This window comes from Variovorax sp. LjRoot130, from assembly GCF_964253755.1.
Lineage (GTDB): Bacteria > Pseudomonadota > Gammaproteobacteria > Burkholderiales > Burkholderiaceae_C > Variovorax.
The window spans coordinates 1,795,450-1,850,222 of the sequence record NZ_CAXURM020000001.1; the positions used below are offsets into that span (position 1 = coordinate 1,795,450).

Consider the following 54,773-nt stretch of genomic DNA (forward strand, 5'->3'; position numbering starts at 1 on the left):
TCGACGCCGCCGAGGGCCCGGCGCGCGAAGAAGCCCAGCATCGCCGCACCGTCATAGGGCGGTCGAAAGCCCAGCCGCACGTCGATGGCCTCGCCTTCGCGACCGTCGCCCGCAGGGCCGGCGCGCCGCAGCGCGCTCGGATTGAGGCCGTAGTGTGTCACGAAGGCCGCGTTGAAGCGGCGCACGCTCGCGAAGCCGCTGGCCAGTGCGACCTGCGTCATCGGCAGCCGCGTGTCGGCGATCAGCTGCTTGGCGGCCAGCAGGCGGCGCGTCTGCAGGTACTGCAGCGGCGACACGCCGAACTGGGTCTCGAAGATGCGGCGCAGGTGGCGGTCGCTCACGCCCAGCCGCGCGGCGATGCGGGCGGCGCCGGGGCCGTCTTCGTCCCAGGCATCGGGTTCGTCGATCAGGCGCGCGGCTTGCAAGGCAAGGATGCGCGATGCGTCCTCGGTCGACCAGCTCGCGGCCCGCGGCGCGAGTTCGGGCCGGCAGCGCAGGCAGGGCCGGAAGCCCGCGGCCTCGGCCTGTGCCGCATGGCGGAAGAAACGGCAGTTCTCGCGCCGCGGCAGCTTCACGCGGCAGACCGGGCGGCAGTAGACGCCGGTGGAGGTCACGCCGGTGAAGAAGGAGCCGTCGAAGCGTGCATCGTGGGCCTTCATGGCCAGGTAGCAGGCGTCGCTCTCGAGTCCGGCGGTGGGTGCGATGGCGGGAGACATGGGGGAATGATAGGTGTCCGTGCGCGCAGAAGTAGCCATTTCCGGACATTTGGCTCACGAGGGCCATGCCTACAATGGTCCTCAGTTTGTGAACTTTCAAAGGAAGCCCATGCAGCTCAGCGCATCGATCTTCAAGGCCTATGACATTCGCGGCGTCGTGCCGACCACGCTCGACGCCGAGGTCGCCGAGGCGCTCGGCAAGGCCTTCGGCAGCGCGGCGCGCGCGGCCGGCGAGAAATCGGTGGCGGTGGGGCGAGACGGGCGCCTGTCGGGCCCCGCACTGGTCGAGGCCCTGATCCGTGGTCTGGTGGCCACCGGCATCGAAGTGATCGATGTCGGGGCCGTCACGACCCCGATGCTCTATTTCGCGGCCAACACGCTGGCCAACAGCGGCATTCAGGTCACAGGAAGCCACAACCCAAAGGATTACAACGGTTTCAAAATGGTACTGGCCGGCCGTGCGATCTACGGCGACGAGATCCAGGGCCTGTACAAGGTGATGGAAGCCGGCAGCGCCAAGCTCGCCCCGGGCGGCAGCGTGCGCAAGGTCGACGTGACCGAGGCCTACACGCAGCGCATCGTCGGCGACATCAAGCTGGCGCGTCCGCTCAAGATCGTGGTCGATTCGGGCAACGGCATCGCCGGCGCGTCGGCCCCGGCCATCCTGCGCGCCATCGGCTGCGAGGTGACCGAGCTCTTCAGCGAGGTCGACGGCGACTTTCCCAATCACCACCCGGACCCGAGCAAGCCCGAGAACCTCAAGGACCTGATCGCCGCGCTGCAAGCCGGCGATGCCGAACTGGGCCTGGCCTTCGACGGCGACGGCGACCGCCTCGGCATCGTCACCAAGGACGGGCAGAACATCTATCCCGACCGCCAGATGATGCTGTTCGCGCAGGACGTGCTCTCGCGCGTGCCGGGCGCGACCATCATCTACGACGTCAAGTGCTCGCAGCGCCTGGGCCCCGCGATCGAGGCCGCCGGCGGCAAGCCGCTGATCTACAAGACCGGCCACTCGCTGATCAAGGCCAAGATGAAGGAGATCGCATCGCCGCTGGGCGGCGAGATGAGCGGCCACATCTTCTTCAAGGAGCGCTGGTTCGGTTTCGACGACGGCACCTATGCGGGCTGCCGCCTGCTCGAGATCCTGAGCAAGACGCCGAATTCGAGCGACACGCTCAACGCACTGCCGACCAGCTTCTCGACGCCCGAGCTCAACGTGAAGTGCGCCGAAGGCGAACCGCACGCGGTGGTCGATCAGCTCGTGAAGACCGCGAAGTTCGATGCCCCGGCCAAGGTCTCGACCATCGACGGCGTGCGCGTCGACTGGCCCGATGGCTTCGGGCTCATCCGCGCCTCCAACACCACACCGGTGCTGGTGTTGCGCTTCGAAGGGCAGACGCAGGCGGCGCTGGACCGCATCCAGAAGGAGATGCTCGCGCTCCTGAAGAGCGCGAAGCCCGACGCCACCCTCGCGGAAGCCGCGCACTGAATTTTCGAAGCGTGCGTTCGTTGCTGCTGCGCCTCTACGGCGTCTTCACTTCTCTGGCCGAACCCCTGGTGCGGCGCAAGCTGCGGCGCCGGGCCGTGGCCGAGCCCGGCTACGCGCATGCGGTAGAAGAACGCTTCGGCCACTATGACGAAGCTGCGAGCGGCACCGGCTGGTGCTGGATCCATGCGGTCTCGCTCGGCGAGGCGCGCGCCGCCGGCATCCTGATCGCCGAGCTGCGGCGGCAGTACCCGGGCATCCCCATCCTGCTGACCAACGGCACGGCCACCGGGCGCGAAGAGGGCGCCAAGCTGCTGGAAGACGGCGATCTGCAGGTCTGGCAGCCCTGGGATGCGCCCGAGCCGGTGGCGCGCTTTCTCGATCGCTTCCAGCCGCGCATCGGCGTGCTGATGGAAACCGAGGTCTGGCCCGAGATGTCGGCGGCCTGCGCTGAACGCGGCATTCCGCTGGTGCTGGCCAACGCGCGGCTGAACGAGAACTCGCTGGCCTCGGCCGAGCGCCTGGGCTGGCTCGCGCGGCCCGCCTATTCGGCATTGGCCGCCGTGTGGGCGCAGACCGAGGCCGATTCGCACCGGCTGGTTTCGCTCGGCGCCAAGGTGGCGGGCGTGTTCGGCAACCTCAAGTTCGACGCCACGCCCGATGCGCGCCAGCTCGCGGCGGCGACCCGCTTGCGCGAGCAGCTGCCGCGGCCGGTGGTGGTGTTTGCGAGCTCGCGCGACGGTGAGGAGGTGCAGCTGCTCGAAGTGCTCAAGCGCTTCGGCGCACTGGCGCCCGTGCCGCCGGCGCAGGACGCGGTGCAGTCGATTGCCAAGCGGGTGCACGAGGTGCAATGGATGATAGTGCCGCGTCATCCCCAGCGTTTCGACGACGTCGCGGCGCTGGTCGAATCCCATGGCTTCGCGGTGGCGCGGCGCAGCGCGGCCGGCGCGCCGGCCGAATGCGAGATCTGGCTCGGCGATTCGCTCGGCGAGATGGCGCTCTACTACGGCCTGGCCGACGCGGCGCTGCTGGGCGGCAGCTTCGAACCGCTGGGCGGCCAGAACCTGATCGAGGCCGCGGCCTGCGGCTGCCCGGTGATCATGGGGCCGTCGACCTTCAACTTCGCCGAGGCGGCCGAACTCTCGCTCGCGGCCGGCGCCTCGCAGCGCGTGGACAACATGGAGCAGGCGGTCACGGCGGCGCTCAAGCTGGTCGAGAAGCCTGAGCGGCGCGAAGCGATGGCCGAGGCCGCCCTGGCTTTCGCCAACTCGAACCGCGGCGCGGCGCAGCGCACGGCGGCGGCGGTGCTGGCGGTTGCGGAGGCGGCGACGGCCGAGACCGAAGAGCGGGCCGAGCCCAGTCTCGAGTAGGACGCTCTAGCGCGTCGGCGGCAGGATCACCGGCGGCGGTGGCGGCGAAGGCATGACCGGCGGCGGCGGGCTGAAAGGCGGCACCGGCACCGGCGGCACGACCGGGATCGGCGTGGCGGGCCGGCCGGGCGCCGGGGCCTGCTGCGAGGCCGGCGGCTGTGCCGGCGTGGCGGTGCTGTCCACGGCAGGGCGGCCGTCGGTGGCCAAGGTGCTGTTGATCGCGCGCAGGTCGTCGGCCGTCAGCGTGCCGTTGGCCTGCCGCAGCTTGAGATTGCCCAGCAGCACGTTGTAGCGCGACACCGCGAGGTCGCGCTTGGTCTGGAACAGCTGGCTCTGCGAATTGAGCACGTCGATGTTGATGCGCACGCCCACCTGGTAGCCGAGCCGGTTGGCATCGAGCGCGACCTGGCTGGAGGCCTCGGCGGCTTCGAGTGCCTTCACCTGCCCGGCCCCCGAGACCAGTCCGAGGTAGGCCGCGCGCGTGGCTTGCGTCACGCTGCGGCGCGTCGATTCGAGCACCGAGCGCGACTGCTCTTCGAGCGCCAGCGTTTCCTTGACGCGGTTCTCGGTCGCATAGCCCGCGAACAAGGGCAGGTTGAACACCACGCCCACGGTCGCCGCATTGATGCGCGAGCGGCCCATGGTGGTGCTGGTGCCCTGCGGGTTGTTGGTGACGTTGTAGCCCAGGTTCGCGTCAAGGGTGGGCTTGTGGCCGGCTTCGGCCTTCCGGACTTCGAGCGTGGCCACGTCAAGGCCGAGCCGCGCCTGCCGGATCGAGGGATGCACGTCCTCGGCCTGCGCGACCCAGGCGTTGATATCGGCCGGCATCACCTCGGGCAGCACCACCGGCGCGGCCAGCGGAACCGGCACGCTGCCGGGGCGGCCGACCAGCTGGTCGAGCGCGATCTTCTTGACCTGGAGGTCGTTCTCGGCCGCGATCTCCTGCGAGATCACGAGGTCGTAGCGCGCCTGGGCTTCGCGCGTGTCGGTGATGGTCGAGGTGCCGACCTCGAAATTGCGCTTGGCCGATGCCAGCTGCTCGGCCACCGCGATCTTCTGCGCCCGCACCAGCGCCAGGCTGTCCTGGGCCGAGAGCACGTCGAAGTAGGCCTGGCTCACGCGCACCACCAGGTCCTGGTCGGCGATGGTCAGCACCGCCTGCGCGATGTCGACCTGGCGCTTGCCCTGTTCGTAGGTGGCCCAGTTCGCGGGCCGGTAGAGGGGCTGGGTGGCGTTGACGCCGACGTTCTGCGTGTTGAAGCCGCGCGAGGTGTTGCCGACGGGCGTGTCGACGTCGAGCTCGGTGTGCGAGGCACCGGCCGACAGCCCGACCGCCGGCAGGATGCCGGCCTTGGCCTGGGCCGCGCGCGCCAGGCTGGCGTCGTACTGCGAACGCGCGGCCTGGTAGGTCGCGTCGTAGCTGCGCGCCGATTCGTAGAGATCGATCAGGCTCTGGCCGTGGGCCGGCAGTGCGAACGCGGCGGCGAGCGCCACCGAGAGGGGAAGAAGCCGGAGCACGGGCATTGAGCGTCCTTGGGAAAAGAAATCAGTAGCGCGGCACAGAGGGGTCGTGCTGCGTCGACCAGGCATCGATGCCGCCGGCGACGTTCGCCACCTCGGCAAAGCCGTTCTGGATCAGGAAGGCGGCCACGCGCTGGCTGCGCGCGCCGTGGTGGCAGAGGCAGGCGATGCGCTGCGCCGGGTCGAGCTCCGAGATGCGGGCCGGAATCTCGTTCATCGGGATCGCCACCAGCGTGAAGCCCTGCGGCACCACGCTCGCGGTTTGCACTTCCCACGGCTCGCGCACGTCCAGCAGCACCGGCTGCGCACTCGCGTCGCGGCCGAACCAGTCGGCGAGTTCGGGCGGGCGGACCTGGTCGATCATGAGAGCTCCGCTCAGAAGTTGAAGCGCGAAGGCGCAGGGAAGTTCAAGAGGCGCGGCGCCACCGTGTCCCACGGCTGCACGATGTCCCACTTGCCTTCGCCGACGCGCGTGACGAAGTGGGCGCGCATCATCGGTTCGTCGCCCACGATCGCCGCCAGCCGGCCGCCCATCTTGAGCGAGCCCATCAGGCTCTGCGGCAGGCGCGCGACCGAGCCGCTGAGCACGATCACGTCGAAAGTCGGTCCGCTGGGCAGCGGCACGGCGCCGTCGGCGTTGCGCACTTCCACGTTGTTCACGCCGTTGCGGCGCAGGTTCTCGGTGGCGACGGCCGCCAGGCCAGGATCGATCTCGAGCGTCAGTACTTGCGCCGCGCGGTGCGCCAGCAGCGCGGCCATGAAGCCGGAGCCGGAGCCGATCTCGAGCACGGATTCGTGCTTCTGCACATGCAGGTCTTGCAGCATCCGCGCCTCGACTTTGGGCGAGAGCATGCACTGGCCGGGCTCCTTCGTCTTGGCGCCCTCCAGCGGGATCTCCATGTCGAAGAAGGCCAGGCCGCGATGGGCCTTGGGCACGTAGTCCTCGCGCCGGATGTGGGCCAGCAGGTCCAGGATTTCGAGATCGAGCACGTCCCAGGGACGGATCTGCTGCTCGATCATGTTGAAGCGCAAGCGCTCCAGGGTGGGAATGGGGTTCATGTGCTTTTTCCTCGTGCGGGTCGGGTCAATCAGGACAAACCTTCAATTTTAGGCGGCGGCTCCACAGTGTCGGCCGTGCGCGTGACCGCTTGCTGGCGGTGCCAGCGGCGCCGGGCCCAGTTCGCCAGGTCGTCCATGTAGCAATAGACCACCGGCACCACCACCAGCGTCAGCAGCGAGGAGGTGATCACGCCGCCGATCACGGCCTGGCCCATGGGCGCGCGCTGCTCCGAGCCTTCGCTGATCGCGAAGGCCAGCGGCACCATGCCGAAGATCATCGCCAGCGTGGTCATCAGGATCGGGCGCAGCCGCACGCGCGCCGCGAGCAGCAGGGCCTCGGCGCGCGGCAGGCCCGGCACCGGCGTGCCGTCGGGCGCGACGCCGCTCTCGCGCGAACGGATCGCGAAATCGACCAGCAGGATGGCGTTCTTGGTCACCAGGCCCATCAGCATCACGATGCCGATGATCGAGAACATCGAGAGCGTGGATCGGAACATCAGCAAGGCCAGCACCACGCCGATCAGCGTGAGCGGCAGCGCCGTCATCAGCGCCAGCGGCTGCAGGAAGCTCTTGAACTGGCTGGCCAGGATCATGTAGATGAAGATGATCGCCAGCGCCAGCGCCGACACCGCATAGCCGAAGGACTCCTGCATGTTCTTGGTCGAGCCGCTGAACTGCCAGCCGTAGCCCGGCGGGAAGGCGATGCCGGCCAGCGCCGTGCGGATGTCGGCCGACACTTCGCCGGCCGAGCGGTTGGCCACGTTGGCATTGATGCTGACCTCGCGCGCCAGTGCGCGGCGGTTGATCTGGTTTGGCCCGGTGGCTTCGCGCACATCGGCCACCTGCTGCAGGCGAACGATGCGGCTGGAGCCGTCGGCATTGGCGCCCATGGCGGTGCTGACGAAGGGCAGGCGCGCCAGGTCGGCCGGCGAGTTGCGCACCTCGGGCGCCAACCGCACGTTGACGTCGTAGGTCTGGTCGTCGGGCGCGCGCCAGTTGCCCACCGTGGTGCCGGCCACCAGCGTGCGCAGCGCGTTCGCGACCGGCGCCACGCCGAGGCCGAGGTCGGAGGCGGCATCGCGGCGCATCACCACGCTCACGGTCGGCTTGTTGGGCTTCTGGCTCGAATCGAGATCGACCAGCCCGGGAATCGGGCGGATCGCCTCCATCACGCGCTGCGTGAGCCGTTCGAGCTCCTGCAGGTCGGGGCCCTGCAGCGAGAACTCGATGACCTTGTTGCCGCCCACCGAGTCGCGCAAGCCCACGTGCGTGACCGTGATGCCCGGGATCGCGCGCAGCTTCTCGCGCAGCACGCCCGACATCTGGTCGACGCTGCGCTCGCGCAGCTTGCGCTCGACCAGGCGCACGTAGATGCTTGCGTAGATCTTGCCCTGCGCGTCGCCGGTGTTGATGGTGCTGAGCGTGTAGCGCACCTCGGGCATTTCGCGCAGGATGCCCTCGACCTGGCGGGCCTTGGCCTCGGTCACTTCGAGCGAGGAGCCGACCGGCGTGTAGAAGTTGATCGCGGTTTCCGAGAAGTCGGCCTTGGGCACGAACTCGGTGCCCAGCAGCGGCACCATCACCACGCTGGCGGCGAAGATGCCGAGCGCCGCGGCCAGCGTGGCGAGCTTGTGCACGAGGGACCAGCGCAGGATGGCCTGGTAGGCTTCAGCGAGCCGGTCGGTCGCGCGGTCGAACCAGCCGGTGACGCGGCCGATGGTCTTGTCGTAGAAGGTCACGGGCGGGCCGCGCTTGCCGTGCGTATCGATTGCAGGGTCGTGCCAGATGCTCGAGAGCATCGGATCCAGCGTGAAGCTCACGAACATCGAGATCAGCACTGCCGCCACGATGGTGATGCCGAACTCGTGGAAGAACTTGCCGATGATGCCTTCCATGAAGCCGATCGGCAGGAACACCGCGACGATCGAGAGCGTGGTCGCCAGCACCGCGAGCCCGATCTCCTGCGTGCCGTCGAGCGCCGCGCTGTAAGGCGCCTTGCCCATCTGCACGTGGCGCACGATGTTCTCGCGCACCACGATCGCGTCGTCGATCAGCAAGCCTACGCACAGCGACAGCGCCATCAGCGTCACCATGTTGATGGTGAAGCCGAACATGGCCATGAACCAGAAGGTGCCGATCAGCGCGATCGGCAGCGTGAGCCCGGTGATCACGGTCGAGCGCCACGAATTCAGGAACAGGAACACGATCAGCACGGTGAGCAGCGCGCCTTCGATCAGTGTCTCCCGCACGTTGTTGACCGCGACGCGGATCGGCCGCGCAGCGTCGGCGATGGGTTCGAGCTTGACGCCGGGCGGCAACTGCGGCCGGATGTCGGCGATGGCCTTCGTGAGCCCGTCGACTACCGCGATGGTGTTCTCGTCCTGCGCCTTCTGCACCGACAGGAGCAGCGTGCGCTGGCCGTTGTAGAGCGCGAGGCTCTCGAGTTCCTGCGCGCCATCGCGCACGGTCGCCACCTGGTCGATGCGGATCGGCGCGCCGCCCCTGCGCATCAGGATGATCTTGCCGAAGTCCTCCGGCCGCTCCATGCGCGCATCGACCTGCACCACGCGTTCCTGCTCGAGCGAGCGCACGGCGCCCACCGGCAGCGCCTGGTTCTCGTTGCGCACCGCCTCGACCACCTGCGACGCACTGACGCCGAAGGCTTCCATCGCCTGCGGATTGAGATAGATGTTGATCTCGCGCTTGGTGCCGCCCACCAGCGTCACCGAGCCGACGCCGCGCACGTTCTCCAGCCGCTTCTTCAGCACCTGATCGGCCCAGTTGGTCAACTCGACCGCGCTCGGTTGTTTGTCTTCCTGCCCATCGGGCAGCACGGCCACCGACCACACGGGCCGCGAGGCCGGGTCGAAGCGCAGCACGCGCGGATCTTTCACCTCGTCGCGGAACAGGGGCCGCACCGCTGCGACCTTTTCGCGCACGTCGTCGGCCGCCTTGCGGCCGTCGACGTAGAGCTGGAATTCGATGATGACGACCGACTGGCCCTCGTAGCTGCGCGAGGTGAGGGCGTTGATGCCGGCGATCGAGTTGACGCCTTCCTCGACCTTCTTGGTCACCTCGCTCTCGACGATCTCGGGCGAGGCGCCCGGGTACTCGGTGATCACCACCACCACCGGGAAGTCGATGTTCGGGAACTGGTCGACCTGCAGCCGCTGGTAGGAGAAGATGCCGAGCACCACCAGCGCGAGCATCAGCATGGTCGCGAAGACCGGGTTCTTCAGGCTGACGCGCGTGAACCACATGGTATTGCGCGCTCAGGGCGCGGCGACCGGCGAGAGGCGCACTGCCGTGCCTTCGCGCAGCGAGCCGACGCTGCCCGCCACCACCACCGCGCCATCCTCGACGCCGCGCACCGCGACCAGCGTCTGGCCGTCGACCTGGCCGCGCTGGCCGGTCTGGACCGCGCGGTGGGCGATGCGTCCTTCGATCACCATCTGCACGTAAGGCGCCGGCTTGTCGATGCGCACCGCGGACAAGGGCAGGGCGAGCGCGTCGACGCGGCCCACGTCGATGCTGCCCTGCGCGAACAGGCCCTGGCGGAAGCCGGCGCTGCGGTCCAGCCGCAGGTAGACCAGCACGCTGCGGCTGCCGGCCTGTGCGCTCGGGTTGACGCGCACCACGCTGGCGCCCACCTTGCGGTTGGTGCTCGCCGGGTCTACAGCGCTGCTGCCTTCGATCTGCAGCGTCGCGCGCTGGCCCACGCGCACCGCGACCGAGTCGGCTGCTGCGAGCGTGGCCTCGACCTCGATGCGGCTCAGGTCGACCACCTCGATCACGCGCGCATCGACAGCGACGCGCTCGCCCGGCTGCGCCAGCCGCTGTGCGACCTGACCGGTGAGCGGGCTCTTGAGCACGGTGTCGGCGAGCGACTTGTGCGCCATCTCCACCGCGGCGAGCGCGGCGCGGTGGGTCGAGAGCGCGGCGTTGAGATTCGACTGCGAGGTGTCGAGCGCGGTGCGGGAGATGAAGCCCTGGTCGACCAGCGCCTTGTTGTTGTCGTAAGTGCGTTGCGCCACCTCGGCCTGCGCGCGGGCCGAGTCCGCCTGCTCCTGAGCCTGGCGCACGCGCGACTGGTACTCGACCGGGTCGATGCGCGCGACCACCTGGCCGGCCGTGACCGCATCGCCCTCGCGCAGCGTGAGGCCGATCAGCTCGCCGGCCACGCGGGCCTTGACCAGCGCCGAATCGACCGCCTTGAGCGTGCCCGAGACCGCCAGCGTCTGCGCGAGTTCGCGCCGCGTGGCGCGCACCACGTCGGACGGCGAGAGCTGCACCACAGTTTCGGCCGGCTTCGCGGCGGCGGCGACCGCGGCTTGCTGCGCGCGGCGCGCCTCGATGGCGCGCAGCACGCCGCCGGCCAGCAGCGCGACGACCACTGCCGCGACCGCCCATTTGATGACGAGCGACCGCTTCATACGCCCGCCTTCGGCGGCATGCTGAGCCCGTGGAGCACGGTCTCGGCCTGGGTCGCAAGGTACTTCTCGGGATCGAGATCCGAATCGGCGTCGACGCAGATGACGGCCGAGTGCTTCCACAGCATCAGGAAGAGCATCGGCGCGATGATGGCGTAGATCGCGTGGCCGACGTCGACCGGCGCGAACTCCCCGCTGTCGATGCCGCGCTGCACGATGCGCCGCATCAGCGTGTGCCCGGGCCGCACCACCTCTTCGCGGTAGAACTCGGCCAGCTCCGGGAAATTGCGGCCCTCGCTCAGCATCAGCTTGGTGAGGCCCGAGGCCTTGGTCGAGCCCACGCGCTCCCACCAGATGCGCATGCAATAGCGCAGCATGTCGGAGGTGCTGCCCTCGAACTCCTCGAACTCCTTGTTCCACTCGGTGAAGCGGCCGGACAGGTTCTCGACCACCACCGCCTTGAACAGTTCTTCCTTGCTCGGAAAATAAAGGAACAGGGTGCCCTTGGACACGCCGGCGCGCGCCGCCACCTCTTCGGCACGGGTGGCCGCGAAGCCCTTGTCGACGAACAGGTCCAGTGCGGCCTCGAGCAGTTCCCCGGGACGCGCCTCCTTGCGGCGCTCGCGCTTGGCGCGCGCTGTGCTGCAGAATTTGTCGCTGAGGAAACGGGGAGCGGGCATGGATTTATTAATGACTCACGGGTTAGTAATGTAGTGAGCGTGCCTGGACCCGTCAAGCCGCGACAATGCAAGGTTCGCCAATTTCCACCCTGGAGTTTTCATGTCCACGCCATCACCGCAAACCGAGATCATCGCGCTGGGCGGCGGCTGCTTCTGGTGCACCGAGGCGGTTTTCGACCGCGTGCAGGGCGTGGTGGATGTCGAATCGGGCTACAGCAACGGCGAGACGATCAATCCGAGCTACGAACAGGTTTGTACCGGCCGCACCGGCCATGTCGAGGTGGTCCGGGTGGAATTCGATCCGCAGCAGATCACGCTGCGTGAGATCCTGGAGATCTTCTTCGTCGTGCACGATCCCACGACCCTCAACCGGCAGGGCAACGACGCGGGGACCCAGTACCGCAGCGGCATCTATTACGCCAACGACGCGCAGAAGCAGGTCGCCGAAGAGGTGATCCGCGAGATCGAGGCCAGCAAGACCTACCGCTCGCCGATCGTGACCGAGGTGAAGCCGCTGGCCAACTACTCGACCGCCGAGGCCTACCACCAGGACTACTTCCTGAACAACCCGAACCAGGGCTATTGCGCCTTCGTGGTCGGGCCCAAGGTCGAGAAGTTCCAGAAGACCTTCGCGGCGCGGCTCAAGAAGGCCTGAGCCTTTCTTCTTTCATGCGCCTCGCACGCCACCCGCTCCGAGCCCGCGCCATGCTGTGCGTGTTGGCGCTCGCCTTGTGGTTTGCGACGACGCTCGGGCTCGTGCACCGCACGATCCACAGCCCGCTTGCGGCGCATGCGCATGCGGCTGCGTCCGCCCATGCGGGAGAGGCGGACCATGGGTCCCATGGCCTGGTCGCGCTCTTCGGCGAGCACAGCGATGCCGATTGCCGGCTCTACGACCAGTTGTCCCACGGCCCGGCCGCGCTCTGCGTGCCGGCCCTCCTGCTGCCGGTCATGCTGCCGGCGACCACCTTTGCCTATCTCCAGGGCGAAGCAATCGCCCGATGGGTCGCGCTGTTCGACGCGCGCGGCCCGCCTTCCGCTCGCTGAATCCGCCTTGCCGACCGACAGCTGCACCCGCCTTTTCGCGGGCTGCGGCCGGTCTTTCATCGATTCAACGAGTGTTCCAACATGTCATCCCATTTCCGGCGCAACGCCATCGGCGTTGCCGTTCTTTCCCTTTTGTCCTGCGCTGCCTGGGCGCAAGCCGACGCGAGCGCGCCCGCGCCTTCGCTGCCTGAGGTCACCGTCACCGGCAACCCGTTGGGCGCCACCGACCTGATCGCACCGACCACCACCCTCTCCGGCGACAGGCTGCTCTTGCGTTCCCAATCCACGCTCGGCGAGACCCTCAACGGCCTGCCGGGCGTCAGCAGCAGCTACTTCGGGCCCAACGCGAGCCGGCCTTCGATCCGCGGCCAGGACGGGGACCGCATCCGCATCCTGCAGAACGGCGGCGCGGCACCGGACGCCTCCTCGCTGAGCTACGACCACGCGGTGCCGGTCGATGCCCTCGTCACCGAACGCATCGAGGTGCTGCGCGGGCCCTCGGCGCTGCAGTACGGCGGCAGCGCGGTCGGCGGCGTGGTCAACGTGATCGACAACCGCATTCCGAGCGAGCCGATCGACGGTTTCGGCGGCCGCGCCGACCTCGGCTACGCGACCGGCAACCGCGAGAAGAGCGGCGGCGTGGTGCTGGAGGGCGGCAACAACCGCTATGCGCTGCACGTGGATGCCTTCAACCGCGACGCGGACGATACCTCGGTGCCAATCGAACTCGGCTGCGAGAACCCGCGCCGGCCCGGCCTGGCGCGCAAGATCTGCAACTCGGCCAACCAGGCGCACGGCGGCGCGATCGGCGGCAGCCTGTTCTTCGACCAGGGCTGGATCGGCGCTTCGGCCAGCACCTACCGCAGCGACTACGGCACGGTGGCGGAGGACGACGTCACCATCAAGATGAAATCCGACCGCTATGCGCTCGAAGGCGAATGGCGGCCGGGCGGCTTCTTCACCAGCATCCACGGCAAGCTGAGCCGCACCGACTATCGCCACACCGAGTTCGAGGGCTCGGAGACCGGCACGGTGTTTGCCAACAAGAGCAACGATCTGCGCATTGAGGCGCGCCATCAGAAGATCGGCGGCGTGGAGGGCTTGATCGGCTTCACCAACGAAAGCAACGACTTCTCGGCCGTCGGCGACGAGGCCTTCGCGCCGCACAGCCGCACGCGCTCGCGCGCCTTGTTCCTGCACGAAGAGCTCGGTACGTCGTGGGGCCGCCTGAGCTTCGGCGCGCGCACCGAGCAGGTGAAGGTGCGTTCCTTCGGCTATCCGGAAGATCCGTCGGTCACGCGCTTCGCCGTCGGCGAGCGCAGCTTCAATCCGCACAGCGCGGCCTTCGGTGCGCTGGTCAACCTGGCGCCCCAATGGCAGCTGACCTCGAACCTCGCCTACACCGAGCGCGCGCCCAAGGACTACGAACTCTTCGCCAACGGCCCGCACGTCGCGACCGCGGCCTGGGAGGTCGGCGATCCGAACCTGCAGAAGGAAAAGTCGGTCGGCTTCGACCTCGGCGCCCAATGGAAGTCCGGCGCCAACAGCGCGCGCGTGAATGCCTACGTCACGCGCTTCCGCAACTACATCGGGCTCGCGGCCTCGGGCAATGTGCGCGGCGAGGACGGCGAGATCAACCCGGGCCCGGTGGAAACCGACGAAGGCCTGCTGTTCCCCGACGTGGTGGACGAGTTCGTCTATCGCGGCGTGCGCGCCCGCTTCACCGGCATCGAGGCCAACGGCAACCTGCGGCTCCTGGGCACCGACGGCTTCTCGCGCGCGGCCGACGGCTCCACGCTGGACCTCGAATGGCGTGCCGACCTGGTGCGCGCGAAGAACACCGATACCGGCGAGCCGCTGCCGCGCATCTCGCCGGCGCGCGTGGGTACCACGCTGGCCTACGGCAACGGGCCATGGACGGCGCGCCTGGGCTTCGACCACTACGCTGCCCAGCGAAGGGTGCCGAGCATCGGCGCCCGCGAGACCGATGCCTTCACGCTGTGGAATGCGGCGCTCACCTACCGCATGAAGGTGCAGCGCGCCAACCTCACCTGGTATGCGCGCATCGACAACCTGACGAACAAGCTGGCCTACAGCGCGACCTCGATCCTGACCACGACCGCCTTCCCGGATGCGCCCTTGCCGGGGCGGACCTTGAAGGTGGGCCTGCGCGCGACGTTCTAGCGCCCCTGTATGCTCGCCGCCGATGAATTCATCGGTCCTCGCGTCGCTGCTGCCCGTCGTCCTGCTCATCGCTGCGGGCTTCGTGGCAGGGCGGCGGGGCTGGGTCGGCGGCGGCGCGGTGCGGGACCTGTCGAACCTGATCTTCCTGCTGCTCGTGCCGGCGCTCCTGTTCCGTGCCATGAGCACGGTGCACCTGGAGCAGCTGAGCCTCAAGCCTGTCGCGGCCTACTTTCTCGCGGCCGGCCTGATCTTCGCGGCCACCTTGCTGTGGCGCGGCTTCAACCGCACGGCGGCCGTGCTCGCGCTTGCCAACACCTTCAGCAACACCGTGATGATCGGCATCGCGCTGATCGGCCTGGCCTACGGCCCCGAGGGCATGGTTGTGCTGCTGACGCTGATCTCGCTGCATTCGCTGGTGCTGCTGACCAGCGCGACGCTGGTGCTCGAACTTGCGGTGGCCCACGAGAACGCCAGTCTGAGCGGCACGCCGCGCCAGCCGATCCTGCACACACTGGGCCGCGCGTTCTACAACGCGATCGTCCATCCGGTGCCGCTGCCGATCATCGCGGGCCTGCTGTTCGCGCAGACCGGTTGGGTGATGCCCGAAGTGATCGACAAGCCGATCGCGCTGCTCGGTCAGGCCTTCGGACCGATCGCGCTGGTCATGGTCGGCATCACGCTCGCGTTCACGCCCATCGGCACCCACTGGCGCGGCGCGCTGGTGCAGGCGCTGGTCAAGAACGTGGCGCACCCGCTGCTGGTGGCGGGGCTCGGCTGGCTGCTGGGCCTGCGCGGGCTGCCGCTGCAGGTGATGGTGGTGGCCGCGGCGCTGCCGATCGGCGCCAACGTGTTTCTGTTTTCGCAGCGCTACAAGACGGCCGAAGATCTCGTGACCGCCAGCATGGCAGTGTCGACCGCGCTGGCGCTCGTCACGCTTTCGATCGTGATGCAGTTGGCTGGCAGGCTCTGAGCGAGGATCGGCTCAGGGCGCCAGCCGCTCGCGCACCCACGCGCCGTCCTCGCGCCGGTAGCGCAGCCGATCGTGCAGCCGGCTCTTGCGGCCTTGCCAGAACTCCCAGCGGTCGGGCACCAGGCGGTAGCCGCCCCAGTGCGGCGGCCGTGGCGGCGAGAGCAGGTGCCGGGCGGCCTCGATGGCGGCGTTCTTCACCAGCACCTCGCGGCCGCTGATCACCTCGCTCTGCGGGCTGGCCCAGGCGCCGATGCGCGAGTCGAGCGGGCGGCTCGCGAAGTAGGCATCGCTCTCTGCCGCATCGACCTTCTCGACCCGGCCCTCGATGCGCACCACGCGCTCGAGCTCGACCCAGTGGAACTGCAGCGCGGCCCAGGGATTGCTGGCGAGCTCCTGGCCCTTGCGGCTCTTGTAGTTGGTGTACCAGACGATGCCGCGCGCGTCGTAGCCCTTGATCAGCACGATGCGCGTCGATGGCCGCAGGTCGCCGCCGACGGTGGCTAGCGTCATCGCGTTGGGCTCGGGCAGCTGCGCATCGATCGCCTCGGCGAGCCAGCGCTCGAACTGGAGCAGGGGATCCTGCGCACTGCGGGCTTCGTCGAGTTCGGCGCGCTCGTAGCTCTTGCGCAGCGCGGCCAGCGCTTCTTTGGGGGAATTCATGGCCGCATTGTTGCGCATGCGAAGAGGGGATACTGGGCGCATGAATCCTCGACCGCCCACCGTCATCGTGCTCGCCTCGGGCCGCGGTGAGCGCTTTCGCGCCGCCGGCGGCAACGGCGCCAAGCTTGAGGCGCCGCTCGCGGGCAAGACGGTGCTCGAGCACACGCTCGCCGCCGTGCACGCCAGCGGCCTGCCATGGCATCTGGAGGACGCGGGCCATCCCGGCATGGGCGACTCGATCGCGGCTGCGGTGCGGGCTACGGCCGATGCCGCGGGCTGGCTGATCCTGCCTGGCGACCTGCCGCTGGTGCAGCCTTCAACCCTGCAGGCGGTGGCGCGGGCGCTGGCCGGCGCCGTGCAGGCGGCTCAGCCGCGGCATCGCGGCGAGCGCGGCCATCCGGTCGGCTTTGCCGCGGTCTGCGGGCCGCAGCTCGCTGCGCTGTCAGGCAATCTGGGCGCGGCGCCGGTGCTGCGCGCGCTGCGGGAGGCCCATGCGGTGGCGGAGATCGAAGTGGACGACATCGGCATCCTGACCGACATCGACACGCCCGCCGAACTCGCGCGCGCCGAGGCGCTGCTGGCGGCGCGGCTCAGCGCCTCGTGATCAGCGCGCAGGCGATGCGCGGGCCGGAGTTGCCGGCCGGCTGCGAGGTGAAGTCGTCGCGATCGCGGTGAACGATCAGCGCCCGGCCGACCACGTTGTTCGCCGCGCCGTCGGTGAGCGAGATGGAATGCAGGTCGACACTGAAGCGCGCCACGCCGCTCGCATCGGCCACCAGACTCGGCAGCTCGCCCGCATGGCTGCCGGGCGCGCCGAACTTGCCGTGCGTGCCGCCGGCCGGATTGAAGTGGCCGCCCGAGGCATTGCCGTTGTCGCCGCAGTCGCCCTTCTCGTGGATGTGGAAGCCATGTTCCGTGCCCGGCACGAAGCCGCGCACTTCGCCGGCCACGCGCACGCCATGGTCGAGCGCCGTGAAGCTCACGTTGCCCGTGGTCGGATTCGGCGTGATCGCCGCGGTCGGCGCCAGCGCGGCGCTGGCGCTCGCCTTGGACCCCATCATGGTGCCGCAGCCGGCAAGCAGGCTGGCCGCAACGACGGCAAGGGCGGGGACGATCAGACGAGAGGACATGGCTACTCCTTGGATGAAGAACGGGAAGAAGAATCGAGAGAAGAGGCCGCAGGGTATACCGGAGCGGGCGCTTCGCCGCAATCGGCTTGCGCCGACAGCTTGGCCTCGGCCAACCTGATCAGGCGCGCCAGCGCTGCATCGTGGATCGCATGGCGCTGCAGTTCGAGCAGGGTCTGATGCGCATAGTCGAGCGAACTGCCATAGCGGCCGACCGCGCTGGCGAAGATGTGGCGGTAGCGCTCGTCGTCCAGGTTGCCGGTGAAGTTGGGACTGCGCCGCGACAAGGTGAAGGCCAGGGCGCGCACCGATCCGTGCGGGGTCTCGCAATCGAGCCATCGGGGGTCGTAGACGCCGGTCGGCATCTCGCGCAGCCAGAGCCGGCCCAGGGTTTCGAGCCCGTCGGCCGCGGCCACGCGGAACACCATGCCGCGGCAGCTGCCGCCCGAGAGCAGGCCGAACACCAGGCCCGGATTCTCGACCGTGCCGCGATTGATGCGGCTCCACATCTTCAGCGCCCGATGCCAGCCGTGCACCCGCGCGGGGTGCCGCTCGATGAAGCCGAACTCGGGGCGCCAGATCAGCGAGCCGTAGCCGAACACCCAGAGATCCTGGTGGCCGCCCCATTCGGCGATCACGCGGTCGAGCATGGGCTTCGGGTCGCGCAGCGGTTTGAGCATGGGGTCCAAACCGGGCGGGCCGGGGTCGCCACCTACAATTTCACGGTCATGGTTCACCGCACCATTATTTACCGACCGCTTTCCTACGGAGATCGACCCATGGCAGGCATAGCCGACGACGACAGCCAACAGAACTTCATTCTGGCCTTTCTGCTCGGGCTGATCGCACTGGTGATCTTCTTCGTGATCGGGATCGTGCTCTACACGCAGAGCCACAAGGCGGGCGCGAAGCCCGCGGCGTCCATGGTGGAGATCCTGACCGAAACCGTGGCAGTCGTGATCCCCGACGGCGCGAGCATCCGAGTGCAGGGCGGGGTCGTGAACTTCTATTTCGCCACCGGCAGCGCCGATCTGGCTCCCGGCGCGGCAGGGGCCCTGGCCACGGTGATCAAAGGCGTGGAAGGTGGGCGCAAGGCAGTGGTCTCGGGCTTCCATGACACCACCGGCGATGGGGGCCTCAACGAACAGCTCGCGCAGAGGCGTGCCGAGATGGTGCGCAACGTGCTGACCGGGCTGGGCGTGCCGGCCGACAAGATCGAACTGAAGAAGCCCGCCGTGACCACCGGTTCGGGGAACGACGCCGAGGCGCGCCGCGTCGAGGTCCGGCTGGTCGACTAGCGCGCTGCGCTCACCACGGCAGCTGCATCGGCTTCGCTTCGAGGTCGAACACCCCGACCGGGGCAGCCGGAAACACGCCGGTGATCTCCATCGGCTCGTCGCCCACATTGAAGATCTGATGCGGCACGTCGCGCGGCAGCAGCACGCTGCTCGCGGGGCCGAAGCGGTGCACCTGTCCGTCGAGGTGGACCTCGCCGCGGCCCGCGTGGCACAACACGACTTCCTCGGTGTCATGGCTGTGCGGCGGCGTGGAAGCGCCGGGTGCCAGCGTCTGCTTCCAGATCGACAACTGGGTCAATCCATGCTCGTGGCCCGCCAGGGTGCGGTGGGTGATTCCGGGCAGCTCTGCCAGGGGCAGCGTGGCGTGGGAGATAACGTTGCGGGCAATGGCGGTCATGAGGCGGCTCCGTGCAATCGAGTGAAGGTGAAGGCAGTGTCCTGGACCCAGAAGCGCGAGTGAAGACAGCGCAATGACCTAACATTGAGGACATTCGTTCCTCAATCGGGGGCGCCATGCAAGGCCTGCAGCAGTTCCTCGCCTTCACCGAGACCGTCAAGCACGGCAGCTTCGCCGCCGCCGCGCGCGAAGCGGGCACCGCGCCTTCCACGCTGGCCAAGGCGGTGCTGAGGCTGGAGGATTCGCTTGGCGTCAAGCTGTTCCATCGGACCACGCGGCAGGTCACCCTGACGCCGGACGGCGAGCGCCTGTACCACCGCTGCCAGCGCGTCCTCGCCGAGATCGAGGACCTGCATGCCGACGCTGCCGGCACGCGGGCCACGGCCACGGGCCTGCTGCGCATCGACATGCCGATCGTCTTCGGCCGGCGCGTGATCCTGCCGCTGCTCGCGCGGCTCCAGCAACAGCACCCGCGACTTGAAATGGACGTGCGCTTGCAGGACGGCTACGTCGATCTGGTCAAGGACGGCATCGACCTCGCCATCCGGGTCGGCGCACTGCAGGAATCGTCGCTGGTGGCACGCCGCTTTGCGAGCCAGACCTTGCTGCTGGTGGCCAGCCCTGCCTACCTGGCGCAGCATGGCCATCCGGCCTCGCTGCGGGCGCTGGCACAGCATCGCGCGATCGTCTTCCGCATGCCGACGAGCGGTCGCGACCGCCCCTGGCAGTTCCTCCAGCGCGGCCACGCCGTCACCCTGCATCCGCAGAGCCAGCTGCGCCTGAATGACGGCGAAGCCATGGTGCAGGCCGCGATGCTCGGCCAGGGCCTGGCGCAACTGCCCGACTACATGGTCGAAGACGAGCTCGGCGATGGGCGCCTGGTCGAGATCCTGCCTTCGCTGCGGCCGCCGGCCATGCCGATCAGCGCCGTGTACCCTTCCCAGCGCCTGTTGCCGCCGCGGGTGCGGGTCGTGCTCGATGCCTTGACGGCACCCTAGGGTCTTGCGGGCTTGGTAGGATGCAGGGCCACGCAACCTGCGCGTGGCAGGGGCCGCGCGCAGCCCCACTGCACAGTGAAGCACTCATGACTACACATCCCACCGTACGCGATGTCACCGAGCGCATTCGTGCGCGCAGCCGGGACCTTCGAAGCGCCTATCTCCAGCGGCTGACCGAGACCCGCAACCGCGACCGCGGCTCCGACCGCATGGGTTGCGCCAACGTGGCGCACGCCGTGGCCGGCATTCCGGCCAGCGACAAGTTCAAGGTGGTGACCGAGCGCGCACCCAACATCGGCGTCGTCAGCGCCTACAACGACATGCTCTCGGCCCACGCGCCGTACCAGGGCTATCCCGACATCGTCAAGCACGAGGCGCGCCGCCTCGGCGCCACCGCGCAGGTGGCAGGCGGCGTGCCGGCGATGTGCGACGGCGTCACGCAGGGCACGCCCGGCATGGAGCTGAGCCTGTTCAGTCGCGACGTGATCGCGATGGGTACCGCCGTGGCGCTCACGCACGACATGTTCGACGCCGCGCTGCTCCTGGGCGTGTGCGACAAGATCGTGCCGGGCCTCCTGATCGGCGCGCTGCACTTCGGCCACCTGCCCACCGTCTTCGTGCCCGCCGGGCCGATGCCCTCGGGCCTGTCGAACAGCGCCAAGTCCAAGGTGCGCGAGCAGGCGGCCCAGGGGCTGGTCGGCCGCCAGGGCCTGCTCGATGCCGAGATGGCCGCCTATCACGCGCCGGGCACCTGCACCTTCTACGGCACCGCCAACAGCAACCAGATGCTGCTGGAGGCGATGGGCCTGCACGTGCCGGGCACCGCTTTCATCCAGCCCGGCGATGCGATGCGCGAGGCGCTCACGCGCGAGGCGGTGCGCACGGTGCTGGGGGTGGCCGCCAAAAAGCCTTATGCCACGCCGCCGATCGGCGAGATGGTCGACGAGCGAAGCATCGTCAACGCCATGGCAGCGCTGCTCGCCACCGGCGGCTCGACCAACCACCTGATCCACTGGGTCGCGGTGGCGCGCGCTGCCGGCATCCTGATCGACTGGAACGATTTCTCCGAGCTCTCGGAGGTGGTGCCGCTGCTCACGCGGGTCTATCCCAACGGCAGCGCCGACGTCAACGAATTCCAGGCCGCGGGCGGCCCGGGCTTCGTGATCGGTGAACTGCTCGACGCCGGCCTGATGCATGCCGACGTGCTGACCGTGCGCGCCGGCGGCCTGCGCGAATACGCCGGCATCCCGACGCTGGCCGGCGCGCCGTCGGACGAGCACGTGCTGAAGTGGCGCGCCGCCGCACCCTCGAAGAATGAAGCCGTCGCGCGCCCGGTCTCGGCGCCGTTCAGCGCCACCGGCGGCCTGAAACTCTTGAGCGGCAACCTCGGACGCAGTGTGATCAAGGTGTCCTCGGTGCCGGACGACCGGCACGTGATCGAGGCGCCGGCCCGTGTCTTCGATTCGCAGGCCGAGCTGCAGCACGCCTTCACCGCCGGCGAACTCGAACGCGATGTGGTCTGCGTGGTGCGCTGGCAGGGTCCACAGGCCAACGGCATGCCCGAGCTACACAAGCTCACGCCGCCGCTGTCGGTGCTGCAGGGCAAGGGCTTCCGTGTGGCACTGGTGACCGACGGCCGCATGAGCGGCGCCTCGGGCAAGGTGCCGGCCGCGATCCACGTCTCGCCCGAAGCCGCCGCCGGCGGCCCGCTGGCCAAGGTGCGCGATGGCGACCTGATCCGGCTCGATGCGGTGGCCGGCACGCTGGCCGTGCTGCTGCCGGCCGACGAATGGGCCGAGAGAGAAAGCGCGACCCTGCCCGACGAACTGCGCATCGCCAACGGTCACGGCCTGGGCCGCGACCTGTTCGCCGGCATGCGCCGCAATGCATTGACTGCCGAAGAAGGAGCCTGCACATGGCTGTGAACCCCACGCTGTCCGCCATCGACGTGATGCGCGACGCCCCCGTGATCCCGGTGATCGTGCTGCACGACGTCAAGGACGCGGTACCGCTCGCGCGCGCGCTGGTCGCCGGCGGCATCCGCATGCTCGAAGTGACGCTGCGCACGCGCGAGGCGCTCGAATGCATCGAGATCATCGCCAAGGAGGTGCCCGAGGCCGTGCCCGGCGCCGGCACCATCCGCAGCGCGGCCGATGCCCAGGCCTCGGCGCTGGCCGGCGCGAAGTTCGGCGTCAGCCCGGGCTACACGCGCGCCGTGGGCAAGGCCTGCCACGACCTCGGCCTGCCGCTCCTGCCCGGCGTGGCGACCGGCAGCGAAATCATGCTGGCGCAGGAGGACGGCTTTACCGAACTCAAGTTCTTCCCGGCCGTGCAGGCCGGCGGCGTCGCCATGCTCAAGGCCTGGCAGGGACCTTTCGGCGAAGTGAAGTTCTGTCCCACGGGCGGCGTCACGGCGGCCAATGCGCACGAGTTCCTCTCGCTCGCCAACGTGGCCTGTGTGGGCGGTTCGTGGATCGTGCCGACCGAGGCGATCGCGGCCGGCGACTGGGCGCGCATCGAAGCGCTGGCGCGCGAAGCCAGCCAGCTGGTGCGATGAGCGAAGACTTCGATGCCGGCGATCTGAAGGTCATCGCCTTCGACGTCTTCGGCACGGTCGTCGACTGGTACAGCGGCATCGCCGCCGAGGCCGAGCGCATCGTGCCGGGCGTCGACGGCGGCGCCTTCGCGCTGGCCTGGCGCGCGGGCTACCAGCCCGCGATGAAGAGCGTGATGGAACGCCTCGCGGCCGGCGAGGGCGGCTTCACGCTGCTCGACGAACTGCACATGGGCATTCTCGAAGGCGTGCTGCGCGACTTCGGCCTGGGCGATCTGGATTCGGCGCGCAAGCGCGAACTCAACAAGGCCTGGCACCGGCTGCCGGCCTGGCCCGATGCGCTCGAGGGTCTGGCGCGGCTCAAGCGCAAGTACATCATCTGCACGCTGTCCAACGGCAATATCGGCCTCTTGACCGAGATGGCCAAGAATGCCGGGCTGCCCTGGGACTGCGTACTGTCGGCCGAGGTCTTCAAGGCCTACAAGCCCGATCCGCGCACCTACCTCGGCGTGGCCGCGGTGTTCGACGTCACGCCCAGCCAGGTGATGCTCGCGGCCGCGCACCACGACGACCTGGCCGCCGCGCGCACCTGCGGCCTGCGCACCGGCTACATCGAGCGGCCGAAGGAGTTCGGACCCGACCGCCCGAAGGATGTTTCGCCGCGCGCGGACAACACGCTGCATGCGCGCGACATCGGCGCGCTGGCGGATCTGCTCGGTTGCTAGCGAAGCCCGCCGCCGGCGGCGCCTTCCGGGCGCTGGATCAGCTCGATCTTGTAGCCGTCCGGATCCGTCACGAAGGCGATCACCGTGGTGCCGCCCTTGACGGGGCCGGCCTCGCGCGTGACGTTGCCGCCCACGGCCTTGATCTTCTCGCAGGCCGCATAGGCATCGGGCACGCCGAGTGCGATGTGGCCGTAGGCCGTGCCGAGTTCGTAGCTTTCGGTGCCCCAGTTGTAGGTCAGCTCGATCTCGGCCTGGGCCGGGTTGCCCTCGTAGCCGACGAAGGCCAGGCTGTACTTGTACTCGGGGTTCTCCGAGGTGCGCAGCAGTTGCATGCCGAGCACTTGCGTATAGAAGTCGATCGAGCGCTGGAGATTGCCAACGCGCAGCATGGTGTGGAGAAGTCGCATCTCGTGGGGTGGTGCAGAGTGGTTGTCGCCGGGGATTGTCGGTTCAGACGCGGCCGGCGAGTGTCAGCAAATGCGCTTCGTGCTTCTGCAGGAAGGCGCGCAGGTGCTGCGGATACTCGGGCACCACGGCATGGCGCACGCTGGGGCGTTCCGCGAGCGCCTTACGCCAGGCGCGCACTTTCGGCGTCGCGTCGAAGATGTGCGAATCGCTGATCTGGTCGAAGACATCGAAGTAGCGAAAGATCGGCGCGAAGACCGCATCGACCAGGCTGAAGCGCGTGCCGGCGAAGTAGGGCCCATCGCCCAGCGCGGCCTCGACGCGTGCGAACTTGGCAACGAGCGCCTGCCGCTTCTGCTCGAACACTTCGGCATCGCGCGTGGTCTCGTAGCCCCACAGGTCCGCGAGGATCGCGGAGCCGAATTCCATCCATGCCCGGTGCTCGGCGCGCGCGAGCGGGTCTTCAGGATGCAGGCGCGGGCCGGGCTGGGTTTCTTCGAGGTATTCGCAGATCACGTTGCTTTCGAACAGAACGGCTTCCTTGCCGTCGGCCTGCGGCACCCGCAGCAGCGGCACCTTGCCGAGCGGCGAGATTTTGACGAACCAGTCCGGCTTCTGCGCGAGGTCGATCACGACGCGTTCGAAGGCTACGTCCTTTTCGAGCAGCGCGATCGCGGCGCGCTGGACGTAGGGGCACAGCAGGTGGCTGACGAGAGTGAGTTGGGCGGTCATGCGTGCTTTCGTGTTGTTCAAGTGAATCGAAAGCGCGATTCTTGCGAGGCTCAAAGACCTTTTCTGAAAAAGCCCATGTGCGTCATTCCGCAGTTCCGCCGGTCCAGCGCGTCAGCCGGCCGTTGTGCATGACGCCGACATGGTCGGCCATGGCCTGCGCCTCGGCCTCGTTGTGCGTGACCAGCATCGCGGTCTGGCCGGCGGTTTTGAGGATCTCGCGCACCTCGGCCGTCAGGCGCTCGCGCGTGCCGGCATCGAGGTTGGAGAAAGGCTCGTCGAGCAGCAGCAGCGCGGGTGCCGGTGCGAGCGCGCGGGCCAATGCGATGCGCTGCTGCTGTCCGCCCGAGAGTTCGTGCGGATAGCGTTCGCCGGCCTCTGCCAGGCCCACCAGCGAGAGCATCGCCGCCACGCGTGCATCGCGCTCCGCACGCGCCAGCCGCCGCAGGCCGAAGCCCACGTTCTGCGCCGCCGTGAGATGCGGGAACAGCGCGTACTCCTGGAACATCATGCCGACGCGGCGCTGTTCGGGCGGGAGGTGGGTGGTGGGCGAGGACAGCAGCTTGTCGCCGAGCAGGATCTGCCCGGCGCGCACCGGTTCGAAGCCCGCGATCGCGCGCAGCACCGTGGTCTTGCCGCAGCCGGACGGGCCGAGCAGGCAGCCGATGCGGCCGGCGTCGAGCGCGAGCGAGAAGCCGTCGACCACGGTGTGCCGCCCGCGTGCGCCGTCATAGGCGAGGCGCACGCCGTCGAGTTGGAGGGTTGCGCTCATGCTCGCAGGGTCTCCGGATGCGTGCCCAACTGGTTGCGCGCCAGCAGGATCACGGGCAAGAGCCCGGCGAGCACGATCGCTAGCGCGGCGATGGCGCCTTCTTCGTAGGTGCCGCGCGCGGCCTCCGCGTAGAGCCAGGTCGCCAGCGTGTCGAAGTTCGCGGGCCGCAGCAGCAGGGTGGCCGGCAGCTCCTTCATGGCATCGACGAACACCAGCAGCGCGCCCGCGGCGATGGCCGGCTGCAAAAGCGGCAGATGCACGCGTCGCAGCGTGCCGCCGGCCGTTTCGCCGAGCAGGCGCGAGGCCTGTTCGAGCGCCGGCGGGATGCGCGCCAGCCCGGCCTCGATGCCGCCAACGGGCATGGCCAGAAAGCGGATCGCGCAGGCGATGACGAGCACGATGCCGGCGCTCATCAGCGGCAGTCCTTCGCGGCCCATGAGCGCGCCGAGCGCGGCGTCGAAAGCCAGCGCCGGCGTGAGCAGGCCGATGGCCAGCACCGTGCCCGGCACCGCGTAGCCGAGCGTGGCGACCCGCGCCTGCCAGCGCGCGCGGTTGACTGTGGAGCCCTGGCTGCGCACCGCCCAGGCCACCACCAGGCCGGCCGAGACCGCGGCCAGCGTCACGCCGGCGGCCAGCGCGAGGGTGTTGCCCAGGCTCGCGAGCAAGCCGTCGGAGATGCCGCCGCCCTGGCGCAGCCGCTTGGCCGTTTCCCAGACCAGGTAGAGCGCCGGCACGACGAAACCGATCGCGACCGGCAGCGCGGCGGCGGCGCTCGCCGCCCAGGCCGCTGCGCCGTGCAGGCGGCGCGGCTGGATCGCGCGCATGCGCTGCGCCGAGCCGAAACGCTGATGGCGCCGGCCATTGCGTTCGAGCAGCACCAGCGCCACCACCACGATGAGCATGGCGCAGGCGATCTGTGCCGCCCCGGCCAGGTCGGAGCGCGTGATCCAGGTCGTGTAGACCGCGACCGTGAGCGTCTGGATGCCGAGGAATTCCGAAGCGCCGATGTCGTTGAGCGCCTCGAGCAGCGCCAGGCTCAGGCCGACGGCCAACGCGGGCCGGGCGAGCGGCAGCGCGACGCGGAAGAAGGCGCCGCCGCGGCTTTCGCCCAGCGTGCGGGCCGCTTCCATCAGGTGGGCAGGCTGGGTCATGAACATGGCGCGCGCGGTCATGTAGACGTAGGGGTAGAGCACGAAGCCGAGCACGAAGATCGCGCCCGGCATCGAGCGCAAGTCGGGCAGGCGGAACTGGCGCGGGCTGTCGAAGCCCAGCGCCCAGCGGAGAGCCCCCTGCACCGGTCCGATCGGGTGCAGCAGGTCGAGGTAGGCGAAGGCGACGATGTAGGTCGGCATGGCCAGCGGCAGCAGCAGGGCCCAGTGCAGCACGCGTCGCCCCGGGAAGTCGCAGGCCGTGACCAGCCAGGCGCAGCCGGTGCCGATCACCAGCACCAGCACGCCCACGCCGGCCAGCAGCATCGCGGTGTTGAGCGCGGCCTGCGGCAGCACGTGCTCTGCGAGGTGTGCCCAATGCTGCAGGCCCGAACCCAGCGCGAGCCAAGCCAGGCTGAGAACCGGCGCGAGCACGCCGAGCGCGATGAGGATCGACGCGGCCCGCCAGACGGGCCCAACCGCTTTCATACCCCCACGCTCGGCACTTCGTGTCCTCGCTGCCCCCCGAGGGGGCTGACGCGCCTTGGGGCGGCCCGGCGGCGCGTCACTGATCGAAACCGACCTTGTCCACCAGTGCGCTGGCCTGCTTGCGGTACTTGGCGATCTCGGTGATGGGCAGCGGGTCGACCTTCAGTTCACCGATGCTGGAGGCGATGATCGAATCGAGCACCACGCCCTTGCGCACCGGGTATTCGTAGTTGGTCTCGGCGTAGAAGGCCTGCGCCGGCTCCGACACCAGGAACTCGAGCAGCTTGACCGCATTCGCGCGGTTCGGCGCGTTCTTCGCGACCGCGGCGCCGCTGATGTTGACGTGCGTGCCGCCGCTCTTGGCATTGGCGAAGGTCGGCCGGATCACCTTGATGGCATCGCCCCACTTGCGCGCGTCGCTGCCTTCCTTCGAGCCCTTCATCTGGCCCACGTAGTAGGAGTTGGCGAGACCGATGTCGCAGATGCCGCCCAGGATATCGCGCGCCACGTCGCGGTCGCCGCCGGTGGCCTTGCGCGCCAGATTGGCCTTGACGCCGCGCAGCCACTGTTCGGCCTTGGCCTCGCCGTCGTGCGCGATCAGCGATGCGACCAGCGCCGTGTTGTAGGGATGTTGGCCGGCGCGGATGCAGACCTTGCCCTTGTACTTGGGATTCGCGAGATCTTCATAGCGGAAGGACGTGAGCGGCAGGCTCTTGTCGGCGTACAGCACGCGCGCGCGCATCGACAGCGAGAACCATTGGCCGTCGGCGCCGCGCAGGTTGGCCGGAATGGCCGATTCCAGCGCCGCCGATTTCACCGGCTGAGTGACACCGCCGTCGACCAGGTCCATCAGGTTGCCGATGTCCACAGTCATGAGCACGTCGGCCGGCGAGCGGGCGCCTTCGGCCTTGACGCGCTCGAGCAGCCCGTCCTTCACGAACACCGTGTTGACCTTGACGCCGCTTTGCGTGCTGAAGGCGGTGATCAGGGGCTGGATGAGGCCGGGCTCGCGCGTGGTGTAGAGCGTGAGTTCCTCGGCCGCGTGGGCGGGCAAGGCGCCGGCCAGGCAGGCGGCGGCGATGCAGGTCAGCGCGCAAAGGCGTGCGGTCATGGGGCTTCTCCAGAGTCGATTTGTAAAAAGCACCGGCGTCCGTTCGTTTGCGAACGCCGATACGAATCATTATCACTCTTGGAGGGCCGGGTTTCGGCCTTTGTGCTTACCGGCGCAGGGCCTACTCGCGCCGTGGCGGGATGTCGAAAACCAGGCAGGTGGTGGTGGCATGCGCGTAGAGCGTGCCGTCGGCGCCGACCAGCCGCGCCTCGGCGGTGGCGAGCTGGCGCCCGCAGTGGATCACCTTGCCCTCGGCGCGCACGCGCGGGACCTTGGGCGTCAGCGCCTTCACGAGGTTCACGCCGAGCTCGGCCGTGGTGTAGGCGCGGCCGGCCGGCATCATGGTGTGGACCGCGCAGCCCAGCGCCGAGTCGAGCAGGGTGGCGAACCAGCCGCCATGGATGGTGCCCAGCGGATTCAGGTGCCGCGGGAGCGGCGTGCCCTGGAACACCGCCCGGCCGGGGGCTACCGAGATGAGCGAGAAATCCAGCGTCTTCGCGATGGCGGCGTAGGGGATTTCGGCGCGCAGCATGGCTTCCATCATCTCCAGGCCGGTCTTGCCTGCGAGCTGTTCGGGCCGCGCCAGGCCGGGGCCAGGGCCCGCATTCAGCCGCTCCGCAATCGTTTCTTCCTCGGCGATCCAGGCCGCCAGTTGCTCCGTCGCGTTCATTCGAATTCCTTTAAAGGTTGCATATGCAATTATTGTAGCTACAATGGATGGCATGGATGCTATCGCAAAGCCGCAAGGCTGTACCAATTTCCGGCTGCGGCGCCTCCTGCGCCAGGTCGCCCGCCACTACGACACCGAGGTCACGAAGAGCGGCCTCAAGACCACGCAGTACTCGCTGCTGTCGCATGTCTTGCACCTCGGGCCGCTGCGCCCGAGCGATCTCGCGCATGCGATGAACATCGACGCGTCGACGCTGACGCGCAATCTCAAGCCGCTGGCCGCGGCGGGCTGGCTGACGCAGGGCGACGGGCCCGATGCACGCAGCCGGCTGATCGCGATCACCGAGGCCGGCCGCAAGAAGCGCAGCGAAGCGCAGCGCCACTGGCGCACGGCACAGGAAAAACTCAACGCCCTGCTCGGCATCGAGCGGGTCATCGCGCTGCACGCGCTGATCGACGAGAGCATCGCGCTGCTGCAACCCGCGGGCGCTGCCGAAGAGGGAGATGTGGATGAATGACAAGACGACCGCCGCGCCCGCCACGCCTGTGGCGCGCTACGCCCTGTGGCTGGTGCTGCTGGCCGCCGCCGGCACCTTCGCGCTCACCATGGGCGTGCGTCAGACGATGGGGCTCTTCCTCTCCTCGCTCAACACGTCCACCGGCCTGGGCATCGGCAGCATCAGCCTGGCCTTCGCCTTCGGCCAGCTCTGGTGGGGCCTCACGCAGCCCTTCGCGGGCGCGGTGGCCGACCGGATCGGCACCGGCCGCGTGATCTTCATCGGCGTGCTGCTGGTGGCGCTGGGCACCATCATCACGCCGCTGATGACGACGACGGCCGGCCTGATCTTCGCGATCGGCGTGCTGGCCGCCGGCGGCGCCGGCATGGCCGGGCCTTCGGTGCTGATGGCCGCCGTCACGCGCATGGTGCCGCCGGCCAAGCGCGGCCTGGCCACCGGCGTGGTGAATGCCGGCGGTTCCTTCGGCCAGTTCGCGATGGCGCCGATCGCGATCGCGCTGATGGCCGGCGTCGGCTGGGCCAGTGCGATGCAATGGCTCGGCGTGCTGATCCTGCTGGCCTTGCCCGCGGTCTTCGTGCTGAAGGGCAATTCCAATCTGCTCGCGGCCCAGTCGGCAGCAGCGAGCGGCACGAAACCGCTCACGGCACGGCAGGCGATCGGCCAGGCGCTCGCCACGCCGAGCTACCGCTACCTGAGCCTGGGCTTTCTGGTCTGCGGCTTCCACGTCGCCTTCCTGGCCACCCACCTGCCGGGCGTGGTGGCGGCATGCGGCCTGCCGCCGGAGATCGGAGGCTGGGCGTTGGGCGTCATCGGCCTCTTCAACATCGTCGGCAGCCTGGCGATGGGCTGGGCTGTCGGGCGCTGGCGCATGAAGTCGCTGCTGGCGCTGCTCTATGCGACGCGCGGCATCGCGGTGCTGATCTTCCTGCTAGCGCCCAAAACGCCGGCCGTGATGATGGTGTTCGCGGCGGTGATGGGCATCACCTTCCTCTCGACCGTGCCGCCGACCGCGGGCCTGGTCGCCAAGATGTTCGGCCCGGCCAACATGGCGATGCTGTTCGGCGTCGTGATGCTGGCGCACCAGGTCGGCGGCTTCCTGGGCGCCTTCCTCGGCGGCTACGTGTTCCAGGTGACGGGCAGCTACGACATCGTCTGGTACATCGACATCGCGTTGGCTGCCGGCGCAGCGCTGATCAACCTGCCAATCCGCGAGCCTCGGCCGGCGCTGATGGCGAAGGCGGCAGCATGAGCAGTGTCGACCCGCGCACGCGCCTTCTGCTCGAGGCGCCGATCATCCCCACGCTGCTGCGCCTGGCCGCGCCCAACGTCCTGGTGATGGTCGCGCAGGCCGCTGTCGGCCTGATCGAGACCTACTTCGTCGGCAAGCTCGGCACCGATGCGCTGGCCGGCATGGCGCTGGTGTTCCCGATCGTGATGCTGATGCAGATGACCTCGGCCGGCGCGATGGGCGGCGGCATTGCCTCGGCGATTGCACGCGCGCTCGGTGCGCGGCGCCGCGACGATGCCGATTCGCTGGTGCTGCATGCGATCCTGATCGCGCTCGGCTTCGGCCTCGTGTTCACGCTGGCGCTCCTCTTCGGCGGGCGCTGGCTCTATGCGCTGATGGGCGGCACCGGCGCTTCGCTCGACGCGGCCTTGACCTATTCGAACTGGGTGTTCGCCGGCGCGGTGCTGGTGTGGCTCTTCAATTCGCTGGCGGCGGTGATCCGCGGCACAGGCAACATGTCGGTGCCGGCCAACGTGACGGTCGCCGGCGTGGTGGTGCTGGTGCCGCTGTCGCCCTTGCTGATCTTCGGCTGGGGTCCGATTCCCGGCATGGGCATCGCCGGCGGCGCGATCGCGCTCTTGCTCTACTACCTGGCCGGCACGCTCGCGCTGTGGGCCTACCTGCGCGGGAGCCGCAGCCTGCTCAAGCCCTCATGGGCGAAGGCGCGCTTCCAGTGGCCGCTGTTCGCCGACATCCTGCGCGTCGGCCTCGTGGGCGCGGTCTCGACCGTGGCCACCAACCTGTCGATCGGCATCGCGACCGCGCTGGCAGGGCAGTTCGGCCCCGGTGCGATCGCCGGCTACGGCACCGCCTCGCGGCTCGAATACCTGCTGGTCCCGCTGGTGTTCGGCCTCGGCGCGCCGCTGGTCGCGATGGTCGGCACCGCCATCGGCGCGGGGCAGCGCGAACGCGCCCTGCGCGCCACCTGGGCGGGCGCGGCGATGGCCTTCGTGCTCACCGAGACCATCGGCCTCGCGGCCGCGCTGTTCCCGAGGCCCTGGCTGATGCTCTTCGGCAGCGATCCGGCGATGCTCGAAGCGGGCTCGCAGTACCTGCGTGCGGTCGGGCCCTTCTACGGCTTCTTCGGCGTCGGGCTGGTGCTGTACTTCGCTTCGCAGGGCGCGGGCCGCCTTCTGTGGCCGGTGCTCGGCAACATCGCGCGGCTGGCGGTGGCCGGGATCGGCGGCTGGCTCGCGTTGCGCTGGGGCGGCCAGCTGAGTCACGTATTCGTCGCGCAGGGCGCCGCGCTGGTGGTGTACGGCATCGTCATCGCATCGTCGATCGCCGGCGGCGCCTGGTTCGGCCGTGTCGGCTGGCCGCGCACCACGGCCGGGCTGCTGCGGCGCGTTCAGCAGACCTGAATCCTCCACCCATTGCCGAAAGCTTTCCATGAAGATCAAGGACTCCGTCGTTTTCATCACCGGCGCCAATCGCGGCCTCGGGCTCGCCTACGCACGTGCAGCGCTCGCGGCCGGCGCGAAGAAGGTCTACGCGGCCGCGCGCGACCCGAAATCCATCACGCTCGAAGGCGTGCACGCCGTCGCGCTCGACGTGACCAAGCCCGAACAGGTCGAAGCGGCCGCTCGCGCCTACGGCGACGTGACCCTGCTCGTCAACAACGCCGGCATCTCGCGCGGCTCGGGCCTGCTGTCGCCGGAAGCCATGGACACCGCGCGGGCCGAGTTCGAGACCAACTTCTTCGGCCCCTGGGCCTTGAGCCGTGCCTTCGCGCCGGTGCTGGCGAAGAACGGCGGCGGCGCCATCGTCAACGTGCTGTCGGCGCTGAGCTGGATCAGCCTGCCGGGCGCGGCCACCTACAGCACCTCGAAGTCGGCCACATGGTCGCTCAGCAACGGCCTGCGCAACGAATTGCGCGAGCAGGGCACGCAGGTCGTCAGCGTGCACGTGGCGTTCATGGATACGGACATGGCGAGCCATGTGCCGGGCGACAAGACATCGCCCGACGATGTGGCGAAGCAGACTTTCGCCGCCGTCGAGGCCGGCCTGCCCGAAGTGCTGGCCGACGCGGTGACGCGCCAGGTCAAGCAGGGCTTGGTGGCGGACCCGCCTGCCTACGCGGCCGCGCGCTGAAGCGGGCGTTCGGGACGCGGCGCGGGCAGCAGCCGGCGAAGCGCCTCGAAGAACAGGTCGGACTGCTCGCGCTCGCCCTGGATCTGCGCCGCCACGTGCGCGGCCAGCGCCGCGTCGACCGGCACCAGCGGCCGGCCGGTGGATTGCGCGATCACCTGGTGCAAGCAGGCGCGCTCGAGGTAGTAGAGGTCGTCGTAGGCATGGGCGATGTGCGCGCCGGCCACGATCACCCCGTGGTTGGCGAGGAAGGCTACGTCCTTGCCGGCCATCGCATGGGCGATGCGTTCGCCCTCGCGGTCGTCGAGCGCCAGCCCGTTGTACTGCGCATCGATGGCGATGCGGTTCATGAAGCGCATCGCGTTCTGGCTCAGCGTCGGGTCGAGCGCGCGATCGGCGGTGAGCGTCAGGGCGGTCGCATAGGGCATGTGGCAATGCAGGACCACCGCGTGGCCGGTAATGCGATGCACCGCGCCGTGGATGAAGAGGGCGGTGGGCTCGACGCGATGGCGGCCGGCCAGCACCTCGCCGTGCATGTCGATCAGCACGATGTCATCGGGGCCGATCTCGCTCCAGTGCAGGCCGCGCGGGTTGATCAGGTAGCGGTCCTGCGCACCGGGCAGCGCGACGCTGAAATGGTTGCACACGCCCTCGGAGAGGCCATGGTGCGAGGCGGCGCGCAGCGCCAGCGCGAGGTTGTCGCGCAGGATGCGGACGGCGGGGCTGGCGTAGTCGGATTCTGCAGACATGGCGATCCTCAGGTGCGCCGGCTGCCGTTGAAGGCAGCGACGAAATCCAGCGCGGCCTCGCGTACGGCGGCGGCGCTCTTGCCGGGCTTGTAGAGCGCCGAGCCGATGCCGAAACCGGCCGCGCCGGCTTCGCGCCAGGCAGCCATGTTGCCGGGCGTGATGCCACCCACGGGCATCAGCGGCGTGCCCTTGGGCAGCACCGCGAGCAAGGCCTTCACCACCGCGGGCGAGGCCAGTTCGGCGGGGAAGAGTTTGAGCCCGCTGGCGCCTGCCGCGAGCGCGCCGAAGGCCTCTGTCGGCGTCATCACGCCGGGCAGGCTCACGAGCCCGAGGCGCGCCGCTTCGGCCAGCACCTCGGCATTGAAGTTGGGCGCCACGATCAGCTCGCCGCCGGCCGCATGCACCTCGCGCACCTGCTGCGCATCGAGCACCGTGCCGGCGCCGACCAGCGCATCCGGAAATCGCCGGCGCAGGAGTGCGATGCTTTCGAGCGGCTGCGGCGAATTGAGCGGCACTTCGAGCAGCCGGAAGCCGGCTTCGACGATCGCATCGCCGACCTCCGGCGCCTCGGCCGGCGTCAGACCGCGCAGGATCGCCACCAGCGGCAACTGCTGCATGGCGGCGGAGAATTTGTCCAGAGGCGAAGTCATGGCCTTGTTCTGTTTGCGTTGAGGAATGCCGACAGCGCGTGCAGGCCGGCCCAGGTAGCCTCGGCGCCCAGCGTCCGCGCGGTATTGCCCGAGGCCTGCAGCGCCAGCAGGTAGCGCTGCGTCAGCGCCGGCGTGCCGATCAGCACCAGGTCGCCGGCGGCGTGGATCGATTGGGTGCGCAGCTCCTCGCCGATCAGAAGCCCCGACAGGTAGCTCGAGAGATCGCCGGCCGACATGCGCTCGAACAGCGCCAGCGTGCGCGCGCCGAAGGCGTTGTGCAGCAGGCCCTGGCCGTTGTCGGCCTGCGTCACGCCTTCGAGAAAGGCGACTTCGTCCAGCGGCGCCTCTGCATCGAGCGTGCGTGCCAGGATCGAGTGCCGGCTCAGGAGCGCATAGAACTCGCCGGTCATGAAGGTGCGGAAGCCCGTCACGCGGCCCCGCTTCACCGTGGCCCACTTGTTGTGCGTGCCGGGCAGCACGAAAACGCCGTCGGCAAGGCCCGTCAGCGCCATGGCGCCGAAGATCTGCACTTCTTCGCCGCGCATCACATCGGGCACGCCGTCGTGCAGGTCGCTGAGGCCGGGCACGATCGCGATGCGGCCGGGCTCGATCTCGACGATCGCGTTGCCCACTTCGACCCGGCCTGAGGGGCAGGCGCAGTAGGGCGCCTCGACCCAGCCCTGCTTGCTGCCGGCCATGCCCGAGATCAGGCAGAAGCTGCCGGTCGGGCGCATCCAGTCGCCGAACAATTCTTCGAACACGGCCGGGAAGCCACCCGGCGGGACCGTGAGGATGCCGCGCGGATGCTCGCGCTCCTCGAGCACGTGGCCCTTGCCGTCGAGCCGCGCGCCGCGTAATGAGCTGGTACCCCAATCAACGGCGATTAAGTGCATTCAGTGATTGTCTCTTGGAACGAAAGAGCCTCGCTTGCCGCGCAGGAATCCGAGGTCGGCGCCCTGGTCGGCCTGCAGCACGTTGTCGACGTAGAGCTTCCAGTAGCCGGAGTCCAAGGGCGGCTTCGGGGCAGTCCATTTCTCGCGCCGGCGCGCCAGCTCCTCGTCACTCACGTGCAGATGCAGCCTGCGATTCGGCACGTCGAGCTCCGACGATGTCGCCGTCCTGCACCAGCGCCAGCGGCCCGCCGGCCGCGGCCTCGGGCGCCATGTGCAGCACCACCGTGCCGTAGGCGGTGCCGCTCATGCGCGCATCGCTGATGCGGACCATGTCGGTGATGCCCTTCCGGAGTACCTTGGGCGGCAGCGGCATGTTGCCGGACTCGGCCATGCCGGGGTAGCCCTTGGGGCCGCAGTTCTTGAGCACCATGATGCAGTGCTCGTCGATGTCGAGCGACTCGTCGTCGATGCGCTTGTGCAGGTCGTCGGCGCTTTCGAACACCACCGCGCGGCCCTTGTGCACCAGCAGCTCGGGCGTGGCCGCGCTCGGCTTGATGATCGCGCCGTTGGGCGCGAGGTTGCCTCGCAGCACGCAGATGCCGGCCTTGTCCTTGAAGGGCTTGGCGAGCGGCTGGATCACCTGCGGGTTGTAGTTCTCGGCGTCCTTGATGTTGTCCCAGACGCTCCGGCCGCTGGCGGTGATGAGTCCCAAGTTCAGGTGCTGCGCGATCTCCTTCATCACCACCGGCAGGCCGCCCGCGTAGCAGAAGTCCTCCATCAGGTACTGGCCCGAGGGCTGCAGGTTGACCAGGCAGGGCAGGTCGGAGGCCAGGCCGTCGAAGTCGTCGAGCGTAAGTTCGACGCCGATGCGCCCCGCGATCGCGAGCAGGTGGATCACGAGGTTGGTGGAGCCGCCGATCGCGGCATTGACCTTGATCGCGTTCTCGATCGCCTGGCGGGTGAGAATCTTCGACATCACGAGGTCCTCGTGCACCATCTCGACGATGCGTCGGCCCGCCGCGCGCGCGAGCACGTTGCGCCGCCCGTCGACCGCCGGATAGGCCGCATTGCCGGGCAGGCCGATGCCGAGCGATTCGACCATGCTGGCCATGGTGCTGGCGGTGCCCATGGTCATGCAATGGCCGTGGCTGCGGTGCATGCAGCTCTCGGCCTCGAAGAAGTCCTGCAGCTTCAGCGTGCTGGCGCGCACCTGCTCGCTCATCTGCCAGACGCCGGTGCCGGAGCCGAGCTCCTGCCCGCGCCACTTGCCCGAGAGCATCGGGCCGCCCGAGACGCCGATGGTTGGCAGGTCGACGCTGGATGCGCCCATCATGAGCGCCGGCGTGGTCTTGTCGCAGCCCATGAGCAGCACCACGCCATCCAGCGGGTTGGCGCGGATGCTCTCTTCGACGTCCATGCTCGCGAGGTTGCGATAGAGCATGGCGGTCGGCCGCATCAGCGTCTCGCCCAGCGACATCACCGGGAACTCGAGCGGGAAGCCGCCGGCCTCGTAGACGCCGATCTTCACCTGCTCGGCGAGCGTGCGGAAGTGCGAGTTGCAGGGAGTGAGCTCGCTGAAGGTGTTGCAGATGCCGATCACCGGCCGGCCGTCGAACTGGTCGTGCGGAACGCCCTTGCCCTTGAGCCAGCTGCGGTAGATGAAGCCATCGCGGTCGTGGCGGCCGAACCATTGCTGGCTGCGCAGTTCGTGCGCGGGTTTCCGGGGTGGGGCGCTCATCTGTCTTGTCTCCGCGGTGGGCCAATCTGCGGCCCCGGCGAATCAGGGTTTGTCCTGCCGGACCGGTATTTCAATCATCATATGATAAGCGCCGACATTGGATCGAGGTCTAGGGAAATCTCGGTCCTCGCAGGAGACAAGACATGCCCCATTCATTGAACGCAACGCGCAAGCAACCGATGCAAATGACGCATCGAAGCATGAGCCGCCGGGCCGCTCCCAAGGCGAATACCGCAGCGCGCAGCGCGGAGGTTGCTCAATGAGCGCCACCCGCCCCGAGGTGCTGGTCGTCGCGCCGTTGATGCCCTTCCTGATGGACGCGCTGCACCGCGAGTACACGGTGCACGATCGGACGCACGTCAACGACCCCGAGGCCTTCTCGGCCGCTGCCCCGCGCATCCGCGCAGTCGTTGCGAACGGCGAAGCCAAGGTGCCGCGCGAGCTGATGGCCCGCCTGCCGGCGCTGGAAGTGATCTCCGTATTCGGTGTCGGCTACGACGGCGTCGACGTGGCCGCAGCGCACGAGCGCGGCGTGCCGGTCACCAACACGCCGCAGGTGCTGAACGACGACGTGGCCGATCTGGCGATCGGCCTCTTGCTCTCGATCGCGCGGCGCATTCCCCAGGCCGACCGCTTCGTGCGCGAAGGCGAGTGGCCGAAGGGCCCGTTCCCGCTGAACCGCAAGGTCACGGGCGCCCGCCTGGGCGTGGTCGGCATGGGCCGCATCGGACAGGCCATTGCGCACCGGGCGCGGGGCTTCGACATGCAGATCGCGTACACCGCGCGTTCGCCGCGCTCAGAGGTCGACTACGCCTACCACCCGGATGCGGTCTCGCTCGCTGCTGCCGTCGACTTCCTGGTCGTCATCACGCCGGGCGGCGCGGCGACGCGCGGCCTGATCGATGCGCGCGTGCTCGAGGCGCTCGGACCGCAGGGCTACCTGGTCAATGTGGCACGCGGCAGCGTGGTCGACGAAGCGGCGCTGATCGCCGCGCTCTCGAAGGGCGTCATTGCCGGTGCCGCGCTCGACGTCTACGCCAACGAGCCGCAGGTGCCGGCCGAATTGCGCGCCATGCCGAACGTGGTGCTCACGCCGCACATGGCCAGCGGCACGAAGCAGACGCGCGAGGCCATGGCGCAACTGACTTTCGACAACCTGCGCGCGCATTTCGCAGGGGCGCCCTTGCTGACGCCGGTGGATGCCTGAAGGCGCGACGCGGCACCATGACCAAGAACACCCACGGCCGCACGCTCGAGCTGCTCGGCGAGGCGATCGTGTCGCGCCGCTATGCCATCGGCGCGCCGATGCCCGCGGAGCCGCTCTTGTGCGAGGAGTTCGGCGTCAGCCGCACGGTGGTGCGCGAAGCGGTGAAATCGCTGGTCGCCAAGGGCCTGATCGTCACGGGGCCGAAGGTCGGCACGCGCGTGCTGCCGGAGGACCGGTGGAACTGGTTCGATCCCGATGTGATCACCTGGCAGGCTCGCGCCGGCCTCACGCCCGAGTTCCTGCGCGACCTGCTGGACCTGCGGCGCGTGGTCGAGCCGGCAGCCGTTCGGCTAGCGGCCGAACGCGCCACCCCGGCCGACATCGAGGAGATCGAAGAGGCCTACGCCGGCATGAAGCAGGCAGTGGAATACGGCGGCGACTACGTCACCAGCGACCTGCGCTTTCACCACGGACTGCTGGTCGCTGCCGGCAACCGCATGTTGGCCCAGATGAGCAAGGCGCTGAACGCGCTGCTGCGCACCAGCTTCGAGCTCTCGACCGCCAAGAAGGACGGACCGACCTTGTCGCTGCCTCTGCATCGGGCGGTGCTAGATGCGGTCATCGCCCACAACCCGGCGCGCGCCGAGCGCGCGATCATCAAGCTCATCGACGGTGCGCGCGAGGACATCGAAGAGGTGGTCGGCTCGCGCCGCCGCCTGCCGCGCCTCGGTCGGTCACCGCCGCGGCTCAAGGCCGCTTGAGGCGCGCCCGCATCCCTTTCCCAGCAACGCTCATGGATCGAGCACCCATCGTCAAAAAAAGGAGACACAGCATGAAATTCAAGGCACTCATGATTCCCGCGCTGGTCGCGCTGGGGCTCGCTGCCGCCGGCCAGGCCGCGGCGCAGGAGAAGCTCACCGTCTGGTGGGGCAAGGGCTTCTACAAGGCGGAGGACGACGCGCTGTACGCAGCCATCAAGAAATTCGAGGCCAAGAACCCGAAGATCAAGGTCGAGCTGTCGCTCTATGCGCCGCAGGAAATGGTTCCGAAGTCGGTGGCTGCGCTCGACGCCGGCAATCCGCCCGACGTGGCCTATGGCGACGTCTACGACTTCCAGGTCACGGCCAAGTGGGCCTACGACGGCAAGCTCGAAGACGTGACCAGCATCCTCGACCCGATGCGCGCCAAGTTCGAGCCTGCGGCGCTGGCCACCACCTTCCTCTACAACGACACCACCAAGAGCCGCGCCTACTACGCCTACCCGATCAAGCAGCAGACCATGCACATCCAGTACTGGAAGGACATGCTGGCCGAGGCGGGCTTCAAGGAGAGCGACATCCCGACCGACTGGAAAAGCTACTGGAGCTTCTGGTGCGACAAGGTGCAACCAGCCCATCGTCAAAAGTCCGGTACCCGCAGCTTCGGCATCGGCCAGCCGCTGGGCGTGGACTCGAGCGACTCGTTCTTCTCGTTCCTGACTTTCATGGACGCCTACAACGTCAAGCTGGTCAACGACGCGGGCAAGCTGCTGGTCGATGATCCGGCGGTTCGCCAGGGCCTGATCAACGCGCTGACCGATTACACACAGGTGTATTCGAAGGGTTGCGCGCCGCCGTCTGCTACCAACTGGAAGGATCCGGACAACAACGTCGCCTTTGCCAACAAGACGACCGTCCTGACGCATAACGCGACGATCTCGATCGCCGCCACGCAACTCGACGCCTCGAACAACCAATCGCTTACGCAAGCGCAGCGCGACGCCGCCAAGTTGAACTACACCGAGAAGATCGCGACAGCAGGCTTCCCGAACAAGCCCGACGGCTCCAAGATGGTGTACCGCGCGGCCGTGAAGACCGGCGTGATCTTCAAGGACGCCAAGAACAAGGATGCCGCGAAGAAGTTCGTCGCCTTCCTGCTCGACGACGCCAATCTCACGCCCTACGTCGAAGGCTCGCTCGGGCGCTGGTTCCCGGTGACCAAGGCGGCGCAGCAAAGTGCTTTCTGGAAGCAGGACCCGCACCGTACGGCCGTCTACAACCAGTTCATGGCCGGCACCTCGCCATTCGAATTCACCAAGAACTACAAGTTCACGGTGCTCAACAACGAGAACGTGTGGGCCAAGGCGGCGAACCGGATCCTCAACGAGAAGGTGCCGGTGGACAAGGCCGTGGACGAGATGATCGCGCGCATCAAGGCGGTTGCGGGCTGACCCTCTGAATCGGTCCGGCCGCGGCTCGGCGCCGCGGCCGTCCGCCTGTCCATCATCTTCTCCGCTTGAACGACATCGGGGTGAACTGAACCATGACTCAAGCTGTTAGCACATTGCCGCACGTCGCGGCGCCGGCGTCCCGTAGCCTGACCCGCTGGGAATTCTGGGGGCGCCTGTTCGTCGTTCCCTACCTGCTCGTGTTCGCGGTGTTCGTGTTGTACCCGGTGGGCTACGGCCTCTGGCTGGCCCGGCACCCGTCCAGCTACACGAAGCTGTTCGACGATCCGATCTTCTTCCGCAGCGCCATCAACACCATCGTGTTCCTGGTGGTGGCGATCAATCTCAAGATGATCGCCGCGCTGGTGCTGTCGGGCTTCTTCATCAAGACGCGCTGGTGGATCAAGGCGCTCTCGGTGCTCTTCATCCTGCCCTGGGCGGTGCCCTCGATTCCGACCATCCTGTCGGTGCGCTTCATGCTCAATCCGGAGTGGGGCGTCATCAACTCGGTGATCTTCCGCCTCACGGGGCTCGACGGACCGAACTGGCTCAATGACCCGACGCTGGCGCTGTCTCTGTCGATGCTGATGCATATCTGGAAGTCGCTGCCGTTCTGGACGCTGATCCTGGTGGCCGGGCGCCTGTCGATTCCGGCCGAACAGTACGAAGCCGCTTCGGTCGACGGCGCCAGCAACTGGCAGAAGTTCCGCTTCATCACCTGGCCGGCGATGCGCACGCTCTACATCACGTCGACCATCCTGTCGGCGATCTGGACGCTGGGCGATTTCAACAGCGTCTACCTGCTCACGGGCGGCGGGCCGGCCGACCTGACGCACGTGCTGGCCACCCTGGGCATCCGCTACCTGCGGCTGGACCAGATGGATGTGGCGATGTCCTCGATCGTGGTGGCGCTGCCGCTGGTACTGCCGCTGGTGTATTTCATGATGAAGAGGCTGTCCAAATGAAGCGATGGACCCTGCGCTCCGTCACCGCCGAAGCCAAGCTGTTGCTGATCGGCATCCCGGTGTTCCTGTGGACCATCATCCCGGTCTACCACATGTTCCTGTTTGCGATATCAGAGCGCGAATCGGCTACCTCGGGCCGGCTATGGCCCAAGAACCCGACGCTGCAGAACTTCGAGACCGTGTTCCAGCAGAAGCATTTCTACCTGTCGCACTTCTGGCAGCAGCTCGGCAACTCGCTTGTCATTGCGATCGCGGTCGGGCTGATCACCTTGATGGTGGCCACCACCGCCGCCTTCGCCATCAGCCGGCTGCGGGTGCGGGGCGGGCGCACGGTGCTCAACATGGCCCTGTTCACCTACTTCATCCCTGCTGCATTCCTGGCGGTGCCGATGTACAAGACGATGGCCAACTACGGGCTGCTCAACAACCAGTGGTCGCTGATCTTTGCGATGGTCACCATCGCTTCGCCCTACTGCATCTGGGTGCTCAAGCAGGCCTCGGACAAGCTGCCCTACGAACTCGACGAGGCCGCGCGCATGGACGGCGCCACGCCGGTGCAGCTGTTTCGTCTGGTGTATCTGCCGCTGATGGTGCCCTCGATGGTGGCAGTGGGCACCTATGCACTGCTGCTGGCCTGGAACGAATACCTCTATGCCTTCCTGCTGCTGTCCAACGAAACCGACATCACGCTCGGGGTGGCGCTGGGCAACTTCCTGGCGGCCGACGATTCGCCATGGGAATTGCTGATGGCCACCGGTTTCATCTATGCGCTGCCGCCGGCGGCGATCTACTACGCGTTCAAGCGCTACATGGTCGGCGGCCTGACGGCCGGCGCCGTCAAGAGCTAAGGGATCAAGAACATGGCATCCGTTTCCTTCAACAACGTCAAGAAGTCCTACGGCAAGGTCGACATCCTGCACGGACTGGGCTTCGACATCGCCGACGGCGAATTCGTCGTGCTGGTCGGCCCTTCGGGCTGCGGCAAGTCCACGCTGCTGCGCATGCTGGCCGGGCTGGAAGACATCACCGGCGGCGAGATCATGATCGACGGCCGGGTCGTGAACGAGCTCGAGTCCAAGGACCGTGACATTGCGATGGTGTTCCAGAGCTACGCGCTCTATCCGCACATGACGGTGGGCGAGAACATGGGTTTCAGCCTGCGCCTGCGCAATGCCGACAAGTCGGTCACCGACCAGCGCGTGGCCGACGCCGCGAAGATCCTCAATCTCGATGCGTTGCTCGGGCGCTATCCGCGCGAGCTTTCGGGCGGGCAGCGCCAGCGCGTGGCGATGGGGCGTGCCATCGTGCGCGATCCCAAGGTCTTCCTGTTCGACGAGCCGCTGTCCAATCTCGACGCCAAGCTGCGGGTGGCGATGCGCGCCGAGATCAAGGCCCTGCACCAGCGGCTCAAGACCACCACGGTGTACGTCACGCACGACCAGATCGAGGCCATGACGATGGCCGACCGCATCGTGGTCATGCACGACGGTCTCGTCGAGCAGATCGGCACGCCGCTGGAACTCTACGACCGGCCTGACAACCTGTTCGTCGCGCAGTTCATCGGCTCGCCGGCGATGAACGTGATCGAAGGCGTGTTCCGGCGCGACGGCGAGGGCTGCAGCGTGGAGGCGCACGGCGCGCGCTGGCCGGCGCCGGGCGCGACCGCGGCGGCGGACGGGCAGGCGGTGCACTACGGCATCCGTCCCGGCGACATCAGACTCGCGAACGCGGGCAGCGGCGTGGCCGCGAAGGTGATCGTCGTCGAGCCGACCGGCAACGAGACCGAGTTGCTGGTGCAGGTGGGCGAGGCGAAGCTCATCGTGGTGGTGCACGGTCGCGTCGATGCCGCGCCGGACGACATCATCGGCCTCGTGATCGGCGCCGACAGCGCGCACCTGTTCGACAGGCAGAGCAGTCGCCGGCTGAACTGAGCGCTGCGCCTTGCTCATTGCTTGCGTCAATGGCCCCTATTGAGCATCACCCGAGACAACCTGTTGACGCTGGAGGCGTACGCGAAGATCCGCAAGAGCAGCGCGCCGGAGTTCATCGCGCACCGCCGGCTGCGCACGGTGCGCCTGGGCGAGCACGTCAGCATCCAGTTCGAAGACGAGACGACGATCCGCCGCCAGATCCAGGAGATGCTCACATCGAGAAGATCTTCGACGAAGAGGGCATCCAGAGCGAGATCGATGCCTACGCAGCCCTGGTGCCCGACGGCAGCAACTGGAAGGCGACCATTCTGATCGAGTTCCCCGACGCGCACGAGCGCAAGCGCGAACTGGCCCGGCTCATCGGTGTGGAGGACCGCATGTTCGTCGAGGTCGAAGGCCACGGGCGCATCTACGCGATCGCCGACGAAGACATGGAGCGCGAGAACGACGAGAAGACCTCGGCAGTCCACTTCGTGCGTTTCGAGTTCGGCGATGCCGCGCGCGCTGCCGTGCGCGCGGGCGCGAACGGCAGGCTGGGCTGCGACCACAGCAACTACCCGGCGCTCGCGAGCATCGCGCCGGAGACGCTGGCGAGCCTGGCCGGCGACTTGAGCTAGGCGCAAGAGCGTTGGGGGCGCGGCGGCGGGCGGTGTGCCCTGTGCCGGCCGACGTCACTGGCCCTTCGGGCTTCCCTGCGCTGCTCGCGTCAGGCGGGGTCTCGCTCAAACTCGCTTCGCTCAGGCAGTCGCGAGCCCTGATCCGCCTGCCGCTGCGTTGCTCGGCAGTGCCTCAATCTCGAGGGCAGCAGCACGCGCGATGCGGCCACGGTGTTGGTGCCGCTGTTGAACTGCTGTTCGAGCATCGCCTTGATCTGCGCGCCCGTCATCGTCTTCACGACCAGGCTGTTGCCGAAGGGCTGCACGCTGAAGATCTGGCCGTAGCTGACGTCGCCGTTGACGGCCGGAGGCCCATGAAAAAGGGCGCCGAAGCGCCCTTTGTGCAGTGGTCGTGTTCTCAGCGACCGAAGGAGCGGCCACCGCCGCCGTAGCCGCCGCCGCCACCGCCGTAGCCACCGCCTGAACGACCGCCGCCACCGCCCGAACGGCCACCGCCGCCGGACCGGTTGCCGCCGTAGCCACCGCCGCCGCGACGGCCGCGGCCGCCCAGGCTGTCGACGCTGGTGCGCAAGGGATCGGGCTGGCCCGCCGCGCCGGCCACCGCTTCGGCGCGCAGGTGCGCGACCGCATCGGCCTGCGTCGGGCTGTGGCTGTTGCCGTGATGGCGCGGCTGGCGCTCCTCGTGCGGCAGGTGGCCTTGCACCGCGTGGTGCGGTGCATGGTGCGGCGTGCGTGCCGGACCCTGCGGTCCGCGCGCCGGGCCTTGTACCAGCGCCCGCCGCCCTGGCCGCGCTGGCCCTGGCCGCCGCCGTTGCGGCCGGCCGGTGCGCCCTGGCCAGCACCGCCGCCGCGACGCTGGCCGCCGCCATTGCCGCCACCGCTGCTGCGCTGCTCGCCCTGGCCCGCTTTGTTGTCGCGGATGCGCTGCATCATTTCCTGCCGCGCGGCCTTGGCCGCCGCTTGCATCACTTCGCGGCTCGGCGGGCGGCCGGCGCCGCCCCAGATGGTCTGGCGGCCCATCGCGATGGGTTCGGCGCGCTCGCCTTCCTCGGGGCCGAAGCCGTCGATCAGCTTGACCGGGATCTGCTGCTTGGTGAAGCGCTCGATCTCCTGCATGAAGCCTTCTTCGTCGAGGCAGACCAGGCTCACCGCCTCTCCGCTCGCGCCCGCGCGGCCGGTGCGGCCGATGCGGTGCACGTAGTCTTCGCTGACGTTGGGAATCTCGTAGTTCACGACGTGCGGCAGCTCGTCGATGTCGATGCCGCGGGCGGCGATGTCGGTTGCCACCAGCGCGCGGATCTCGCCGCTCTTGAAGCCGGCCAGCGCCTGGGTGCGCGCGCTCTGGCTCTTGTTGCCGTGCAGCGCCATCGCTTCGATGCCGTTCTTGGTCAGGAATTCGGCCACGTTGTTGGCGCCGAACTTGGTGCGGGTGAACACCAGCACCTGGCTCCAGTTGTGCTCGTTGATGATGTGCGCAAGCAGCGCCTTCTTCTTGCCGCGGCCCACCGGGTGGACCACCTGCGTGATGCGCTGCACCGTGGTGTTGCGCGGCGTGACCTGGATGCTCTGCGGGTTCTTCAGCAGCGTGGCGGCGAGGTCGCGGATTTCATCGCTGAAGGTCGCGGAGAAGAGCAGGCTCTGCTTTTCCTTCGGCACCAGCGCGAGGATCTTCTTCACGTCGTGGATGAAGCCCATGTCGAGCATGCGGTCGGCTTCGTCGAGCACCAGCATCTGCACCTGGGCCAGATCGAGCATGCCTTGCTGCTGCAGGTCGAGCAGGCGGCCGGGCGTGGCGACCAGGATGTCGACGCCGCTCTTGAGCTTGCTGATCTGCGGGTTCATGCCGACGCCGCCGAAGATCACGGTCGAGCTCAGCTGGAGGTACTTGCCGTAGGTGCGGATCGACTCTTCGACCTGGGCCGCGAGTTCGCGCGTGGGGGTCAGCACCAGGGCGCGCACGCCGGTGCCGCCGAACTTGTTGGTGGCGCTGCGGCTCATCGTGAGCTTGTGCAGCATCGGCAGCGTGAAAGCGGCCGTCTTGCCGGTGCCGGTCTGGGCGCCGCCGAGCAGGTCATGCCCCTCGAGCACCGCAGGAATGGCCTGGGCCTGGATCGGGGTGGGGGTTTCGTAGCCCTGCTCGTGCACGGCTTTCAAGATGGCCGGGGCCAGCTTCAGTTCATCAAAGTTCATTGAGTTCAACAAGCGCCTTACACGGCGCAGTGGTATTCGCCCGCTACGGCGTCTTGGCGACGTCGAGCCAGTAAAGGCGAATGAGGGTCAGGGGTGGGAGCCTGAAAGCCTTGAGATGGGCCTTCGTCGTCCCCGGCGGAGGGCCGGCGTTGCGGGCAACTGGACCCGGCAACAGGCGCTATTGTCGCATGAGTCGGGTTTCGCCGCCCTCGGCGCGGCTCAGATAAACGAACATGCCCTGGATTGGCTCGCGCTGGTCTTCGCGTATCGGTGCGCGAATCAGCTGGACAACATTGAAGCCGTGTTGCATGGCCAGAGCGCGAAGATAGCGTCCCGAATGGGCGTAGCGCAGGCTCGGCAGCAGTTCGAAGTCGACGCCTTCATGGGCAGCGCATTCGGCCGAAAAGCAGAAGATTCCGTTCGGCGCCATGGCTTTTTCCAGCGCCGCGAACACTGGTTCCAGATCGCCGACGTAAATGAAGACGTCGGCGGCCGTGATCAGGTCGTAGCGTTCGTCCGTGCCTCGCAGGTAGTCCACGATGTCCGCATGCACCAGGCGGTCGTAGAGGCCGAGGGCCTGTGCCTTGTCCATCATCTGGCTGGACAGGTCGACGCCCACGAGTCTTTGGGTCATCGGTTTCAGCAACGGCGCGCAGAGCCCTGTTCCGCAGCCGAGGTCGAGCGCCGAGCGGAAAGGGCCGCGGCCCAATGCGGCCAGATGCCTGGCCAGCGTGCTGTGCGCGCGATAGCCGAGCAGGCCCACCAGATGCGCATCGAACTGATCGGCGTAGTCGTCGAAAAGGGTCTCGACGTAGTGGGCCGGCGCCGTCGCCGGAACAGCCTGCGCGGAGACGGATGCCAGGTAGTAGCGATGCAGTTCCGGATCGGCACCGTGTGCCATGGCTTGCATGAAGGCGTCGGCCGCTTCCTCGTTGCGCTTCATCTCCCGCAGGATGCCGCCGCGATTGCTCCAGGCCTCGGCCAGGCCGGGGTCCGCGCCCAGCGCGCGGTCGTAGGAGGCGAGCGCCTGTTCGGGCCGATCCAGCGCCTGCAGGGTCTGGCCGTGGCGAAACCATGGCTCGGCGGGGGGAAGGATGCCGAGCTGCAGCACCTTCTCGTAGCCGGCCAATGCTTCCCGGTGGCGATTCAACTGGCCGAGCGCAGTGGCCTTGTGAAACCAGGCATCGGCGTTGTCGGCCTCCACCGCGAGCACCTGCTCGGCCACCGCCAGGGCCTCTTGCGGGCGCGACAGTTTCAGCTGCGTGGCGGCAAGATTGATCAGGGTCGAGACGCGTCCCGGGAGCAGCGCGAGCGAAGCCAGGAAGAGCTGCTCGGCGGCGTCGAAGCGGGCTGTTTCGAAGGCCTTCAGCCCGTCGAAGAAGAGCTGCTTGGCCTGGTCGAAGGCATCGTGGGCGGGTGCGGCACACATAGGCGGGTGCGCCTGAGAATAGCAGCGCTTCAGGCCCCCGTTCAAGGAATCGAGGCCCCTGCGTTAGACTTGGCAGCAAACCCCCGGTCGGAAAACGCGCTGCAGCAGCAAGCGCCTGCCATGCAAGGCAGATTCGCCATCGATCCTCGCACAAGATCGTTGCCGGGTTTCCCGACCACCCCGAGCAGTCCCCATCACCGAACAGAGATAGACATGGCCCAGTACGTCTACACCATGAACAAGGTCAGCAAGACCGTGCCGCCAAAGCGGCAGATCTTGAAGGACATTTCGCTTTCCTTCTTCCCCGGCGCCAAGATCGGCGTGCTCGGCCTGAACGGCTCGGGCAAATCGTCGCTGCTCAAGATCATGGCCGGCATCGACAAGGAGATCGAAGGCGAGGCGCTGCCGATGCCCGGCCTCACGATCGGCTACCTCGAGCAAGAGCCCAAGCTGAACGCCGCGCACACGGTGCGCGAGTCGGTCGAGGAAGCGATGGGCGCGGTCTACGCGGCCAAGGCGCGCCTCGAAGAGGTTTACGTGGCCTATGGCGCGGAAGACGCCGACTTCGACGCGCTGGCGGCCGAGCAGGCCCAGCTCGAAGCCATCATCGCGACCGCCGGCACCGATTCCGAGCACCAGCTCGAGATCGCGGCCGACGCGCTGCGCCTGCCGCCGTGGGAAGCCAACATCGGCGTGCTGTCGGGCGGCGAGAAGCGCCGCGTGGCGCTGTGCCGCCTGTTGCTCAGCAAGCCCGACATGCTGCTGCTCGACGAACCGACCAACCACCTGGACGCCGAATCGGTCGAGTGGCTCGAAGTGTTCCTGCAGCGCTTTCCGGGCACCGTGGTGGCCATCACCCACGATCGCTACTTCCTCGACAACGCGGCCGAGTGGATTCTCGAACTCGACCGCGGCCGCGGCATTCCGTGGAAGGGCAACTACAGCACCTGGCTCGAGCAGAAGGGCGAGCGCCTGGCGCAGGAGCAGAAGGGCGAAGAAGCCCACGCCAAGGCGCTGAAGAAGGAACTCGAATGGTCGCGCCAGAACCCGAAGGCGCGCCAGGCCAAGAGCAAGTCGCGCCTGGCCCGCTTCGAGGAGCTGAGCGATTTCGAATACCAGAAGCGCAACGAAACGCAGGAAATCTTCATCCCCGTGGCGGAGCGCCTGGGCAACCAGGTGTTCGAGTTCAAGAACGTCAGCAAGTCCTTCGGCGATCGCCTGCTGATCGACAACCTGAGCTTCGAGATCCCGGCCGGCGCCATCGTCGGCATCATCGGCCCCAACGGCGCCGGCAAGTCCACGCTCTTCAAGCTGATCGCCGGCAAGGAGAAGCCGGACAGCGGTGAGGTGGTGGTCGGCCAGACGGTCAAGATGGCTTTCGTCGACCAGCACCGCGATGCGCTCGCCAACGAGAAGACGGTGTGGCAGGACATCTCGGACGGCCTCGACATCATCAACGTCGGCAAGTTCCAGATGGCGAGCCGGGCCTATGCCGGGCGCTTCAACTTCAACGGCGCCGACCAGCAGAAGAAGGTCGGCACGCTGTCCGGCGGTGAACGCGGCCGCCTGCACCTGGCCAAGACCCTGATCGCCGGCGGCAACGTGCTGATGCTGGACGAACCCTCGAACGACCTGGACGTCGAAACGCTGCGCGCGCTGGAAGACGCCTTGCTCGAGTTCGCGGGCTCGGTGCTCGTGATCAGTCACGACCGCTGGTTCCTCGACCGCATCGCGACCCACATCCTCGCGGCCGAAGGCGACAGCCAGTGGACCTTCTTCAACGGCAACTACCAGGAGTACGAGGCCGACAAGAAGAAGCGCCTGGGCGAAGAGGGTGCCAAGCCGCACCGGATGCGCTTCAAGGCGCTGAAGTAACAATGCGCTGAACCGCCGCAAGCGAGGCAAACTTCCGCTTCCAGATGGGCGCCCGGGGCGCCGTTAGGAGCGGACATGGCTGCGGCGATTCGGTGTGTGGCGGCGTCGATGGTGCTTCTCGCGGGATGCGGGGGCGGGGGTGGCGGGGGCAGCGTCTCCATCAGCGCCTTCGGGGTGAATGGGACGGCGGCACCCGCACCGCCCCCGGCGGCCAATCCGCCGCCGCCGGCACCGCCGGCCTCGCCGATGGTGGTCAAGGTGACGGAGCTGGCCTCCGGCCTCAACAGCCCCTGGGGCCTGGCCTTCCTGCCCGACGGCAAGCTGCTCGTGACGCAGCGCGGCGGGCAGATGCGGCTGCGCAATGGCGACGGCACGCCGGTCAATGGCGGGGCCGATCAGGTCAGCGGCGTTCCGGTGGTGGAGGCGGTCGGGCAGGGCGGCTTGCTCGATGTGGTGGTCGATCCGGCTTTCGCGAGCAACCGCCGCATCTACTTCAGCTACTCGGAACGCGATACGGGCAACGCCAGCCTCAACAGCACCGCGGTGGCGCGCGCCGAACTCGACGTCGCGGCCGCAGCCTGAGCAATTTCGTCGTCATCTATCGGCAGCTGCCCAGAGCGCAGAGCAATGCGCACTTCGGCTCGCGCCTGGTGTTCGATCGCAACGGCTATCTCTTCGTGACCCTGGGCGAGCGCATGAACACCGACCAGCGCGGCTTTGCCCAGGACCTGACGCGCGGGCACGGCAAGGTGGTGCGCATCACCACCGATGGCGTGCCGGCGCCGGGCAATCCCGACTTCGGCGTGGTCGGCGCGCAGCCCCATATCTGGAGCTACGGCCATCGCAATGTGCAGGGTGCGGCGCTGCATCCGGCGACCGGCGATCTGTGGGTCAACGAGCACGGGCCGCAGGGCGGCGATGAAGTCAATCTCTCGCTGCCCGGCAGGAACTACGGCTGGCCCGTCATCAGCTACGGGCAGGAATACGGCACCCTCACGCAGGTCGGCGACGGCACGGCCAAGGCCGGCATGGAGCAGCCGCTGACCTATTGGGAGAAGATCGACGGCTCGGCGTGGACGCCGGGCACGGCGAAGTCCTCGATCGCGCCCAGCGGCATGGCCTTCTACACCGGCGATGCGCTGCCCGACTGGAAGGGCAGCCTGTTCGTCGGCGCGCTGGCGGGCACGGCGCTGTGGCGGCTCACGCTCAACGGCAACACCGTGACCGGGCGTGAACGTCTTCTGGCCGATCGCGGCGAGCGCATTCGCGATGTCCGGCAGGGGCCGGACGGCTGGATCTACCTGCTGACCGACAGCGCCAACGGCAAGCTGCTGCGGCTGCAGCGCTAGGCTTTTGCAGTCTGGGGCACAACAACGGCCGGCATGCGCGCCAGCACCCGCTTGCGCACCGCATAGATGTTGTTGCGCAGCGCGTAGAGCTCTTCGGCGTAGGAGAGCGGCACGGCCACCTTGTTGACCACGCGATCGAGGTCGTCCAATTCCTTGATGAGCGCCTCGCGCTCGCCGGTTCCGGCTTCGAGCTTGTTCTCGACCTCGCGCAGGCGCGCATACCAGCGGAACACGCGCCGGCGCACGCGGAACTGATAGAGGGGCGGCACCACGCGGCTGAGCGGCAGCATCAGCACCAGCAGGCCGCCGAGTACCAGCCACATGCGCTCCACCAGGTTGCTGGCCCAGAAGGGCAGATAACGCTGCCAGAAGGGCGGCGTGCCGTTGATGGCGCGGTCGCCCTCGGGGCTGACCGGCAGCTCGCTGGTGCGGGTGTTCGGGAAATCGCGCGCGCGGTTGAACCAGCCGGCGCCGCTGTGCAGCGTTTGCGCGCTCTGCGCGAACAGCTGGCGCAGGGCGGGATGGGTTTTCTCGCGTGCCAACAGCGAAGTGGTGGCAGCCAGCATCGACAGGTCCTGTGGCGGCAGGTCGACCGCGAGATCGACAACGCCGCGCGGCAGCGTCACGTCCTGCAGGAAGGCGAAGCGCCGCGAATAGGCATCGCTCTGGCCGAACTCCATCAACTGGATGTCCGGAGCGCGCAGCAGCCGCTGCACCAGCGGCGACTGCGGCGCCGAGGCCAGCACGATCACGTCGAGCAGGCCGGCCTGCAGCGCTTCGGTGGCGGGCGACTGCTCAAGGTTCGACAGCTGCAGCTTCTCCGGATCCATGTGATTGGCACGGAACATCCGCTCCATGATCTCCGGCACGCCGCTGCCTGGCTTGTCGACGTTGACTCGCAGCTTCTGGAACTGCGCGATCGAAGTCAGCCGGCCGGTCTTGCGGTCGACCGCGCGCGCCGCGTCGCTGCGGTAGAAGAACCACAGCGGCTCGTAGAACAGGCTGCCGAGCGAGCTGAGCCCCGCTTCCTCGTCGGCCACCGGGTCGGCGCTGCCGCCGCGCACGAAGCCCACGTCGGCGCCGCCGCTGCGCAGCAGCTGCAGGTTGTCCTGCGAGCCGTCGGTCGGCTTGAGCTCGACCTCGATGCCGTTGGCCTTGAGCGCCGTGGCGTAGCGCTTGCCGAACTCGGCGTATGCGCTGCCGGCCGGGCCGGTCGCGAGCCTCACGTGCTTGGGCGGCTGCGGCTCCAGCCACCAATAGGCGGCGATCAGCAGCCCGATGACGAGGAAGACCACGGGGCCGGCCGAGGCGATGAGGTCGCGGATGGAGAGCAGGACGAGGCGGATGGTGCGAGGCATGCGGTGGGATGAAACGGTGCTCGGGGTCGCCGCGGGCGCGGCAGCGGGCATTTTGAGTGGCTTTGGACAGCGCTGCGGTTACAAAGCGCGTGCGAGCGGCCCCTTCACCCCAGGTCCGCAGCGCAAGGAAAGTAGCTCTCCCCGATCCGCACCGTGCGCGCCGCCCGCACCGCCTGCAGCGTGGCCCGCGCCACGACCTCTGCGGCCATGGTGCCCAGCACCGTCATTCCGGGCGCATCGCCTTCGAGCGGCACGCGGCCGGTGGCGAGCGCGAACAGGGTGTCGCCGTCGCTCATGGTGTGAACCGGGTTGATCGCGCGCGCCAGGCCGTCGTGGGCGACGGCCGCGAGCCGGTTGGCCTGCACCTTGCTGAGCACGGCGTCGGTCGCGATCACGCCCAGCGTGGTGTTGGTTCCGGCCAAGAGCGGCTGGGGCAGGTCGCCGCGCAGCAGTGCGCGGCGCGTGTCCAGCAGTGCGCGGCCATCTTCGGTGCGTGCGCCGGCCACGACCTGGGCCGTGTCGGGATCCAGCACGTCGCCGAGCGCATTGCAGGCGATCAGCGCGCCGACTGTCACGCCGTTGACGGTGATCGAGGCTGTGCCGATGCCGCCCTTCATCGCGCGGTGCACGCCGAACAGCTTGCCCACCAGCGCGCCGCTGCCGGCGCCCACATTGCCTTCGGCCGGAGCGGCTGTCGATGCGGCCGCGCAGGCCGCATAGCCGGCGGCGGCATCGGGCCGGATGCGCGCATCGCCGACCGGCAGGTCGAAGAGCACGGCGGCCGGCACGATCGGCAACCTGCCGAAGCGGACGTCGAAACCGATGCCATGCTCTTCCAGCCACTGCATCGCGCCATCGGCCGCCGCCAAGCCCCAGGCGCTGCCGCCCGCGAGCATCACGGCATGCACCTGCTGGACGAAGTTGCCCGGCGCGAGCAGGTCGGTCTCGCGCGTGCCGGGCGCGGCGCCGCGCACGTCCACGCCGGCGACCGCGCCTTCGCGCGCGAGGATCACGGTGCAGCCGGTGGGGCGGCGCGTATCGCTGAAGTGGCCGACTTCGATGCCGGAGACATCGGTGATGGCGCCCGCATGCGGGGCCGGGGAGGAGGCATGTTCATCAGACATCGCCGGCGATTATGGGACCGCGGCGCAGTTCGCCGCGTGCCTGCCGCAGCACCGACCAGCCGCCGCTGATCGCGAGCGCCGCCATCGCGGCGGCCACCGCGAGGTCGGGCCAGGCGCTGCCGGTGCCGAACACGCCCAGCGCCGCGAGCATCACGGCCACATTGCCGATCGCGTCGTTGCGCGAGCACAGCCACACGCTGCGCATGTTGGCGTCGCCTTCGCGGAAGGCGTAGAGCAGCAGCGCGACCAGCACGTTGACGCCCAGCGCCAGCGCGCCGACCAGGCCCATGGTCAGCGCCTCGGGCGGCACGCCCTGCGTGGCCGACCACAGCGCCTTGGCGGCCACGAAGACGCCGAAGCCCAGCATGCTGAGGCCCTTGAGCACTGCGGCGCGCGCGCGCCACGTGAGGCCCGCCGACAGCACGGCCAGGGTCACGCCGTAGTTGGCGGCATCGCCGAAGAAGTCGATCGCATCGGCCAGCAGAGAGACCGAGCCCGAACGAAAGCCGGCACCGATCTCCACGGCGAACATGAGCACGTTGAGTGCCAGCGCCACCCACAGCACGCGCCGGTAGCGCGGCGTGTCGGAGGCCGAAAGATGTTCGTGGTCGTGATCGTGATCGCAGCAGTTCGCAGACATGGTTTCTCCAGTGATGGCACCATTGGAAAGGTTGAAGTCACTGGAAGGTCAAGCCATGGCAGTCGTAAACCCGCCCACCGTGCAGGGTTACCGCATCGGCGATGCCGCCGCGCAGAGCGGCGTGAGCGCCACCAACATCCGCTATTACGAGAAGGAAGGGCTGATCGCGCCGCAGGCCCGCGGCGACAACAGCTACCGGCTCTACACCGATGCCGACGTGCACCGGCTGCGCTTCATCCGCCTGTGCCGCGCCATGGACATGTCGCTCGACGAGGTGCGCACCCTGCTCGGGCTCGACCTGCGCAGCAAGGCCGACTGCGCCGCCGCCTGCGTCGCGCTCGATGCGCATCTGGGCCATGTGCGCGAGCGCCTGCGCGAACTGCGTTCGCTCGAGAAGGACCTGATCGCGCTGCGCGACTGCTGCGACGGCACCGATGCGCAATGCCACATCATCGAAGCGCTGCATGCGCGGGCCGATCGGCAGCCGCTGGCGGGCGCGCAGCGCACGCGGGCTGCGCGCCACGTGTGAGGGCCTGTTAGCGCTATTTGCGCGACCCCACAAATAGCGCTAACAGGCCCTGGCTCAGCGGGCGAGCCCGCGCGGCAGCGCCAGACCGCGTTCGCGCATCACATCGCGCAGCACCGCGGGATCGTCGGTGATGAGGCCATCGACTTGCCAGTCCATCAGCTTCGCCATGTCGGCGCGCTGGTTGACGGTCCAGGGCACGACCTGGAAGCCCAGCGATTGCGCTTCCTTCACCTGCGCGGCCGTGAGATCGTTGAAGGACGGCGACCAGATCACTGCGCCCTTGCTCTCGCCCGCGGCGGCCTTCACCAGGCGCGGCGCCGAGCCGAAGTCCTCGAGCCGCAGGCTCGAGGTCCAGCGGCTGTCCTTCAACGTGCGGCCGCTCGTGAGGTAGGCGCGCCGCATCTGCGGCGCCCACTGGCCGACCAGCGCGAGCGTGCGCCAGTCGAAGCTCTGCACGGTCACGCGCGGCGCCAGGCCGTATTTGTCGATCTCGGCGAGCAGGGCGCGCACCATCTCGTCGGGCGGCGCGGTTTCGTCCGGGCGGGTCGGGTCCAGCTTGGTCTCGATGTTGAAGCGGAGCTGCGTCGCGCCGCGCTCGCGCTCGCGCACGCGCTCGAACAGCGCAGCCAGCGTCGGGATGCGTTCGCCGTCGCTCGCCAGCTGCTTCGCAAACTGCTTGCCGTAGCTGCTCGCGGGATCGATGCGGCCGACGTCGTAGGCCTGCAGTTGCGACAGCGTCAGCGAACGGATCGCGGGCCCCTTGGCCGTGAGAAAGGCGCCGCTCGCGTCGCGCGTGTGGTCCGGATTGAGCACGGTGTCGTGCGAGATCACCACCACGCCGTCGGCCGTGAGCCCGATATCGAGTTCGAGCGTGTCGACGC

Annotated in this window: 50 protein-coding genes and 4 pseudogenes (2 of these 54 only partly in view); 26 read left to right on the forward strand and 28 right to left on the reverse strand. The window is 68.4% G+C overall.

Annotation, left to right across the window (positions count from 1 at the left end; genetic code table 11):
* Positions 1 to 716, reverse strand: the 5' end (the start) of a protein-coding gene (locus ACSQ86_RS09105) for a DNA-3-methyladenine glycosylase 2 family protein (protein WP_436303398.1). It extends 820 nt beyond the left edge of the window; only the first 716 of its 1,536 coding nucleotides appear in the window; it begins with the start codon at positions 714 to 716; its stop codon lies off the left edge, out of view.
* A gap of 109 nt (positions 717 to 825) precedes the next feature.
* On the opposite strand from ACSQ86_RS09105, the gene ACSQ86_RS09110 reads away from it, so the two are divergent.
* Entirely contained in the window at positions 826 to 2,208 is a 1,383-nt protein-coding gene (locus ACSQ86_RS09110; protein ID WP_436303399.1) for a phosphomannomutase/phosphoglucomutase, read from the forward strand.
* Between the two features lie 11 nt (positions 2,209 to 2,219).
* The gene (locus tag ACSQ86_RS09115; protein WP_436303400.1) at positions 2,220 to 3,575 is read left to right on the forward strand and encodes a 3-deoxy-D-manno-octulosonic acid transferase; all 1,356 of its coding nucleotides are present in this window, start codon (positions 2,220 to 2,222) and stop codon (positions 3,573 to 3,575) included.
* Positions 3,576 to 3,581: 6 nt separating this feature from the next.
* Here the strand turns inward: ACSQ86_RS09115 and ACSQ86_RS09120 are convergent, their stop codons facing one another.
* Genes ACSQ86_RS09120 through ACSQ86_RS09145 form a run of 6 tightly spaced genes read right to left on the reverse strand, consistent with a single transcriptional unit; the run spans position 3,582 to position 11,265 of the window.
* Positions 3,582 to 5,099, reverse strand: coding sequence for a TolC family outer membrane protein (locus ACSQ86_RS09120; RefSeq protein WP_436303401.1), 1,518 nt, complete (start codon positions 5,097 to 5,099; stop codon positions 3,582 to 3,584).
* Positions 5,100 to 5,121: 22 nt separating this feature from the next.
* Positions 5,122 to 5,460, reverse strand: coding sequence for a rhodanese-like domain-containing protein (locus ACSQ86_RS09125; RefSeq protein WP_436303402.1), 339 nt, complete (start codon positions 5,458 to 5,460; stop codon positions 5,122 to 5,124).
* Positions 5,461 to 5,471: 11 nt separating this feature from the next.
* Entirely contained in the window at positions 5,472 to 6,155 is a 684-nt protein-coding gene (locus ACSQ86_RS09130) for a protein-L-isoaspartate O-methyltransferase family protein (protein ID WP_093102170.1), read from the reverse strand.
* A gap of 29 nt (positions 6,156 to 6,184) precedes the next feature.
* The gene (locus ACSQ86_RS09135; RefSeq protein WP_436303406.1) at positions 6,185 to 9,415 is read right to left on the reverse strand and encodes an efflux RND transporter permease subunit; all 3,231 of its coding nucleotides are present in this window, start codon (positions 9,413 to 9,415) and stop codon (positions 6,185 to 6,187) included.
* 12 nt (positions 9,416 to 9,427) lie between these two features.
* Positions 9,428 to 10,588: an efflux RND transporter periplasmic adaptor subunit gene (locus tag ACSQ86_RS09140; RefSeq protein WP_436290729.1), complete on the reverse strand. Its 1,161-nt coding sequence runs from the start codon at positions 10,586 to 10,588 to the stop codon at positions 9,428 to 9,430.
* Positions 10,585 to 11,265 (reverse strand): TetR/AcrR family transcriptional regulator, encoded by a 681-nt coding sequence (locus ACSQ86_RS09145; protein WP_436303409.1) that lies wholly within the window; start codon positions 11,263 to 11,265, stop codon positions 10,585 to 10,587. The genes ACSQ86_RS09140 and ACSQ86_RS09145 overlap by 4 nt, the downstream gene beginning before the upstream one ends.
* Positions 11,266 to 11,365: 100 nt before the next feature.
* On the opposite strand from ACSQ86_RS09145, the gene msrA reads away from it, so the two are divergent.
* The 4 genes from msrA to ACSQ86_RS09165 all read left to right on the forward strand — a co-directional run bounded on the left by msrA (position 11,366) and on the right by ACSQ86_RS09165 (position 15,466).
* A complete protein-coding gene (gene msrA, locus ACSQ86_RS09150) occupies positions 11,366 to 11,920 on the forward strand; it encodes a peptide-methionine (S)-S-oxide reductase MsrA (protein WP_093102176.1) in 555 nt (184 codons plus the stop codon).
* 50 nt (positions 11,921 to 11,970) lie between these two features.
* Entirely contained in the window at positions 11,971 to 12,312 is a 342-nt protein-coding gene (locus ACSQ86_RS09155; protein ID WP_436308780.1) for a hypothetical protein, read from the forward strand.
* A gap of 81 nt (positions 12,313 to 12,393) precedes the next feature.
* On the forward strand, positions 12,394 to 14,496 hold the full coding sequence (locus tag ACSQ86_RS09160; protein ID WP_436308781.1) for a TonB-dependent receptor: 2,103 nt from the start codon (positions 12,394 to 12,396) through the stop codon (positions 14,494 to 14,496).
* Between the two features lie 22 nt (positions 14,497 to 14,518).
* Entirely contained in the window at positions 14,519 to 15,466 is a 948-nt protein-coding gene (locus ACSQ86_RS09165; protein ID WP_436308782.1) for an AEC family transporter, read from the forward strand.
* A gap of 12 nt (positions 15,467 to 15,478) precedes the next feature.
* Here the strand turns inward: ACSQ86_RS09165 and pdxH are convergent, their stop codons facing one another.
* Entirely contained in the window at positions 15,479 to 16,126 is a 648-nt protein-coding gene (gene pdxH / locus ACSQ86_RS09170) for a pyridoxamine 5'-phosphate oxidase (protein WP_436303413.1), read from the reverse strand.
* A 40-nt stretch (positions 16,127 to 16,166) separates the two neighbouring features.
* Here pdxH and ACSQ86_RS09175 point away from each other — a divergent pair, with 40 nt between their 5' ends.
* Positions 16,167 to 16,730, forward strand: a complete 564-nt coding sequence (locus ACSQ86_RS09175; RefSeq protein WP_436303414.1) for a nucleotidyltransferase family protein — start codon at positions 16,167 to 16,169, stop codon at positions 16,728 to 16,730.
* Here the strand turns inward: ACSQ86_RS09175 and ACSQ86_RS09180 are convergent.
* Together ACSQ86_RS09180 and ACSQ86_RS09185 are read right to left on the reverse strand one after the other, a co-directional pair.
* Positions 16,717 to 17,256: a superoxide dismutase family protein gene (locus tag ACSQ86_RS09180; protein ID WP_436303416.1), complete on the reverse strand. Its 540-nt coding sequence runs from the start codon at positions 17,254 to 17,256 to the stop codon at positions 16,717 to 16,719. The two genes, ACSQ86_RS09175 and ACSQ86_RS09180, sit on opposite strands and share 14 nt — an antisense overlap.
* A gap of 2 nt (positions 17,257 to 17,258) precedes the next feature.
* Positions 17,259 to 17,933: a gamma-glutamylcyclotransferase gene (locus ACSQ86_RS09185; protein ID WP_170855461.1), complete on the reverse strand. Its 675-nt coding sequence runs from the start codon at positions 17,931 to 17,933 to the stop codon at positions 17,259 to 17,261.
* 108 nt (positions 17,934 to 18,041) lie between these two features.
* Between ACSQ86_RS09185 and ACSQ86_RS09190 the strand changes: the two genes are divergently transcribed.
* On the forward strand, positions 18,042 to 18,551 hold the full coding sequence (locus tag ACSQ86_RS09190; RefSeq protein WP_436290827.1) for an OmpA family protein: 510 nt from the start codon (positions 18,042 to 18,044) through the stop codon (positions 18,549 to 18,551).
* A 10-nt stretch (positions 18,552 to 18,561) separates the two neighbouring features.
* Here ACSQ86_RS09190 and ACSQ86_RS09195 read toward each other — a convergent pair whose 3' ends face one another.
* Entirely contained in the window at positions 18,562 to 18,948 is a 387-nt protein-coding gene (locus ACSQ86_RS09195) for a cupin domain-containing protein (protein ID WP_093102187.1), read from the reverse strand.
* A 116-nt stretch (positions 18,949 to 19,064) separates the two neighbouring features.
* On the opposite strand from ACSQ86_RS09195, the gene ACSQ86_RS09200 reads away from it, so the two are divergent.
* The 4 genes from ACSQ86_RS09200 (at position 19,065) to ACSQ86_RS09215 (ending at position 23,225) form a co-directional block, all read left to right on the forward strand.
* Positions 19,065 to 19,946 (forward strand): LysR substrate-binding domain-containing protein, encoded by an 882-nt coding sequence (locus ACSQ86_RS09200; RefSeq protein WP_436290724.1) that lies wholly within the window; start codon positions 19,065 to 19,067, stop codon positions 19,944 to 19,946.
* Positions 19,947 to 20,032: 86 nt separating this feature from the next.
* The gene (gene edd / locus ACSQ86_RS09205; RefSeq protein ID WP_436303417.1) at positions 20,033 to 21,871 is read left to right on the forward strand and encodes a phosphogluconate dehydratase; all 1,839 of its coding nucleotides are present in this window, start codon (positions 20,033 to 20,035) and stop codon (positions 21,869 to 21,871) included.
* Positions 21,862 to 22,503, forward strand: a complete 642-nt coding sequence (gene eda / locus ACSQ86_RS09210) for a bifunctional 4-hydroxy-2-oxoglutarate aldolase/2-dehydro-3-deoxy-phosphogluconate aldolase (RefSeq protein ID WP_093102191.1) — start codon at positions 21,862 to 21,864, stop codon at positions 22,501 to 22,503. The genes edd and eda overlap by 10 nt, the downstream gene beginning before the upstream one ends.
* On the forward strand, positions 22,500 to 23,225 hold the full coding sequence (locus ACSQ86_RS09215; protein WP_093102193.1) for a haloacid dehalogenase type II: 726 nt from the start codon (positions 22,500 to 22,502) through the stop codon (positions 23,223 to 23,225). Before eda ends, ACSQ86_RS09215 begins: the two co-directional genes overlap by 4 nt.
* On the opposite strand, the gene gloA is transcribed toward ACSQ86_RS09215, so the two are convergent.
* The 6 genes from gloA to ACSQ86_RS09245 all read right to left on the reverse strand — a co-directional run bounded on the left by gloA (position 23,222) and on the right by ACSQ86_RS09245 (position 28,549).
* A complete protein-coding gene (gene gloA, locus ACSQ86_RS09220; protein ID WP_436303419.1) occupies positions 23,222 to 23,632 on the reverse strand; it encodes a lactoylglutathione lyase in 411 nt (136 codons plus the stop codon). The two genes, ACSQ86_RS09215 and gloA, sit on opposite strands and share 4 nt — an antisense overlap.
* Positions 23,633 to 23,675: 43 nt before the next feature.
* Positions 23,676 to 24,362, reverse strand: a complete 687-nt coding sequence (locus tag ACSQ86_RS09225; protein WP_436303420.1) for a glutathione S-transferase family protein — start codon at positions 24,360 to 24,362, stop codon at positions 23,676 to 23,678.
* An 82-nt stretch (positions 24,363 to 24,444) separates the two neighbouring features.
* The gene (locus ACSQ86_RS09230) at positions 24,445 to 25,131 is read right to left on the reverse strand and encodes an ABC transporter ATP-binding protein (protein WP_436303421.1); all 687 of its coding nucleotides are present in this window, start codon (positions 25,129 to 25,131) and stop codon (positions 24,445 to 24,447) included.
* Positions 25,128 to 26,768, reverse strand: a complete 1,641-nt coding sequence (locus ACSQ86_RS09235; RefSeq protein WP_436308783.1) for an ABC transporter permease — start codon at positions 26,766 to 26,768, stop codon at positions 25,128 to 25,130. Before ACSQ86_RS09235 ends, ACSQ86_RS09230 begins: the two co-directional genes overlap by 4 nt.
* Before the next feature lie 76 nt (positions 26,769 to 26,844).
* Positions 26,845 to 27,879 carry a Fe(3+) ABC transporter substrate-binding protein gene (locus ACSQ86_RS09240; protein WP_436303423.1) on the reverse strand — a complete coding sequence of 345 codons (1,035 nt, stop codon included), beginning with the start codon at positions 27,877 to 27,879 and terminating at the stop codon, positions 26,845 to 26,847.
* 121 nt (positions 27,880 to 28,000) lie between these two features.
* On the reverse strand, positions 28,001 to 28,549 hold the full coding sequence (locus ACSQ86_RS09245) for a PaaI family thioesterase (RefSeq protein ID WP_436303424.1): 549 nt from the start codon (positions 28,547 to 28,549) through the stop codon (positions 28,001 to 28,003).
* 52 nt (positions 28,550 to 28,601) lie between these two features.
* On the opposite strand from ACSQ86_RS09245, the gene ACSQ86_RS09250 reads away from it, so the two are divergent.
* The 4 genes from ACSQ86_RS09250 to ACSQ86_RS09265 are packed head-to-tail and all read left to right on the forward strand — an operon-like array spanning position 28,602 to position 32,445.
* Positions 28,602 to 29,066, forward strand: a complete 465-nt coding sequence (locus tag ACSQ86_RS09250) for a MarR family winged helix-turn-helix transcriptional regulator (RefSeq protein ID WP_436308784.1) — start codon at positions 28,602 to 28,604, stop codon at positions 29,064 to 29,066.
* Positions 29,059 to 30,315 (forward strand): MFS transporter, encoded by a 1,257-nt coding sequence (locus tag ACSQ86_RS09255; protein WP_436308785.1) that lies wholly within the window; start codon positions 29,059 to 29,061, stop codon positions 30,313 to 30,315. The genes ACSQ86_RS09250 and ACSQ86_RS09255 overlap by 8 nt, the downstream gene beginning before the upstream one ends.
* Entirely contained in the window at positions 30,312 to 31,715 is a 1,404-nt protein-coding gene (locus ACSQ86_RS09260) for an MATE family efflux transporter (protein WP_436308786.1), read from the forward strand. The genes ACSQ86_RS09255 and ACSQ86_RS09260 overlap by 4 nt, the downstream gene beginning before the upstream one ends.
* 28 nt (positions 31,716 to 31,743) lie before the next feature.
* Positions 31,744 to 32,445: an SDR family oxidoreductase gene (locus ACSQ86_RS09265; RefSeq protein ID WP_436308787.1), complete on the forward strand. Its 702-nt coding sequence runs from the start codon at positions 31,744 to 31,746 to the stop codon at positions 32,443 to 32,445.
* Here ACSQ86_RS09265 and ACSQ86_RS09270 read toward each other — a convergent pair.
* The 4 genes and pseudogenes from ACSQ86_RS09270 to ACSQ86_RS09285 form a co-directional block, all read right to left on the reverse strand.
* Positions 32,427 to 33,191 (reverse strand): aldolase, encoded by a 765-nt coding sequence (locus ACSQ86_RS09270; RefSeq protein ID WP_436303430.1) that lies wholly within the window; start codon positions 33,189 to 33,191, stop codon positions 32,427 to 32,429. The genes ACSQ86_RS09265 and ACSQ86_RS09270 overlap by 19 nt on opposite strands.
* A gap of 8 nt (positions 33,192 to 33,199) precedes the next feature.
* Positions 33,200 to 33,841, reverse strand: coding sequence for a 2-dehydro-3-deoxy-6-phosphogalactonate aldolase (locus ACSQ86_RS09275; RefSeq protein ID WP_093102211.1), 642 nt, complete (start codon positions 33,839 to 33,841; stop codon positions 33,200 to 33,202).
* Positions 33,838 to 34,734 carry a 2-dehydro-3-deoxygalactonokinase gene (locus ACSQ86_RS09280; protein WP_093102212.1) on the reverse strand — a complete coding sequence of 299 codons (897 nt, stop codon included), beginning with the start codon at positions 34,732 to 34,734 and terminating at the stop codon, positions 33,838 to 33,840. The genes ACSQ86_RS09275 and ACSQ86_RS09280 overlap by 4 nt, the downstream gene beginning before the upstream one ends.
* Positions 34,735 to 36,472: pseudogene (locus tag ACSQ86_RS09285) on the reverse strand (IlvD/Edd family dehydratase).
* 259 nt (positions 36,473 to 36,731) lie between these two features.
* Between ACSQ86_RS09285 and ACSQ86_RS09290 the strand changes: the two are divergent.
* The 7 genes and pseudogenes from ACSQ86_RS09290 (at position 36,732) to ACSQ86_RS09320 (ending at position 43,398) form a co-directional block, all read left to right on the forward strand.
* Positions 36,732 to 37,679, forward strand: a complete 948-nt coding sequence (locus tag ACSQ86_RS09290; RefSeq protein WP_436303432.1) for a 2-hydroxyacid dehydrogenase — start codon at positions 36,732 to 36,734, stop codon at positions 37,677 to 37,679.
* A 17-nt stretch (positions 37,680 to 37,696) separates the two neighbouring features.
* Entirely contained in the window at positions 37,697 to 38,440 is a 744-nt protein-coding gene (locus ACSQ86_RS09295; protein WP_436303433.1) for a FadR/GntR family transcriptional regulator, read from the forward strand.
* A 71-nt stretch (positions 38,441 to 38,511) separates the two neighbouring features.
* Complete coding sequence (locus ACSQ86_RS09300) at positions 38,512 to 39,888, forward strand: ABC transporter substrate-binding protein (protein ID WP_436303434.1); 1,377 nt, start codon at positions 38,512 to 38,514, stop codon at positions 39,886 to 39,888.
* A gap of 92 nt (positions 39,889 to 39,980) precedes the next feature.
* Positions 39,981 to 40,850, forward strand: coding sequence for a carbohydrate ABC transporter permease (locus ACSQ86_RS09305; protein WP_436290709.1), 870 nt, complete (start codon positions 39,981 to 39,983; stop codon positions 40,848 to 40,850).
* Positions 40,847 to 41,698 carry a carbohydrate ABC transporter permease gene (locus ACSQ86_RS09310; RefSeq protein WP_093102220.1) on the forward strand — a complete coding sequence of 284 codons (852 nt, stop codon included), beginning with the start codon at positions 40,847 to 40,849 and terminating at the stop codon, positions 41,696 to 41,698. Before ACSQ86_RS09305 ends, ACSQ86_RS09310 begins: the two co-directional genes overlap by 4 nt.
* Positions 41,699 to 41,710: 12 nt before the next feature.
* On the forward strand, positions 41,711 to 42,781 hold the full coding sequence (locus ACSQ86_RS09315) for an ABC transporter ATP-binding protein (protein WP_436308788.1): 1,071 nt from the start codon (positions 41,711 to 41,713) through the stop codon (positions 42,779 to 42,781).
* Positions 42,782 to 42,820: 39 nt separating this feature from the next.
* Positions 42,821 to 43,398, forward strand: a pseudogene (locus tag ACSQ86_RS09320) (DUF3501 family protein).
* 89 nt (positions 43,399 to 43,487) lie between these two features.
* Here the strand turns inward: ACSQ86_RS09320 and ACSQ86_RS09325 are convergent.
* The 3 genes and pseudogenes from ACSQ86_RS09325 to ACSQ86_RS09335 all read right to left on the reverse strand — a co-directional run bounded on the left by ACSQ86_RS09325 (position 43,488) and on the right by ACSQ86_RS09335 (position 47,017).
* Positions 43,488 to 43,703, reverse strand: coding sequence for a 5'-nucleotidase C-terminal domain-containing protein (locus ACSQ86_RS09325; RefSeq protein ID WP_436308789.1), 216 nt, complete (start codon positions 43,701 to 43,703; stop codon positions 43,488 to 43,490).
* Between the two features lie 92 nt (positions 43,704 to 43,795).
* A pseudogene (locus ACSQ86_RS09330) lies at positions 43,796 to 45,588 on the reverse strand (DEAD/DEAH box helicase).
* 178 nt (positions 45,589 to 45,766) lie between these two features.
* A complete protein-coding gene (locus ACSQ86_RS09335; RefSeq protein WP_436303437.1) occupies positions 45,767 to 47,017 on the reverse strand; it encodes a methyltransferase domain-containing protein in 1,251 nt (416 codons plus the stop codon).
* A 213-nt stretch (positions 47,018 to 47,230) separates the two neighbouring features.
* On the opposite strand from ACSQ86_RS09335, the gene ettA reads away from it, so the two are divergent.
* Together ettA and ACSQ86_RS09345 are read left to right on the forward strand one after the other, a co-directional pair.
* Complete coding sequence (gene ettA / locus ACSQ86_RS09340) at positions 47,231 to 48,892, forward strand: energy-dependent translational throttle protein EttA (RefSeq protein WP_093102226.1); 1,662 nt, start codon at positions 47,231 to 47,233, stop codon at positions 48,890 to 48,892.
* A gap of 246 nt (positions 48,893 to 49,138) precedes the next feature.
* Positions 49,139 to 50,241 (forward strand): annotated as a pseudogene (locus ACSQ86_RS09345) (PQQ-dependent sugar dehydrogenase).
* Here the strand turns inward: ACSQ86_RS09345 and ACSQ86_RS09350 are convergent.
* The 3 genes from ACSQ86_RS09350 to ACSQ86_RS09360 form a co-directional block, all read right to left on the reverse strand.
* Positions 50,238 to 51,599, reverse strand: a complete 1,362-nt coding sequence (locus tag ACSQ86_RS09350) for a TAXI family TRAP transporter solute-binding subunit (protein WP_436303439.1) — start codon at positions 51,597 to 51,599, stop codon at positions 50,238 to 50,240. The pseudogene ACSQ86_RS09345 and the gene ACSQ86_RS09350 overlap by 4 nt on opposite strands.
* Positions 51,600 to 51,703: 104 nt before the next feature.
* Positions 51,704 to 52,723, reverse strand: coding sequence for a P1 family peptidase (locus ACSQ86_RS09355; RefSeq protein ID WP_093102231.1), 1,020 nt, complete (start codon positions 52,721 to 52,723; stop codon positions 51,704 to 51,706).
* Positions 52,716 to 53,363 carry a cation transporter gene (locus ACSQ86_RS09360; protein WP_093102232.1) on the reverse strand — a complete coding sequence of 216 codons (648 nt, stop codon included), beginning with the start codon at positions 53,361 to 53,363 and terminating at the stop codon, positions 52,716 to 52,718. Before ACSQ86_RS09360 ends, ACSQ86_RS09355 begins: the two co-directional genes overlap by 8 nt.
* A 55-nt stretch (positions 53,364 to 53,418) precedes the next feature.
* Between ACSQ86_RS09360 and ACSQ86_RS09365 the strand changes: the two genes are divergently transcribed.
* Entirely contained in the window at positions 53,419 to 53,892 is a 474-nt protein-coding gene (locus ACSQ86_RS09365) for a Cd(II)/Pb(II)-responsive transcriptional regulator (RefSeq protein WP_436303440.1), read from the forward strand.
* A gap of 54 nt (positions 53,893 to 53,946) precedes the next feature.
* Here the strand turns inward: ACSQ86_RS09365 and ACSQ86_RS09370 are convergent, their stop codons facing one another.
* Positions 53,947 to 54,773: the 3' portion of a glycerophosphodiester phosphodiesterase gene (locus tag ACSQ86_RS09370; RefSeq protein WP_436303441.1), read on the reverse strand. The gene runs 172 nt beyond the window's last position; the window shows 827 of its 999 coding nt (coding positions 173-999); its start codon lies beyond the right edge, outside the window — the gene reads right to left on this strand; it ends in the stop codon at positions 53,947 to 53,949.

Excerpts from the sequence above, each read along its gene's own strand:
- ACSQ86_RS09360 (WP_093102232.1), bottom strand. The coding sequence starts at position 53,363 with ATGTCTGCGAACTGCTGCGATCACGATCACGACCACGAACATCTTTCG.
- ACSQ86_RS09225 (WP_436303420.1), bottom strand. The coding sequence starts at position 24,362 with ATGACCGCCCAACTCACTCTCGTCAGCCACCTGCTGTGCCCCTACGTC.
- ACSQ86_RS09230 (WP_436303421.1), bottom strand. The coding sequence starts at position 25,131 with ATGAGCGCAACCCTCCAACTCGACGGCGTGCGCCTCGCCTATGACGGC.
- eda (WP_093102191.1), top strand. The coding sequence starts at position 21,862 with ATGGCTGTGAACCCCACGCTGTCCGCCATCGACGTGATGCGCGACGCC.
- ACSQ86_RS09335 (WP_436303437.1), bottom strand. The coding sequence starts at position 47,017 with ATGTGTGCCGCACCCGCCCACGATGCCTTCGACCAGGCCAAGCAGCTC.
- ACSQ86_RS09275 (WP_093102211.1), bottom strand. The coding sequence starts at position 33,841 with ATGACTTCGCCTCTGGACAAATTCTCCGCCGCCATGCAGCAGTTGCCG.
- gloA (WP_436303419.1), bottom strand. The coding sequence starts at position 23,632 with ATGCGACTTCTCCACACCATGCTGCGCGTTGGCAATCTCCAGCGCTCG.
- ACSQ86_RS09165 (WP_436308782.1), top strand. The coding sequence starts at position 14,519 with ATGAATTCATCGGTCCTCGCGTCGCTGCTGCCCGTCGTCCTGCTCATC.
- ACSQ86_RS09255 (WP_436308785.1), top strand. The coding sequence starts at position 29,059 with ATGAATGACAAGACGACCGCCGCGCCCGCCACGCCTGTGGCGCGCTAC.
- ACSQ86_RS09245 (WP_436303424.1), bottom strand. The coding sequence starts at position 28,549 with ATGAACGCGACGGAGCAACTGGCGGCCTGGATCGCCGAGGAAGAAACG.
- ACSQ86_RS09120 (WP_436303401.1), bottom strand. The coding sequence starts at position 5,099 with ATGCCCGTGCTCCGGCTTCTTCCCCTCTCGGTGGCGCTCGCCGCCGCG.
- ACSQ86_RS09195 (WP_093102187.1), bottom strand. The coding sequence starts at position 18,948 with ATGACCGCCATTGCCCGCAACGTTATCTCCCACGCCACGCTGCCCCTG.
- ACSQ86_RS09295 (WP_436303433.1), top strand. The coding sequence starts at position 37,697 with ATGACCAAGAACACCCACGGCCGCACGCTCGAGCTGCTCGGCGAGGCG.
- pdxH (WP_436303413.1), bottom strand. The coding sequence starts at position 16,126 with ATGAATTCCCCCAAAGAAGCGCTGGCCGCGCTGCGCAAGAGCTACGAG.
- ACSQ86_RS09290 (WP_436303432.1), top strand. The coding sequence starts at position 36,732 with ATGAGCGCCACCCGCCCCGAGGTGCTGGTCGTCGCGCCGTTGATGCCC.
- ACSQ86_RS09265 (WP_436308787.1), top strand. The coding sequence starts at position 31,744 with ATGAAGATCAAGGACTCCGTCGTTTTCATCACCGGCGCCAATCGCGGC.
- ACSQ86_RS09365 (WP_436303440.1), top strand. The coding sequence starts at position 53,419 with ATGGCAGTCGTAAACCCGCCCACCGTGCAGGGTTACCGCATCGGCGAT.
- ACSQ86_RS09240 (WP_436303423.1), bottom strand. The coding sequence starts at position 27,879 with ATGACCGCACGCCTTTGCGCGCTGACCTGCATCGCCGCCGCCTGCCTG.
- msrA (WP_093102176.1), top strand. The coding sequence starts at position 11,366 with ATGTCCACGCCATCACCGCAAACCGAGATCATCGCGCTGGGCGGCGGC.
- ACSQ86_RS09130 (WP_093102170.1), bottom strand. The coding sequence starts at position 6,155 with ATGAACCCCATTCCCACCCTGGAGCGCTTGCGCTTCAACATGATCGAG.
- ACSQ86_RS09125 (WP_436303402.1), bottom strand. The coding sequence starts at position 5,460 with ATGATCGACCAGGTCCGCCCGCCCGAACTCGCCGACTGGTTCGGCCGC.
- ACSQ86_RS09315 (WP_436308788.1), top strand. The coding sequence starts at position 41,711 with ATGGCATCCGTTTCCTTCAACAACGTCAAGAAGTCCTACGGCAAGGTC.
- ACSQ86_RS09135 (WP_436303406.1), bottom strand. The coding sequence starts at position 9,415 with ATGTGGTTCACGCGCGTCAGCCTGAAGAACCCGGTCTTCGCGACCATG.
- ACSQ86_RS09175 (WP_436303414.1), top strand. The coding sequence starts at position 16,167 with ATGAATCCTCGACCGCCCACCGTCATCGTGCTCGCCTCGGGCCGCGGT.
- ettA (WP_093102226.1), top strand. The coding sequence starts at position 47,231 with ATGGCCCAGTACGTCTACACCATGAACAAGGTCAGCAAGACCGTGCCG.
- ACSQ86_RS09305 (WP_436290709.1), top strand. The coding sequence starts at position 39,981 with ATGACTCAAGCTGTTAGCACATTGCCGCACGTCGCGGCGCCGGCGTCC.
- ACSQ86_RS09185 (WP_170855461.1), bottom strand. The coding sequence starts at position 17,933 with ATGCTCAAACCGCTGCGCGACCCGAAGCCCATGCTCGACCGCGTGATC.
- ACSQ86_RS09270 (WP_436303430.1), bottom strand. The coding sequence starts at position 33,191 with ATGTCTGCAGAATCCGACTACGCCAGCCCCGCCGTCCGCATCCTGCGC.
- ACSQ86_RS09145 (WP_436303409.1), bottom strand. The coding sequence starts at position 11,265 with ATGCCCGCTCCCCGTTTCCTCAGCGACAAATTCTGCAGCACAGCGCGC.
- ACSQ86_RS09215 (WP_093102193.1), top strand. The coding sequence starts at position 22,500 with ATGAGCGAAGACTTCGATGCCGGCGATCTGAAGGTCATCGCCTTCGAC.
- ACSQ86_RS09110 (WP_436303399.1), top strand. The coding sequence starts at position 826 with ATGCAGCTCAGCGCATCGATCTTCAAGGCCTATGACATTCGCGGCGTC.
- ACSQ86_RS09160 (WP_436308781.1), top strand. The coding sequence starts at position 12,394 with ATGTCATCCCATTTCCGGCGCAACGCCATCGGCGTTGCCGTTCTTTCC.
- ACSQ86_RS09180 (WP_436303416.1), bottom strand. The coding sequence starts at position 17,256 with ATGTCCTCTCGTCTGATCGTCCCCGCCCTTGCCGTCGTTGCGGCCAGC.
- ACSQ86_RS09355 (WP_093102231.1), bottom strand. The coding sequence starts at position 52,723 with ATGTCTGATGAACATGCCTCCTCCCCGGCCCCGCATGCGGGCGCCATC.
- ACSQ86_RS09155 (WP_436308780.1), top strand. The coding sequence starts at position 11,971 with ATGCTGTGCGTGTTGGCGCTCGCCTTGTGGTTTGCGACGACGCTCGGG.
- ACSQ86_RS09350 (WP_436303439.1), bottom strand. The coding sequence starts at position 51,599 with ATGCCTCGCACCATCCGCCTCGTCCTGCTCTCCATCCGCGACCTCATC.
- ACSQ86_RS09310 (WP_093102220.1), top strand. The coding sequence starts at position 40,847 with ATGAAGCGATGGACCCTGCGCTCCGTCACCGCCGAAGCCAAGCTGTTG.
- ACSQ86_RS09280 (WP_093102212.1), bottom strand. The coding sequence starts at position 34,734 with ATGCACTTAATCGCCGTTGATTGGGGTACCAGCTCATTACGCGGCGCG.
- ACSQ86_RS09260 (WP_436308786.1), top strand. The coding sequence starts at position 30,312 with ATGAGCAGTGTCGACCCGCGCACGCGCCTTCTGCTCGAGGCGCCGATC.
- ACSQ86_RS09300 (WP_436303434.1), top strand. The coding sequence starts at position 38,512 with ATGAAATTCAAGGCACTCATGATTCCCGCGCTGGTCGCGCTGGGGCTC.
- ACSQ86_RS09235 (WP_436308783.1), bottom strand. The coding sequence starts at position 26,768 with ATGAAAGCGGTTGGGCCCGTCTGGCGGGCCGCGTCGATCCTCATCGCG.
- ACSQ86_RS09200 (WP_436290724.1), top strand. The coding sequence starts at position 19,065 with ATGCAAGGCCTGCAGCAGTTCCTCGCCTTCACCGAGACCGTCAAGCAC.
- ACSQ86_RS09140 (WP_436290729.1), bottom strand. The coding sequence starts at position 10,588 with ATGAAGCGGTCGCTCGTCATCAAATGGGCGGTCGCGGCAGTGGTCGTC.
- edd (WP_436303417.1), top strand. The coding sequence starts at position 20,033 with ATGACTACACATCCCACCGTACGCGATGTCACCGAGCGCATTCGTGCG.
- ACSQ86_RS09250 (WP_436308784.1), top strand. The coding sequence starts at position 28,602 with ATGGATGCTATCGCAAAGCCGCAAGGCTGTACCAATTTCCGGCTGCGG.